This window comes from Burkholderia sp. MSMB1826, from assembly GCF_001526325.1.
GTDB lineage: Bacteria > Pseudomonadota > Gammaproteobacteria > Burkholderiales > Burkholderiaceae > Burkholderia.
The window spans coordinates 229,384-284,081 of the sequence record NZ_LOYN01000043.1 but is presented as its reverse complement, the minus strand read 5'-3'; the positions used below and the strand labels follow the sequence as shown (position 1 = coordinate 284,081).

At 69.3% G+C, this 54,698-nt stretch carries 56 protein-coding genes and 1 riboswitch (2 of these 57 only partly in view); of the genes, 21 read left to right on the top strand and 35 right to left on the bottom strand.

From position 1 onward, the window contains the following. The 3 genes in view from WS95_RS24985 to WS95_RS24975 are tightly spaced (at most 9 nt apart) and all read right to left on the bottom strand, a layout consistent with a single transcriptional unit that may run on beyond the window. Positions 1–415: the 5' end (the start) of a DHA2 family efflux MFS transporter permease subunit gene (locus WS95_RS24985; protein ID WP_034207345.1), read on the bottom strand. The gene continues 1,124 nt to the left of window position 1, outside the view; 415 of the gene's 1,539 nt are visible here — the first part of the coding sequence; its start codon is at positions 413–415; its stop codon lies beyond the left edge, outside the window. Next, positions 412–1,776, bottom strand: a complete 1,365-nt coding sequence (locus WS95_RS24980) for an efflux RND transporter periplasmic adaptor subunit (RefSeq protein WP_059826698.1) — start codon at positions 1,774–1,776, stop codon at positions 412–414. Before WS95_RS24980 ends, WS95_RS24985 begins: the two co-directional genes overlap by 4 nt. Before the next feature lie 9 nt (positions 1,777–1,785). Then, positions 1,786–3,285 (bottom strand): efflux transporter outer membrane subunit, encoded by a 1,500-nt coding sequence (locus WS95_RS24975; RefSeq protein ID WP_052100288.1) that lies wholly within the window; start codon positions 3,283–3,285, stop codon positions 1,786–1,788. Between the two features lie 103 nt (positions 3,286–3,388). Here WS95_RS24975 and WS95_RS24970 point away from each other — a divergent pair, with 103 nt between their 5' ends. Continuing rightward, positions 3,389–4,225: an AraC family transcriptional regulator gene (locus WS95_RS24970; RefSeq protein ID WP_034207342.1), complete on the top strand. Its 837-nt coding sequence runs from the start codon at positions 3,389–3,391 to the stop codon at positions 4,223–4,225. A gap of 109 nt (positions 4,226–4,334) precedes the next feature. Next, complete coding sequence (locus tag WS95_RS24965; protein WP_059826695.1) at positions 4,335–5,702, top strand: glutamate--cysteine ligase; 1,368 nt, start codon at positions 4,335–4,337, stop codon at positions 5,700–5,702. Positions 5,703–5,721: 19 nt separating this feature from the next. Here WS95_RS24965 and WS95_RS24960 read toward each other — a convergent pair whose 3' ends face one another. Further along, complete coding sequence (locus WS95_RS24960; protein WP_063890178.1) at positions 5,722–6,834, bottom strand: 3-deoxy-7-phosphoheptulonate synthase; 1,113 nt, start codon at positions 6,832–6,834, stop codon at positions 5,722–5,724. Between the two features lie 383 nt (positions 6,835–7,217). On the opposite strand from WS95_RS24960, the gene WS95_RS24955 reads away from it, so the two are divergent. From WS95_RS24955 to WS95_RS24920, 8 genes are all read left to right on the top strand, one after another. Next, entirely contained in the window at positions 7,218–7,628 is a 411-nt protein-coding gene (locus WS95_RS24955; RefSeq protein WP_034207340.1) for an acyl-CoA thioesterase, read from the top strand. A gap of 28 nt (positions 7,629–7,656) precedes the next feature. Beyond that, entirely contained in the window at positions 7,657–8,304 is a 648-nt protein-coding gene (locus WS95_RS24950; protein ID WP_059826693.1) for a hypothetical protein, read from the top strand. Next, entirely contained in the window at positions 8,301–8,852 is a 552-nt protein-coding gene (locus WS95_RS24945) for a shikimate kinase (RefSeq protein ID WP_059785804.1), read from the top strand. The genes WS95_RS24950 and WS95_RS24945 overlap by 4 nt, the downstream gene beginning before the upstream one ends. Before the next feature lie 622 nt (positions 8,853–9,474). After that, a complete protein-coding gene (locus WS95_RS24940) occupies positions 9,475–9,894 on the top strand; it encodes an organic hydroperoxide resistance protein (protein ID WP_059826785.1) in 420 nt (139 codons plus the stop codon). 66 nt (positions 9,895–9,960) lie between these two features. Next, on the top strand, positions 9,961–10,287 hold the full coding sequence (locus WS95_RS24935) for a DUF4148 domain-containing protein (RefSeq protein ID WP_034207338.1): 327 nt from the start codon (positions 9,961–9,963) through the stop codon (positions 10,285–10,287). 62 nt (positions 10,288–10,349) lie between these two features. Then, the gene (locus WS95_RS24930) at positions 10,350–10,676 is read left to right on the top strand and encodes a DUF4148 domain-containing protein (RefSeq protein WP_059826690.1); all 327 of its coding nucleotides are present in this window, start codon (positions 10,350–10,352) and stop codon (positions 10,674–10,676) included. A gap of 74 nt (positions 10,677–10,750) precedes the next feature. Next, the gene (locus WS95_RS24925; RefSeq protein ID WP_059785794.1) at positions 10,751–11,080 is read left to right on the top strand and encodes a DUF4148 domain-containing protein; all 330 of its coding nucleotides are present in this window, start codon (positions 10,751–10,753) and stop codon (positions 11,078–11,080) included. Positions 11,081–11,248: 168 nt separating this feature from the next. Beyond that, positions 11,249–11,965: a GNAT family N-acetyltransferase gene (locus WS95_RS24920; protein WP_059785791.1), complete on the top strand. Its 717-nt coding sequence runs from the start codon at positions 11,249–11,251 to the stop codon at positions 11,963–11,965. A gap of 52 nt (positions 11,966–12,017) precedes the next feature. Here WS95_RS24920 and WS95_RS24915 read toward each other — a convergent pair whose 3' ends face one another. From WS95_RS24915 to WS95_RS24910, 3 genes are all read right to left on the bottom strand, one after another. Beyond that, positions 12,018–12,473, bottom strand: a complete 456-nt coding sequence (locus WS95_RS24915; RefSeq protein WP_006482257.1) for a MarR family winged helix-turn-helix transcriptional regulator — start codon at positions 12,471–12,473, stop codon at positions 12,018–12,020. Positions 12,474–12,584: 111 nt separating this feature from the next. Beyond that, entirely contained in the window at positions 12,585–12,713 is a 129-nt protein-coding gene (locus tag WS95_RS35895; protein WP_257127842.1) for a hypothetical protein, read from the bottom strand. Further along, entirely contained in the window at positions 12,710–13,081 is a 372-nt protein-coding gene (locus WS95_RS24910; RefSeq protein WP_034207334.1) for a GFA family protein, read from the bottom strand. The genes WS95_RS35895 and WS95_RS24910 overlap by 4 nt, the downstream gene beginning before the upstream one ends. 520 nt (positions 13,082–13,601) lie before the next feature. Here WS95_RS24910 and WS95_RS24905 point away from each other — a divergent pair. Next, a complete protein-coding gene (locus tag WS95_RS24905) occupies positions 13,602–15,071 on the top strand; it encodes an MFS transporter (protein WP_059785786.1) in 1,470 nt (489 codons plus the stop codon). A gap of 58 nt (positions 15,072–15,129) precedes the next feature. Here WS95_RS24905 and WS95_RS24900 read toward each other — a convergent pair whose 3' ends face one another. The 5 genes from WS95_RS24900 to WS95_RS24880 form a co-directional block, all read right to left on the bottom strand. Beyond that, the gene (locus WS95_RS24900) at positions 15,130–16,023 is read right to left on the bottom strand and encodes a LysR family transcriptional regulator (RefSeq protein ID WP_059785784.1); all 894 of its coding nucleotides are present in this window, start codon (positions 16,021–16,023) and stop codon (positions 15,130–15,132) included. Positions 16,024–16,134: 111 nt separating this feature from the next. Next, the gene (locus WS95_RS24895) at positions 16,135–16,962 is read right to left on the bottom strand and encodes an alpha/beta hydrolase (RefSeq protein WP_059785782.1); all 828 of its coding nucleotides are present in this window, start codon (positions 16,960–16,962) and stop codon (positions 16,135–16,137) included. A gap of 215 nt (positions 16,963–17,177) precedes the next feature. Beyond that, the gene (locus WS95_RS24890; protein ID WP_034207330.1) at positions 17,178–17,561 is read right to left on the bottom strand and encodes a VOC family protein; all 384 of its coding nucleotides are present in this window, start codon (positions 17,559–17,561) and stop codon (positions 17,178–17,180) included. A 21-nt stretch (positions 17,562–17,582) separates the two neighbouring features. Then, the gene (locus WS95_RS24885) at positions 17,583–18,545 is read right to left on the bottom strand and encodes a hydroxymethylglutaryl-CoA lyase (RefSeq protein WP_059826688.1); all 963 of its coding nucleotides are present in this window, start codon (positions 18,543–18,545) and stop codon (positions 17,583–17,585) included. A gap of 21 nt (positions 18,546–18,566) precedes the next feature. Further along, positions 18,567–19,757: a CaiB/BaiF CoA transferase family protein gene (locus WS95_RS24880; protein WP_059826784.1), complete on the bottom strand. Its 1,191-nt coding sequence runs from the start codon at positions 19,755–19,757 to the stop codon at positions 18,567–18,569. A gap of 259 nt (positions 19,758–20,016) precedes the next feature. On the opposite strand from WS95_RS24880, the gene WS95_RS24875 reads away from it, so the two are divergent. Next, positions 20,017–20,982, top strand: coding sequence for a D-2-hydroxyacid dehydrogenase (locus WS95_RS24875; protein ID WP_059826686.1), 966 nt, complete (start codon positions 20,017–20,019; stop codon positions 20,980–20,982). A 207-nt stretch (positions 20,983–21,189) separates the two neighbouring features. Here WS95_RS24875 and WS95_RS24870 read toward each other — a convergent pair whose 3' ends face one another. The 6 genes from WS95_RS24870 to WS95_RS24845 form a co-directional block, all read right to left on the bottom strand. After that, a complete protein-coding gene (locus WS95_RS24870; RefSeq protein WP_034207327.1) occupies positions 21,190–21,402 on the bottom strand; it encodes a hypothetical protein in 213 nt (70 codons plus the stop codon). A 199-nt stretch (positions 21,403–21,601) separates the two neighbouring features. Then, complete coding sequence (locus WS95_RS24865; protein ID WP_059826684.1) at positions 21,602–22,039, bottom strand: hypothetical protein; 438 nt, start codon at positions 22,037–22,039, stop codon at positions 21,602–21,604. Positions 22,040–22,160: 121 nt separating this feature from the next. Then, on the bottom strand, positions 22,161–23,084 hold the full coding sequence (locus WS95_RS24860) for an ABC transporter permease (RefSeq protein ID WP_059826681.1): 924 nt from the start codon (positions 23,082–23,084) through the stop codon (positions 22,161–22,163). After that, entirely contained in the window at positions 23,084–23,956 is an 873-nt protein-coding gene (locus WS95_RS24855; RefSeq protein WP_059826783.1) for an ABC transporter permease, read from the bottom strand. The genes WS95_RS24860 and WS95_RS24855 overlap by 1 nt, the downstream gene beginning before the upstream one ends. A gap of 49 nt (positions 23,957–24,005) precedes the next feature. Beyond that, positions 24,006–25,085, bottom strand: coding sequence for an ABC transporter ATP-binding protein (locus WS95_RS24850; RefSeq protein ID WP_059826679.1), 1,080 nt, complete (start codon positions 25,083–25,085; stop codon positions 24,006–24,008). Positions 25,086–25,134: 49 nt separating this feature from the next. After that, on the bottom strand, positions 25,135–26,301 hold the full coding sequence (locus tag WS95_RS24845) for an ABC transporter substrate-binding protein (RefSeq protein WP_059826676.1): 1,167 nt from the start codon (positions 26,299–26,301) through the stop codon (positions 25,135–25,137). Positions 26,302–26,770: 469 nt separating this feature from the next. Between WS95_RS24845 and WS95_RS24840 the strand changes: the two genes are divergently transcribed. Further along, a complete protein-coding gene (locus WS95_RS24840; RefSeq protein WP_034207322.1) occupies positions 26,771–27,475 on the top strand; it encodes a glutathione S-transferase N-terminal domain-containing protein in 705 nt (234 codons plus the stop codon). A gap of 121 nt (positions 27,476–27,596) precedes the next feature. Here WS95_RS24840 and WS95_RS24835 read toward each other — a convergent pair whose 3' ends face one another. Together WS95_RS24835 and WS95_RS24830 are read right to left on the bottom strand one after the other, a co-directional pair. Beyond that, positions 27,597–28,112 (bottom strand): MarR family winged helix-turn-helix transcriptional regulator, encoded by a 516-nt coding sequence (locus WS95_RS24835; protein WP_059826672.1) that lies wholly within the window; start codon positions 28,110–28,112, stop codon positions 27,597–27,599. A gap of 146 nt (positions 28,113–28,258) precedes the next feature. After that, the gene (locus WS95_RS24830) at positions 28,259–29,311 is read right to left on the bottom strand and encodes an RNA-guided endonuclease InsQ/TnpB family protein (protein ID WP_059826670.1); all 1,053 of its coding nucleotides are present in this window, start codon (positions 29,309–29,311) and stop codon (positions 28,259–28,261) included. Positions 29,312–29,403: 92 nt separating this feature from the next. Here WS95_RS24830 and WS95_RS24825 point away from each other — a divergent pair, with 92 nt between their 5' ends. Further along, entirely contained in the window at positions 29,404–30,582 is a 1,179-nt protein-coding gene (locus WS95_RS24825) for an MFS transporter (RefSeq protein WP_059826782.1), read from the top strand. Positions 30,583–30,699: 117 nt separating this feature from the next. Here the strand turns inward: WS95_RS24825 and cobM are convergent, their stop codons facing one another. The 4 genes from cobM to WS95_RS24805 are packed head-to-tail and all read right to left on the bottom strand — an operon-like array spanning position 30,700 to position 34,549. Beyond that, the gene (gene cobM, locus WS95_RS24820; RefSeq protein WP_059826667.1) at positions 30,700–31,428 is read right to left on the bottom strand and encodes a precorrin-4 C(11)-methyltransferase; all 729 of its coding nucleotides are present in this window, start codon (positions 31,426–31,428) and stop codon (positions 30,700–30,702) included. A 42-nt stretch (positions 31,429–31,470) separates the two neighbouring features. Continuing rightward, positions 31,471–32,202, bottom strand: a complete 732-nt coding sequence (locus WS95_RS24815) for a cobalt-precorrin-6A reductase (protein WP_059826665.1) — start codon at positions 32,200–32,202, stop codon at positions 31,471–31,473. Then, positions 32,199–33,287 carry a cobalt-precorrin-5B (C(1))-methyltransferase gene (locus WS95_RS24810; RefSeq protein WP_059826662.1) on the bottom strand — a complete coding sequence of 363 codons (1,089 nt, stop codon included), beginning with the start codon at positions 33,285–33,287 and terminating at the stop codon, positions 32,199–32,201. The genes WS95_RS24815 and WS95_RS24810 overlap by 4 nt, the downstream gene beginning before the upstream one ends. Continuing rightward, positions 33,287–34,549 (bottom strand): bifunctional cobalt-precorrin-7 (C(5))-methyltransferase/cobalt-precorrin-6B (C(15))-methyltransferase, encoded by a 1,263-nt coding sequence (locus tag WS95_RS24805; protein ID WP_059826781.1) that lies wholly within the window; start codon positions 34,547–34,549, stop codon positions 33,287–33,289. The genes WS95_RS24810 and WS95_RS24805 overlap by 1 nt, the downstream gene beginning before the upstream one ends. A gap of 203 nt (positions 34,550–34,752) precedes the next feature. Beyond that, positions 34,753–34,942, top strand: a riboswitch (cobalamin riboswitch). 107 nt (positions 34,943–35,049) lie between these two features. Here WS95_RS24805 and cobG point away from each other — a divergent pair. The 5 genes from cobG (at position 35,050) to WS95_RS24780 (ending at position 41,172) form a co-directional block, all read left to right on the top strand. Further along, positions 35,050–36,405 carry a precorrin-3B synthase gene (cobG, locus tag WS95_RS24800; protein ID WP_306454123.1) on the top strand — a complete coding sequence of 452 codons (1,356 nt, stop codon included), beginning with the start codon at positions 35,050–35,052 and terminating at the stop codon, positions 36,403–36,405. Further along, the gene (locus WS95_RS24795; RefSeq protein WP_059826659.1) at positions 36,398–37,024 is read left to right on the top strand and encodes a precorrin-8X methylmutase; all 627 of its coding nucleotides are present in this window, start codon (positions 36,398–36,400) and stop codon (positions 37,022–37,024) included. Before cobG ends, WS95_RS24795 begins: the two co-directional genes overlap by 8 nt. Continuing rightward, on the top strand, positions 37,021–37,755 hold the full coding sequence (locus tag WS95_RS24790; protein ID WP_034207314.1) for a precorrin-2 C(20)-methyltransferase: 735 nt from the start codon (positions 37,021–37,023) through the stop codon (positions 37,753–37,755). The genes WS95_RS24795 and WS95_RS24790 overlap by 4 nt, the downstream gene beginning before the upstream one ends. Continuing rightward, the gene (gene cobJ / locus WS95_RS24785; RefSeq protein WP_059826658.1) at positions 37,752–39,467 is read left to right on the top strand and encodes a precorrin-3B C(17)-methyltransferase; all 1,716 of its coding nucleotides are present in this window, start codon (positions 37,752–37,754) and stop codon (positions 39,465–39,467) included. The genes WS95_RS24790 and cobJ overlap by 4 nt, the downstream gene beginning before the upstream one ends. 349 nt (positions 39,468–39,816) lie before the next feature. Next, positions 39,817–41,172 (top strand): chitinase, encoded by a 1,356-nt coding sequence (locus WS95_RS24780; protein WP_034207312.1) that lies wholly within the window; start codon positions 39,817–39,819, stop codon positions 41,170–41,172. 102 nt (positions 41,173–41,274) lie between these two features. Here WS95_RS24780 and WS95_RS24775 read toward each other — a convergent pair whose 3' ends face one another. The 4 genes from WS95_RS24775 to WS95_RS24760 all read right to left on the bottom strand — a co-directional run bounded on the left by WS95_RS24775 (position 41,275) and on the right by WS95_RS24760 (position 45,956). Then, entirely contained in the window at positions 41,275–42,018 is a 744-nt protein-coding gene (locus tag WS95_RS24775; RefSeq protein ID WP_059826655.1) for an IclR family transcriptional regulator, read from the bottom strand. Positions 42,019–42,078: 60 nt separating this feature from the next. Then, positions 42,079–43,245, bottom strand: a complete 1,167-nt coding sequence (locus WS95_RS24770) for an acyl-CoA dehydrogenase family protein (protein WP_059826653.1) — start codon at positions 43,243–43,245, stop codon at positions 42,079–42,081. A 127-nt stretch (positions 43,246–43,372) separates the two neighbouring features. Beyond that, positions 43,373–44,674 (bottom strand): CitMHS family transporter, encoded by a 1,302-nt coding sequence (locus WS95_RS24765; protein ID WP_059826652.1) that lies wholly within the window; start codon positions 44,672–44,674, stop codon positions 43,373–43,375. A gap of 121 nt (positions 44,675–44,795) precedes the next feature. Further along, positions 44,796–45,956, bottom strand: a complete 1,161-nt coding sequence (locus WS95_RS24760; RefSeq protein ID WP_034207308.1) for a CaiB/BaiF CoA transferase family protein — start codon at positions 45,954–45,956, stop codon at positions 44,796–44,798. Between the two features lie 275 nt (positions 45,957–46,231). Here WS95_RS24760 and WS95_RS24755 point away from each other — a divergent pair, with 275 nt between their 5' ends. After that, a complete protein-coding gene (locus WS95_RS24755; protein ID WP_034207307.1) occupies positions 46,232–46,492 on the top strand; it encodes a hypothetical protein in 261 nt (86 codons plus the stop codon). A 154-nt stretch (positions 46,493–46,646) separates the two neighbouring features. Beyond that, a complete protein-coding gene (locus WS95_RS24750; RefSeq protein ID WP_034207306.1) occupies positions 46,647–47,069 on the top strand; it encodes an NUDIX hydrolase in 423 nt (140 codons plus the stop codon). A 33-nt stretch (positions 47,070–47,102) separates the two neighbouring features. On the opposite strand, the gene WS95_RS24745 is transcribed toward WS95_RS24750, so the two are convergent. The 7 genes from WS95_RS24745 to cobW all read right to left on the bottom strand — a co-directional run. Continuing rightward, on the bottom strand, positions 47,103–47,429 hold the full coding sequence (locus WS95_RS24745; RefSeq protein ID WP_034207305.1) for a low molecular weight protein tyrosine phosphatase family protein: 327 nt from the start codon (positions 47,427–47,429) through the stop codon (positions 47,103–47,105). 29 nt (positions 47,430–47,458) lie between these two features. Continuing rightward, on the bottom strand, positions 47,459–48,031 hold the full coding sequence (locus tag WS95_RS24740; protein ID WP_059826650.1) for a DUF1993 domain-containing protein: 573 nt from the start codon (positions 48,029–48,031) through the stop codon (positions 47,459–47,461). Positions 48,032–48,115: 84 nt separating this feature from the next. Next, positions 48,116–48,568 carry a YaiI/YqxD family protein gene (locus WS95_RS24735; RefSeq protein WP_059826649.1) on the bottom strand — a complete coding sequence of 151 codons (453 nt, stop codon included), beginning with the start codon at positions 48,566–48,568 and terminating at the stop codon, positions 48,116–48,118. A gap of 37 nt (positions 48,569–48,605) precedes the next feature. After that, positions 48,606–49,238: a vWA domain-containing protein gene (locus WS95_RS24730; protein WP_059826648.1), complete on the bottom strand. Its 633-nt coding sequence runs from the start codon at positions 49,236–49,238 to the stop codon at positions 48,606–48,608. Between the two features lie 68 nt (positions 49,239–49,306). After that, the gene (locus WS95_RS24725) at positions 49,307–50,404 is read right to left on the bottom strand and encodes an ATP-binding protein (protein ID WP_059826645.1); all 1,098 of its coding nucleotides are present in this window, start codon (positions 50,402–50,404) and stop codon (positions 49,307–49,309) included. Next, positions 50,401–54,213 (bottom strand): cobaltochelatase subunit CobN, encoded by a 3,813-nt coding sequence (gene cobN / locus WS95_RS24720; RefSeq protein ID WP_059826643.1) that lies wholly within the window; start codon positions 54,211–54,213, stop codon positions 50,401–50,403. The genes WS95_RS24725 and cobN overlap by 4 nt, the downstream gene beginning before the upstream one ends. A 6-nt stretch (positions 54,214–54,219) precedes the next feature. Next, positions 54,220–54,698, bottom strand: the 3' end of a protein-coding gene (gene cobW / locus WS95_RS24715; RefSeq protein ID WP_059826641.1) for a cobalamin biosynthesis protein CobW. Its footprint extends 601 nt past the window's final position; only the last 479 of its 1,080 coding nucleotides appear in the window; its start codon lies beyond the right edge, outside the window; the stop codon is at positions 54,220–54,222.

Genomic DNA, 54,698 nt, shown 5'->3' with positions numbered 1-54,698 from the left:
GCGGCGGGTAGATCGACAGCATCAGCGCCTGGGTGGTCGGGATCATCGGGCCGGCCACGAGGCCCTGCAGCGCGCGGAACGCGACGAGCTGCGGCAGGTTCTGCGCGAGGCCGCACAGCAGCGACGCGAACGTGAACGCCAGCGTCGCCCACACGAACAACCGCACTTGTCCGACGCGCTTGACGAGAAACCCGGTCAACGGCAAGGCGATCGCATTGCTGACCGAGAACGTCGTGACGACCCATGCGCTCTGCGTCGTGCTGACGCCGAAGTTGCCGGCGATCGTCGGCAGCGAGACGTTCGCGACGGTGCCGTCGAGCACCTGCATGAACACCGCGAGCGCGAGGCCGAACGTCGTCAGCGCGACGCTCGACGGACGAAAGCCGGCGTCCGCGGCCGGCATCGGGCCGCTCATCGCACACGCTCCGCACGCACCGCCGCCGGCAGGTTCGCATGCACGATGTCCGCGATCAGGCTGTCGGCGCGCGCGAGCTCGTCGCGGTACACGTCGGTCCGAAACACCGGCGAATCCTGCTCGCGACGCGACAGCATCGCGCCGCTACGGTCGTGCTGGTCGACGCGCGCATGCATCGACAGGCCGATGCGCAGCGGATGCGCGTCGAGTTGCGACGGATCCGTCAGTTCGATGCGCACCGGCAATCGCTGCACGATCTTGATCCAGTTGCCGGTCGCGTTCTGCGCGGGCAGCAGCGAGAACGCGCTGCCGGTGCCGACACCGAGGCTCTGCACGCGGCCCGTATACCGCACGGCGTCGCCGTACAGGTCGGCCGTCAGTTCGACCGGTTGCCCGATCCGCATGTGCTCGAGCTGTTTTTCGGTGAAGTTCGCTTCGACCCACAGCTCGCGCAGCGGTACGACCGCGAGCAGCGGCACGCCGGGCGACACGCGCTGCCCGACCTGCACCGTGCGCTTGGCGACGTAGCCGGTGACGGGCGCGACGATGTCGGTGCGCGCACGGGCAAGATAGGCGGCGCGCAACCGCGACGCCGCGGCTTGCACGTCGGGATGCGATGCGACCGCGGTGTCGTCGACGAGCGCCTTGCTCGTCTGGTGCTGTTCGCTCAAGGTCGCGAGCGCGCTTTGCGCGGCGGCGTATGCGCTTTGCGCGGACGTCAGCGTGTCGAGCGCATGGGCGAGCTCCTCGCGCGAGATCGCGCCGGAGCGGCCGAGGTCCTCGCGGCGCCGGTAGTCGGCCCTTGCCTTGTCGAGCGCGGTGCGCCGCGCGTCCAGGTCGGCGCGTGCGCCGTCGATGCTGTTCGCGAGCCCGCGCTCGTTGCTGTACAGGCCGCGCACCTTGCGCACGGTGGCCGCGAGATCGGCCTGCGCGGCAGCGAGCGCGATCTGCGCGTCGCTCGCGTCGAGACGGACGAGCGGCGTGCCGGCGCGGACGAGGGCGCCGTCGTCCGCGTCGATCGACACGACGGTGCCCGTCACCTGCGGCGTCAGCTCGACGACGTTGCCTTGCGCGTACGCGTTGTCGGTGGACTCGTACCAGCGGCCGACGATTCCGTACCAGATACCCCACCCGGCGATGCCGACCGCGAACGCGGCGACGAGCGCACGTACGAGATGCTTGCGTCTGGCGGGCGGCGGCGTGGCCGGTGCGGCGCCGCCCGGCGCCGGTTGCGTGCGGGCGTCCGCCCCACCTGGCGCGCGTGGCGCACCGGTGTGGTCGGCCGACGGGTGCTGGCGGGCACTGGCGGGATCGGCGGCTGCGGGCCGCGCGGGAGTCTGCAGGGTGTTGTCGCTGCTCATGGTTCGATATCAAGGACGGTTGGAAGGCGTGGCGGCAAGCGCAACGTCGTCGGGCTCGGCGCGAAAGCCGCCGCCGAGGGCTGCAACGAGCTGCAGCGACTGGTCCGCGCGCTGGGCGCGCAACGCGGCGACCTCGCGGCTCGCGATCAAGAGCTGCTGGCGCACGACGAGCGCGTCGAGGTAACTGCCGACGCCGGCCCGGTAGCGCGCGTCCGCGAGCCGCCATGCGTCGGTGGCGGCATCGAACGCGCGCTGTTGCGCATCGGCCTGCACGGCGAGCGCATGCAACCGGTGCAGATCGTCGGCCACCTCGCCGATCGCGCCGATCAGCGTCTTGTTGTAGCTGGCGACCGCGACGTCGTATTGCGCGTCGCGCTTGCGCAGCACGCCGCGCCGTTCGCCGCCGTCGAAGATCGGCAGGCTCACGGCCGGGCTGACGTTGTAGGTGCGCGAGGCGGCCTGGAACAGCGATGCGCCGCCGCGCGTTGCAAGACCGATCAGCGCGGTGAGACTCACGTCGGGCAGGAAGTCCGCGCGGGCGGCCTCGACGTTGCGGCTCGCGGCCTCCACCCGCCAGCGTGCAGCGACGAGATCGGCGCGCCGGCCGAGCAGCGCGGCCGGCAAGTCGGCCGGCACCGCGAGCGCGGCGGCGGGCAGCGGCGCAGGCCGCGCGAGCGCGAGGCCGCGATCGGGACCTGCGCCGAGCAGGATCGCGAGCGCGATGCGCGCGCTGTCGACCGCCTGGGCCGCGCGTGCCTGTTCGCGCATCGCGGTCGCGACTTCGCTTTCCGCCTGGCGCTGCTGCGCGACGTTGTCGATGCCTTTCGTGACACGCTGCCGCGTCAGCGACAGCGCTTCGTCGGCGCGGTCGTATTCGGCCTGCGCGACGTCCTGCTGATCGAACGCATAGGCGAGATTCACGTAGGCCCGCGCGACGTTGACGGACAGCAGCACGCGCGCGGCCCGCGCATCGATCCGTGCGGCCCGCGCTTCGCCGAGCGCGGCTTCCCACGCCGCGCGGCGGCCGCCCCACAGATCGAGATCCCAGCTCAGGCCGAGATTGATCTCGCGCGTGTGGCTGAAGAAACCACCGCCCTCACCTGCCGAGAATTGCGTGCCGGACGTTCGCTCGCCTTTCGCGCTTGCACGGCCGACGAGGTGCGGCAGCCGGGCGGCCTGCGCTTCGATCACGAGCGCCTGCGCCTCGCGCGCACGCGCATCGGCGGTCGCGAGATCGGGATTGCCGGCAAGCGCTTCGTCGATCAGCGCATTCAGTTGCGCATCGTTCAGCGCAACCCACCAGTCGGCGGCCGGCCAGTCGCCGGCCGGCGCATGCGCGAGGCTACGCGATGCGGCGAGCGTATCGGCGCCGCGCAGCGTGCCGGCGGGCGCGAGCCCGTCGCGGCTCGCGCAGGCGCCTAGCAAGGCGAGCGCCACGGCGACGGCCATGCGCGACAAGGTGCGCAGCGTGACGGCATCGCGTGGCGAGGGAGCAAGTGCTGCATGCATCGCGTTCCTCTGCTTCGTTTGGGTTTGAACACGACTCGCATTGTTGGACGCTCGCGGGCAAAGCTGATAATGTTGTTTAGACAAAAAATAATGAATTCCGGCCATGCCCATCCGAGACGCTTCTCCCGCCCGCGCAGTGCAGCGCGCCAACGCCGATCCGAGCGAACGCGCGGACGGCCCGTCACTGATCGCCGTCTGGGGCGAGGACGACGGCAGCAACGCCTACCAGCTCGGCACGCGAGAGGTCGACTGGCACAGCCATCTGCGCGGCCAGGTGTTCTGCGTCGAAAGCGGGTTCGCGCACGTGCGCACGCCGCACGGTTCGTGGCTGCTGCCGCCGCATCGCGCGGGCTGGATTCCGCCGGGAGAGCAGCACAAGGTCAGCATCAGCGGTGCGTTGAGCGGCTGGAGCGTCGTGATCGCACCGGCCGCGAGTCGCCGGATGCCCGATCAGCCCTGCGTGATCGCGATCACCGAACTGATGCGTGCACTCGTGCGGCGCGCGGTGTCGTGGGCCGACCAGGATCGGCTCGACATCGAGCAGGCGCGCATGAGCGTCGTGCTGCTCGACGAGATGCGCCGCGCGCCGCACGAACCGCTGCATTTGCCGATGCCGCACGACCGGCGGTTGCTGCGGATCGCCAACGCGATCCTCGGGCAGCCGCACGACGGCCGTACGCTCGACGCGTGGGCCGAATGGGCCGGGCTGTCCGCCCGCACGCTGAGCCGGCTGTTCGTCGCGGAAACCGGCACGAGCTTCGCGCAGTGGCGGCAACAGGCGCGGCTCACGCATGCGCTCGAACGTCTGGCGAACGGCGACAGCGTCGCCAACATCGCGGACGCGCTCGGCTATGCGACGCCGAGCAATTTCATCGCGATGTTCCGTCGCGCGTTCGGCGATTCGCCTGCCCATTACTTCGCGAAGCGCAAGCAGCCGTAATGCCGCACGGCCCCTATCACCCCTGCCAGTACTGCGCGCGCATCGACGTCGCTATAGTCGCCGTGCGACCGGCCGGTCGGTCGCCCAATGTGACCTGTGGAGGGTGTCGATGTCGAATGCCGTCGGATCGGACAACACGCCGATCGTCTCCGAGCAGCAGCTCGCCGATCATCTGGCCGCCGGCTGCAAGCCGGCCGCGCAGTTCCGGATCGGTACCGAGCACGAGAAGTTCGTCGTTTCCCGCGCGACGCACGCGGCTGCGCGCTATGAAGGGCCGTCCGGCATCGCCGCGGTGCTGGCGCGGCTGCGCGGCGACGGGACGCCGATCGTCGATGCCGGGCAGACCGTCGGCGTGATTCAGCGCGACGGCGCCGCGATCTCGCTCGAGCCGGCCGGCCAGCTCGAACTGTCGGGTGCGCCGCTCGATACGCTGCACGACACGCATGCCGAACTGCATGCGCACCTCGCCGCGGCCCGTGCGGCATGCGATCCGCTCGGCCTGCGCTGCGTGCCGCTCGGCTTTCACCCTCACCTGTCGCGCGACGCGCTGCCGTGGATGCCGAAGCAGCGCTACGCGATCATGCGGCGCTACATGCCGCGCGTCGGCACGCGCGGGCTCGACATGATGCAGCGCACCTGCACCGTGCAGGTCAACCTCGATTTCGCATCCGAAAGCGACATGGCGCGCAAGATGCGCGTCGCGCTCGCGTTGCAGCCGGTCGCGACCGCGCTGTTCGCGAATTCGCCGTTCCGCGACGGCCGCCCGTCGGGCCTGTTGTCGACGCGCGCACACACGTGGCTCGATACCGACGAGGATCGCTGCGGCGTGCCGGCCCTGTTCCTGTCGCGCAGCTTCGGCTTCGAGCGCTACGTGAGCTGGCTGCTCGACAACGTGCCGATGTATTTCGTGCGGCGCGGCGATCGTTATGCGGATGCGACCGGGCACACGTTCCGCGATTTCATGCGGCGGCGCATTCCGCATCTCGAAGGCGAGACGCCGACGCTGGGCGATTTCGCGGACCATCTGACGACGGTGTTCACCGAGGTACGGCTGAAGCGCTATCTCGAGATGCGCGGCGCCGATGCCGGCTCGCCCGGCATGATGGTCGCGCTGTCCGCGTTCTGGACCGGCCTGCTGTACGATCCGGCCGCGCTGTCGGACGCCGCGACGCTGGCTGCCGCGATCGACCGCGGCACCTTGCTTACGCTGCGTCGCGACGTGCCGCGTACCGGGCTCGATACGCCGGTCGACGGCCGGTCATTGCGCGCGATCGCGGCCGATGCGCTCGCGATCGCGCGTCGCGGCCTGCACGCGCGGGCGCGCATCGATGCGGCCGGCCGCGATGAATCGATGTATCTCGCGCCGCTCGACGAGATCGTCGCCGGCGCGCCGACCCAGGCCGAACACTGGCTGGCCCGCTATCGCGACGCGTGGGCCGGCGACGCGACGCGGATCCATGACGAAGCCGCCATCTGAGCGCGTCGCGCCGGGCCGCTCACGCGCAGCAGGCGAGCAGCGGCTCGTGAGCGAACTCGGCGCCGAGCGGCAGCGCGTGGCCGCGTCGCCGCGTACGGACGGCGTGCGCGAGCGTCTCGAACAACCGAGCGGTATCGGCGAACGACAGGCACGCGTCCGTGATGCTCTGCCCATAGCGCAGCGGTACGCCGGGCACGAGATCCTGCCGCCCTTCGATCAGGTTCGACTCGATCAGCACGCCGACGATGCGCGTATCGCCGGCCGCCACCTGCGCGGCGACTTCCGCGCCGACCGCGAGCTGATTCCGGTACTGGCGGCGGCTGTTGCCGTGACTGACGTCGATCATCACGCGCGGTGCGAAGTGCGCGGCCGTCATGCGCTCGCACGCGGCATTCACGGCGGCCGCGTCGAAATTCGGCTCGCGGCCGCCGCGCAGCACGACGTGCGTATGCGGATTGCCGGACGACGCGGCCGCGCATAGCCGGCCGCCCGCATCGATCGACAGGAAGCGGTGCGCGTGCGCGGCCGCGCGCATCGCATCGACGGCGATCTGGACATTGCCGTCGGTACCGTTCTTGAAGCCGATCGGGATCGGCAGCGACGACGCCAGCTCGCGATGCACCTGCGACTCCACGGTGCGCGCGCCGATCGCGCCCCACGCGACCAGATCGGCCAGGTAGCGCGGCGACAGCGGATCGAGCAACTCGGTCGCGGCCGGCATTTCCGCGCCGTTGATGTCGCACAGCAACGCGCGGGCCGTGTGCAGTCCGACGTCGATCCGGTCGCTGCCGTCCAGCAGCGGATCGTTGATCAACCCCTTCCAGCCGACCGTCGTGCGCGGTTTCTCGAAATACACCCGCATCACGATTTCCAGTTCGTCCGCAAAGCGCGCGCGTTGCAGCGCGAGCCGCGCCGCGTAGTCGCGTGCGGCGTCCGGATCGTGTATCGAGCACGGGCCGGCGATGACCACGAGCCGGTCGTCCGTGCCGTCGAGCACGTCGACGATCGCGCGGCGGGTCGTATGAACGGTGCGCGACGCGCGCCACGCCGGCGGCAGTGCGTCGGCCAGATCCGCAGGGGACGGCAAGCGCAGCACGGCGTCGCGGTTTGTCGTCCAGGCGTTTGCATGCATGGGGACTGCCCTCCTGTCGATAATTAACGAGACTTTTTACTACAGCGCGACTGTATTGAATGGTGCTTTCGGCGCGCAACTAACATAATTATCAGTATCTAATTCATAACCTTATGAATGTGAAGAATAAGCGTCGGATTCGATAATCGGGGGTCCGGCAATTTGCTGTTATCGGGGCGTGGAATGGAGCGTTCATTCGGTTTTCATTTGAAAACGCGGATGCGATTGTTGCACGGCAATGCACGCACGTACGGCATTTTTACCAAGCTTCGCTATTCGTTCTGATAGTGGCGGCCAGATAGTCGTTCGATTAATTTTCGGATGCCCGACAGGCCATTCGGGCTCGAAAATATAAATCAACCCAGTCATTGCGGAGAGTCATCATGTCGAAACGACATTACGAAACCCCCATTCACGTCAAGTATCGCGATACGGATTCGATGGGGCATGTGAGCAGTCCCGTCTATTACGACTATCTGCAGCATTCGTATCTCTGCTACATGTTCGACCTGCTCGGCCTGCCGCGCAGCGAGAAACTGCCGCACATCATGGTGAAGACACAGTGCGAATACCTCGCGCCCGCCCAGTTCGGCGACAACCTGACCGTTCGCTCGAGCATCGTGCGCTTCGGCAGCAAGAGCTTCGATCTCGAACACCTGATGGAGCGCGACGACCAGACCATCGTCGCGCGCGGCGTGTCGACGCACGTGATGTTCGATTACGCGAACAACACGACCCTGGCCGTGCCCGACGAATTCAAGACGCGCGTGCTCGAATTCCAGGGGTCGCTGTAATGGGGGCGCGCCTGCTCGGGAGCGGCACGTGAGCTGCGCGGTGGCGCGCGCCCGGCGCCGGATCGGCGCGATCGTCGAGCGGCGGGACGATCGCGCGATCGTGATCGTCCGGCATGCGGCGCAGGCATTGCTCGAGCCGGCGACGCTCGAGCGGCACCGCGCGCTCGCATGCCGCCATGAGGACGAGCTGGAGGTGCTGCTGCAGCCGTGCGGTGGCGTGCACGACGGCGTGCGGCCGCTGCTCGGTCGGCTGCGGGACGCCGGCGTAGCCGTGGCGCTCGACGCGGCGACGGTGGCCCACGACGCGTCGCTGCTCGAATTCGCGAGCTGGGTCACACGGTGTACGACGCCCGACGGTTCGGCGGCGGCACCCGACGATACGGCCGTGCCCGGCGGTGCGCTGCTCTACGGGCTGGTCGTGCGGTGGCGCGATCTGCACGGCAGGTGGCGACGGCCGGGGCGCGACGCGGAGCCTGAACGCACGCCGCGGACCATCGCGGCGGACGCGGCCGAGCACCTCGTGGCCGGCGATCCCGACGCGCCGGTGCTCGGCGCGCTGCTCGACGCCGATGACGCGTCGACCGGCGCGGCGCTCGACACTTTGTCGGACGCGGTGCGCGCGCGACGGATCTGTCTGGCGACGCGGGCGCGCTGGCCGCTCGCGCGACGGCTATGAGCGGCGTGGTCGCGCCGGCTGGCGGGCGCGCGTTCCTGGTCGGCATGATGGGTGCGGGCAAGTCGACGCTTGGTCGCGCGCTCGCGGCTTCGCTCGGCTGGGCGTTCGCCGACAGCGACGACGAGATCGAACGGCGCACGGGGCGCTCGGTCCCCGCGCTGTTCGATGTGGTCGGCGAAGGCGGCTTTCGGCTGCTCGAAACGCAGATCGTCGACGAGCTGACGCAGCGCACGAACGTGGTCGTCGCGACCGGCGGCGGCTCGGTCCTGAATCCGCGCACCCGCGCACGCCTGAGCGAACGCGGCAGCGTGATCTATCTGCATGCGGATCCCGATGTGCTGTGGCGGCGGACGCGCGACGACACGCGGCGGCGGCCGCTGCTGCAGTCGGGCGAGCCGCAGCAGACGCTCGCCGCGCTGTACCGGATGCGCGACCCGCTGTATCGCGAATGCGCGCATGCGCTGGTCGATACGGCCGCACATGATGTCGCGCGCGCGACGGCGGAAGTATTGACGTTGCTGTTTGCGCGGATGAAGGCGCCGGAGTGACGGTGCTTTCGCTTCCCTGCCCTTCGAATCGAGCGCGCGTTCGGTATCACGCGCGTTTTTGAAATGGTGAGTTCGGATTCTTTATCGTGCTATTGTGATAAGAAAAGTTATCCGGATGGCGGTGTTGCGTGTTCAAACGGCATGTTCCGCGACAGAAGAATCGACGCGCCGCACGCCGCGAATCCGTACTCGTCGAACCACCCGGCGCGGTGTCGTCGCGCGACACGTAACGTCTCCGTTTCGAATGCGCTCGTTGTCCGTGCAAGCGCAGGACGTCGGCGGGTCGCTCGCGATCGGGCCGGCAAGGCTGGAAGAGACGGTGCGCTGTAGAAAGCGAAATAATGACGAGGCGCCTGTTCGCTTTAGGCAAGCGTTGACCGGACGACTGCTCCGCTTTCCCGCGGCCTTTCCGGAATCGTTCGCCGTTCGTCGATGTCCGGCCATTGTCGCCGGATCGCCTGAAAGCCTTGTCCAGCAAGGCGCTACACGATCCAGATACATTGAAATACAAAATATCGCATGCGATTTAATCGAATGCGCTTGACGTAGGCGGTCATCAAGCGGAAACTGCGTCGCATGCGATCGAATCGCATCTGAGACAAACCAACCGACGGAGCAAATGATGAACAAGATCGACAAAGTGCTGTACACGGGCAAGACGCATACGACTTCCGGCGGCCGCGACGGCGCCGCGCGCAGTTCCGATGGCCGCCTCGACATCCAGTTGTCGTCGCCGGGCAGCGCCGGCACCGGCACCAACCCGGAGCAGCTGTTCGCAGCCGGCTGGTCGGCCTGCTTCATCGGCGCGATGCAGCTTGCGGCGCGCGCCGCGAAGGTGACGCTGCCGGCCGATCTCGCGGTCGACGCCGAAGTGGATCTCGGCACGGCGGGCAACGCGTACTTCCTGCAGGCCCGGCTGAACGTGAGCGTGCCGGGGCTCGAGCGCGACGTCGCGCAACGCATCGTCGACGCCGCGCACCAGACCTGCCCGTATTCGAAAGCGACGCACGGCAACATCGACGTCGACATCCGGATCGCCTGAACGTGGTATCGGGCGGCCGAGCGCCGCCCTCCCGAATTCCCGATTCCTTTTCCATCGAGGTGAAACATGAAAGTCCAACTGATCGCTGCCCTGTTCGTCGCTGTTTCGGCTGCCGTTGCCGCTCCGGCGTTTGCCAATGAAGCCACCGTGACGCGTGCGCAGGTGCGCGCCGAACTCGCGCAGCTTCAACGCGTCGGCTATCCGCTGAACCGCGCGACCGATGCCACCTACCCGAACGATCTGCAGGCCGCGCTGACGCAGATCCACGCCGACGATGCCGTCGCGGCCAACGCCGCCGCGTCCGGCTACGGCAGCGACGGCGACACCGCGACGCAATCCGGCCGCCGGCACGTCGCAAGCGTGGCCGAGCGCTCGGTGTACTTCGGTCACTGAGCACGCGCGGTACGTGAACCCTGATTCCCTTTATCCCTGATTCCATTTTGTCGAGGTGAACGATGAAAACCCGATTGATCGCTGCCCTTCTCGTGGCTGTTTCCGCTTCTGCCGTCGCACCGGCGTTTGCCGACGAGGCCGTCGTGTCCCGCGCGCAAGTCCGCGCCGAACTCGTCCAACTGGCCCAGGCCGGTTATCGGCCGGGCCGCGCGAACGATCCGCACTATCCGGACGACCTGCAGACCGCGTTGACGCGCATTCACGCCGGCAACGCGGTGGCGGCCGATGCTGCGGCATCCGGTTACGGCAGCGATGCCGCCGCCGCGACGCAGTCGGGCAGCCGGCCGGCGACGCGACTCGCCGAACGCTCGATCTACTTCGGCCATTGAACGAACGCGCGAACGGCGCCGATGGCCGGCGTGCGATGCGCAAACCCTGAATTCCTGAATCCCTGCCGAGGTGAATGATGAAGACCCAACTGATTGCCGCCCTTCTCGTTGCCGTGTCGGCTTCTGTCGCCGCACCGGTTTTTGCCGGCGAAAGCACCGTCACGCGTGCGCAGGTGCGTGCGGAACTGGCCGCGTTGCAGCAAGCCGGCTACCAGCCGAATCGCCCGAACGATCCGAACTACCCGGACAATATCCAGGCCGCGCTGAGCCGGATTCGCGATCACGATGCCGTCGCGGCCGATACGCAGGCAGCCGGTTACGGCAGCGATGCCGGCGGTGCCACGCAGTCCGGCAGCCGCAACACGGTGCGTACCGCCGAGCGGTCTATCTATTTCGGCCATTGAGCGCGGTACGGCGAATTCGGCCGCCGAAGCCCATCATATAAAGCGCATGCGATGTAATCGCGTGCGCTTTTTTATTTGTATCGTCCCGAACTGCATCGTCGCCGCTACCTGTTCGCCGGATCCGGGATTATTCTGTGCGGCACCCCATCTTCCACCCAGGAGCCGCCGATGCCGGACGCCATGATCGGAAACGCGACAGGCGATGCGCACGTGCTCGACCGGGTCGTCTGGAATGCGCTCGCGGGCAGGCAGCGCCGTTTCGCGTTCGGCGAGGGCCGCGCGCTGCGGTTCCCGGCGGCCATCGCGCCGTTTGCCGCGATCGACGACACGAGCCCGGCGTCGTTCGATGCGCTGCGCGAACTGATCGCCGCACACGGGCCGGCGGCGCTCGTCACGCCGGACGAGATCGAGCCGCCGGCAGGCTTGTCGGTGATCCGGCGCGCGACGTTGCTTCAAATGACCTGGCAACGGACGTTCGATCCGACGCACGACGCGGAATCTGTCCCGCTCGGCGAAGCCGACGTGCCGGACATGCTCGCGCTGACCGCCGCCGCGCAGCCGGGCCCGTTCGGGCCGCGCACGTGCGAGCTTGGCCACTACATCGGCGTGCGCCGCGAAGGCCGGCTGGCCGCGATGGCGGGCCAGCGGATGCAGGTCGACGGATATACCGAGATCAGCGCCGTCTGCGTGGATGCTGCGTTTCGGCGGCAAGGGCTGGCCGCGCGGCTGATTCGGTCGTTGATCGCGACGATCGGTGCGCGTGCGGAAACGCCTTTCCTGCACGTCCTCACGACGAACCAGGTGGCGATCGAACGCTATCTCGCGCTCGGTTTCGCCGTCCGTCGCGAGATGCGCCTGCTGGTGCTGGGCGACGCACGCGCGTGACAATGCGGCCGGCGCGATTCTCGCGTCGGCCGCTTGCCGTGTCCGGATGGCTTTATGCTTCGGTCGACCGGATCAGGTTGCCGCGCAGCGTGACGATCGCCTTCTGCACCTTGGCGAACTCGTCCGGCTTCAGGCCGGTGGCTTCGACCAGGTTCATGTCGAGCCCCTTCTCGCGCACGCGGCGACCGCTTTTCGTCAGGCTGACGAGCACCTGGCGCTCATCGGACGGATCGCGATGCCGCTCCAGATAGCCCATCGCCTCGAGCTTCTTCAGGATCGGCGTCAGCGTGTTGGATTCGAGGAACAGCTTCTCGCCGAGCTGGCCGACGGTCTGGTTGTCCTGCTCCCACAGCGCAATGATCGTGATGTACTGCGTATACGTGAGGCCGAGCTCGTCGAGGATCGGCTTGTATGCCTTGCCGAACGCGAGGTTCGCCGAGTAGATCGCAAAGCACAGGAACTCGGACAGCTTCGGCGCGGCGGGCGACGGGGTTTCGGTCGGTTTCATGGACTTCCTCCAGCGACACGAAGGGTCGCAGACGATCGCATTATATATCGCATGCGATCTTATCGGAAGCATGATAATCGGTGTCGATCGACCGACGCGCATCGTGCTCGCTCAGCCCGGCTTGCGGCGCTTGCCGGTTGGCTGACGGCTGACCGACAACAACGTGCACTGCACCGGATGCGCGATTTCGGTCGCGAGCCCGCCCGCGGCAAACAGCAGGATCATCAGCCAGCGTTTCATGCGTCCTCCACGACCGAGAGGCTCGCACCATCGGCGACCGTCGCGTCGAGCGCATACGGATCGACGCCGTCGAGGCAGCCGAGATTGACGCGCCAGCATGCCGGATCCTTGCGGGTCTGATGGAACGGATAGACGCCGCACCGGCTGCAGAAATAGTGGCGCGCGGTGTGCGTGTTGAAGCGATAGCACGTCAGCACGCCCTCGCCTTCGACGATCGTCAGGTTGGCGGCGGCGAACATCGGGCTCATCAGCGCGCCGCGCCGGCGGCACAGGCTGCAGTTGCAGCGCACGGCCGGCGCAATGGCCGTCGTGACTTCGAATTTGACGGCCCCGCAATGGCAGGACCCTTTGAACCAGGTGGCAGACATGGTGGGCTCCGAAACGGTCATGCCTGCTTTATAGCGAACCCGCGCGCGGGCGTTGTATCGCACTGTATCGACGGTCGGCGCAGATACAGGACATTGCAAATCCGCGGCGCGCGCGCTCGAACGCACGGTTCGTCGGCGACGTGTCGCCCCGCGCATTGCGGCGCAGCATTCCGCCCTCGGCTGCAACCGGCGTCATGGTTTTCCCGGTCCGCCGGATGGCGCGGGCGCTCATCGTCGTCGATACGCGCCCGCGCGCCACGCAGGCTGCAGCGGCCTGTCGCGCGAAGTCGGGCTGCCGCGCCCACCCTACCCTTTCTGCTCGGGAAAGGACGCTTGAAACATCCGCAATTATCACGCGCGGCCGATTTGCCCACCATGTGTCGGACGATCGGCACGGCCCGCATGGCCGGCGCTTGCACGAGCCCGGCGATGCCTGCCGCCGCGTCGCGCGGCCGACGCGTTACGCCGGTGGCGAACGGCTCGGCCCCGCACCACCGCATATCGATAATCAGGAGACACGATGAACAGCCAATCCCTCGACCTCGGCGGCCATGCGGGCGGACCCGAATCCGCCCGGCCGCCGGCCGCTTCAGCCGGCGCAGGCGTCGGCGTCGACGCGGCGGCCCTCCCCGGCCGTCGCGTCACGCTCGGCGATTTCATGGACGATCTGCCGGTCGGTGGGTTGCATCGGTTCGTCGTCTGGGTGATCGGCATCGGGTTGTTCTTCGACATGTACGAGATCTTTCTCGTCAGTACGATCGGCTCCGCGTTGCAGCACGAATACGGGCTGAGCCGGCAAAGCGCCGATTTCAAGCTGTTGCTGGCGTCCGCGTTCATCGGCATGTTCGTCGGGGCGATGTGCCTCGGCAGCCTGGCCGACCGTATCGGCCGGCGCAAGGCATTCCTGCTCACGCTCGGGTGGTACAGCGCGTTCTCGCTGGTCGGCGCGTTTTCGGTGAACGCCGACATGCTCGTCGCGTGCCGGTTCCTGACCGGCATCGGCGTCGGCGCGATCTATCCGGTCGCCGACAGCTACCTGTCCGAAATCCTGCCGAAGGACAAGCGCGGGCGGCTCGCCGCGTGGGCCTATACGACTTCGTACGTCGCGGTGCCGCTCGTCGGCTTTCTCGCGCTGTGGCTGAACCCGCTGCAGGTGGCGGGCGTCGCCGGCTGGCGCATCATCCTCGCGATCGGCAGCGTCGGCGCCGTGTACGTCCTTCTCGTCCGGCACCGGCTGCCGGAAAGCCCGCGCTGGCTGCTCGCGCAAGGCCGCACGGCCGACGCGCACGCGGCGCTGCGGCGCTTCGCGGAAAGCGCCGGCGTGCACGTGCCCGAACATTTCGCGGAACCGGTCGAGCCGCAGCGGCCGCTCGGGCTCGGCGAGCGCATCGCGCTGCTGCGCCGCCGACCGTATGGCGCGCGCTACCTGATGCTGGCGATCTTTCACCTGTTCCAGGGTTTCGGTTATTACGGGTTCGGCACGCTGGCCGGCACGGTCGTGAAGAGCCGCGGTTTCGACGTGACGGACAGCACGCTGTTCATCGCGTTGTCGTTCGTCGGTTATCCAGTCGGGTCGCTGCTGTCGATTCCGCTGCTCAACTGGATCGAGCGCCGCACGCTCGTGATCGTGTCGATCCTGTCGATCGCGGCGTTCGGGCTGTGCTTCGCGTATTCGGGCAATACCGTGCTGATCGTCGTCTTCGGATTCCTGACGACGTGCGCGTCGAACGTGTTCAGTAACGCGTATCACGTGTACCAGGCCGAGATCTTCCCCGCGCGCGTGCGCTCGACGGCGATCGGCAGCACGTATGCGCTGTCGCGCATCGTCAGCGGCGCGCTGCCGTTCGTGTTGCTGCCGGTGCTCGGCAGTTACGGCGCGGGCGCGATGTTCGGCGTGATTTCGGCCGCGCTCGGCATCGTCGCCGTCACGCTGCGCGTGCTCGGGCCGGTGACCACGCGGCGCAGCCAGGACGACATCAATCCGGTGTAACGCCGCGACCGGCGCGGCGCGCACGCAGGCGTGCGCCCTACGCCGCGTGGTGCCGCAGTTACCGCGCCGACATGAACTCGAACAGCTTCGCGACGTCGGTCGTCAGCACCGTGCCCGCCTTCACGCCGACCCACAGCGTGCGCGTCGCCCACGCGTCGTCGAGCTTCACGACACCGAGCCGCGCCGCCCGCTCGCCGGTTACCGCATCGCGCGGCAGCACGCCGATGCCGAGGCCGGCTTCGATCATCCGGCTCACGCCGTCGAAATTCGATACCTGGATCCGCAGCTTCAGCGAGCGCTCGGCCGCGAACGCGGCGTCGGTCATGCGCGCGAGCAGCGAACTGCCGTCGCTCAGGCCCACGTAGTCCTCGTCGAGCGTATCCGCGAAGCGGATGCTGTCGCGCGCCGCGAACCGATGCGTGCGTGGCACGAGCAGCACGAGCTCGTCGCGCCGGTACAGCCGCCGTTCGATGCCGGGCGCCGGCACGTTGTCGGCGAATACGCCGAGATCGGCCTTGCCCGACGCGAGCGCGTCGACGATCTCGTGGCTCAGGCGCTCCTCGAGACTGACCTTGATGCCGGGGTTGCCGGTGAGGAACGCGGCGAGATCGGCGGGCAGGAACTGGACGATCGCCGACGTGTTGGTCCATACGTGAATGTGGCCGCGCACGCCGGCGACGTAGTCGCTCATCTCGTGCGCCATCCGGTTGACCTGCTCGATCACCTTCGCCGCATGCTCGAGCAGCGCGCGGCCCGCGGGCGTCAGCTCGACGCCGCGCGCATGCCGGACGAACAGCGCGCTGCCGGTCACGCTTTCGAGTTCGGCGATGCGCTTGCTGACCGCCGACAGCGTGAGTTGGCCGTGTTCGGCCGCCTTCGTCAGGCTGCCGTGCTCGGCGACGAGCGCGAACACGCGCAGCGACTGCAGATCGAAATGAAGCGGGTTCACCATGTCGGGGTCCTGGAAGGCCGTGCGGGATACGCAGTCGGCGCGCCGGCCTGACGCCGATCATACGCCGCGCGATGCGCGTGCGATATGGTCGTCGTGGCCGACGTGGCGCGGCTAGCGCGGCGCGATGTCGTGCAATGCGGCGAGCATCGCGCCGTCCGGCGTCGCGAGATCGTCGAGCACCGCGAAGTGCTGCATGCCGGGCAGCCACGCGCGGGCGATGCGCTCGCCGGCGGCTTCGCACGCCGTCGCGTATTCGTCCGCTTGCCGGATGAGCTCGGGCAGTTCGGCGTTGCCGACCGCGACGACGGTCGGAGCGCCGCGCTCGATGCGATGCAGCGGACTGTATGCGTCGACTTCGTGCGCGGTGAGCTGCAATTTGTCGTTCAGGCAGCACAGCGCGATCGGTTCGAGATCGACGAGCGGACTGATCGCGAGCGCCGACACGACGGCCGGATGCGCGCGGTGCATGGCCGTCAGGTGGCCGCCCGCCGAATGGCCGCTCAGGTGGATCGGCCTTCCCGAGATGCCGAGGCCGGCGGGGTCGGCCGCCAGATGGTCGAGCAGCGCGCCGATCTCGCCGACGATATCGGTCATCGTCGCGACCGGCGCGAGCGTGTATTCGGCGAGCACGACGTCGTAGCCGCGCGCGAGCGGCCCAGCCGCCGCATACGCGAAATCCTCTTTCGCGCAGTGCTGCCAGTAGCCGCCGTGGATGAACACGAACAGCGGCGCGTGGGGCTGCCCGCACGGCAGCCAGTCGAAGCGCTGCGCGGGCTGCGCGCCGTAACGCAGGTCGCGGCGGCCGGGCGTCGCTGCGTACAGCGCCGCGCTGCGCGCCCGGCATGATGCGAGCAACGCCGGGAAATCGGCAACAGCCTTCGTGTTCAGGTACGCGGCGTCGAGCGCCGTGCGGTCCATGCCGCGATAGAGCGTCGTCATTCGGAAAGTGCCTGGAGCGGGTTGCGGATGCGCGCGGCGGATGGGTCCGGCGCGCGGCGAAGGCGGCGGCCGGGCCGACGCCGTTGCGCCATTATCCGCAGCGCGGCCGTGCACGGCTATCCGGAATCGGCGGGCGCGGCGCGTGCGTGTCCGCTTTCGGCGAAGTACTGCGGCGCCGTGCGCCGTTGCTCGCGCGGGCGGCCGAACCGCGTGCGTCAGATCGGCTCGGAGATTTCGATCAGGTTCAGGTCGGGATCGCGCACATAGACGGAGCGGATCTTCTGCGTCGCGCCCGTGCGTTCGACCGGCCCTTCGACGATCGGCCAGTCGACGCGCCGCAGGTGCGCGATCACGTCGTCGAGCGGGACCGACGCGATGAAGCACAGATCGAGCGCGCCGGGTACCGGCACGTGCGCTTTCGGCTCGAATTCCGCGCCGCGCACGTGCAGGTTGATCTTCTGGTTGCCGAAACGGAACGCGAGCCGGCCCGCGCCGAAGGTTTCGAGCTGCATCTGCAGCACCTCGGTGTAGAAATGCTTCGTCCGTTCCGGATCGACGCAGGTCAGCACCAGATGGTCGAGGTGGTCAATCAGCGCCATGGAATTCGCTCCTGTTCCTGTTCACGAGAAAGCGCGTTGCGCGGGCATGTCGCCGGCGGCGGCGCGCGGCGGCGGATGAAGGTCCGAGCGGCGCCCGGCCTTCAGGATCTGGCTCGGCACGTCATGCCCGATCAGCGCGGGCAGCCGCGCCGACACGGCGAGCACGGCCGCGAGGTCGATGCCCGTATCGTAGCCGTCGAGTTCGAGCATGTGCACGAGTTCCTCCGTGCAGACGTTGCCGGTCGCGCCCGGCGCATAGGGGCAGCCGCCGAGTCCGCCGAGCGACGCGTCGAAGCGGTCGATGCCGGCGTCGAGCGCCGCGAGCGTGTTCGCGAGTGCCATCCCGCGCGTGTTGTGGAAGTGCAGCGTGAGCTGCAGCGCGCGAAAGCGCGCGCGCGCTCGTCCGGACAAATCGCGCACCTGCGACGGAAATGCCATGCCCGTCGTGTCGCACAGCGTGAAGCCGTCCACGCCGAGATCCGCGAAGCGCTGCATCCACGCGAGCACCGCCTCAGCCGGCACGTCGCCCTCCATCGGGCAGCCCATCGCGGTCGACAGCGACACGTTGATCGCGACACCCGCGCCGCGCACCGCGTCGATCACGTCGCGCAACTGCGCGAAAGACTGCTCGCGCGTCATCCGCAGGTTCGCGCGATTGTGGCTCTCGCTCGTCGACATCACGAGGTTCACTTCGTCGACGCTGCACGACAGCGCGCGCTCGGCGCCGCGCACGTTCGGCACGAGCGCCGTATAGACGACGCCCGGCGCGCGCGCGATGCCGTGCATCACGGCCTCCGCGTCGCGCAGCGCGGGGATCGCCTTCGGCGACGTGAACGACGTGACCTCGATCTTTGCGTAGCCGCACGCGCTCAGCGCGTCGACGAGCGCGATCTTGTCGTCGGTGTCGACGAACGCCGCTTCGTTCTGGAAACCGTCGCGGGTCGCGACTTCGTGAAGATGGATGCGTTGCATAGGGTGGGTCATGGGTTCGTCCCGGTGGCTGTGTCAGATCACGCCGCGCGTGCGCCAGTCGTCGCGCGTCGCCGCATCGATGCCGAGCGATTCGAGTACCGCATCGGTATCCGCGCCGAGTGCGGGCGCCGGCCGCTCGATGCGCCCGGGCGTGGCGTCGAGTTTCGGCACGATACCCGGCACGAGCACGGGCGTGCCGTCGGGCAGCTCGGCGTCGACGATCATGTCGCGCGCGCGGTAGTGCGGATCGGCCGCGATGTCGGCCACGTCGTAGATGCGCCCGGACGGAATGCGCGCGTCGTGCAGCGCGGCGAGCACGTCGTCGAGGTCGTGGCGGGCGCTCCATTCGCCGATCGCCGCATCGATGCGCGCAACCTGCGCGACGCGCCCGTCGTTGTGCGCGAGCGCCGGATCGTTGCCGAGATCGGGCCGGCCGATCAGTTCCATCAGGCGGCGGAAGATGCTGTCGCCGTTGCCGGCGATCAGCGCGTACCTGCCGTCGCGGCAGCGGTATGCGTTGGTCGGTGCGATGCCGGGCAGGCTGCTGCCGGCCGGCTCGCGCACCGCGCCGAAGGCCGCATATTCGGGCAGCAGGCTCTCCATCATGTTGAATACCGATTCGTACAGCGCGACGTCGACGACTTGCCCGCTGCCGCCCTGCCGTTCGCGATGCCGCAGCGCGAGCAGTACGCCGATCACGCCGTGGAGCGCCGACAGCGAATCGCCGAGCGAGATGCCGACGCGCACCGGCGTCCGGCCGGGCTCGCCGGTCAGGTGGCGCAGGCCGCCCATCGCCTCGGCGATCACGCCGAAGCCGGGGCGGTCGCGATACGGGCCCGTCTGCCCGAAGCCCGACACGCGCAGCATCACGAGCCCCGGGTTGATCTCGGACAGCGCGTCCCAGCCGAGCCCCCAGCCTTCGAGCGTGCCGGGCCGGAAGTTTTCGATCAGCACGTCGGTTTCGGCGACGAGGCGGCGCATGACGTCCTGCCCTTCGGGTGTGCGCAGGTCGAGCGTGACCGAGGTCTTGTTGCGCGATTGCGCGGCCCACCAGACCGACGTGCCGTCGTGCAGCAGCCGCCATTTGCGCAGCGGATCGCCGACGCCGGGCGGCTCGACCTTGATGACGTTCGCGCCGAATTCGGCGAGCATCCGGCCCGCGAACGGCCCGGCGATCAATTGGCCGAGTTCCAGCACGCGGATGCCGTCCAGCGGGCGTGTCATGACTGTCTCCGATGAAATCGTGTTGTCGATGACGGCGATCATGACGGCGTTCGCGCACCGCGAAAATCGATCGATGGTCAACCAGCCTTTCCGAAACGGAAAAGGTGGACGACGGCGCGAGCGCGACGCCGGCGCGTGTGGGTAGTCGGCCTTTCCAGACGGGAAAGCGCGCTCGCCCAACGGTCAAACGACGGTGCGCGCGGCGCCGGCAGAATCGGATCCGTTCCGCGCCGCCGGGCGCCTGTCAGCGAGACCCGCCATGTTTTCCGTTTCCTCTCCCGCGAAGATCGTGTTTCTCGATCGCGCGACGCTGTCGCCGCAAATCGTGCTGAAGCCGTTTCCGTTTCCGCACGTCGTGCGGACATTCGACCGGACGGCCGCGCACGAGGTCGCGGCGCGCATCCGCGATGCGGACATCGTCGTGACCAACAAGGCGCGGCTCGACGCGGCGGCCCTCGCCGACGCGCGGCAGTTGCGGATGATCGCGATCGCCGCGACCGGCACGGACATCGTCGATCTCGATGCGTGCGCGGCACGCGGGATCGTCGTGAGCAATATTCGTGGCTATGCGGTCCGCACGGTGCCCGAGCACACGTTCGCGCTGATCCTTGCGCTGCGCCGCAGCCTCGTCGCTTATCGCGACGCGGTGCGCGCGGGGCGCTGGCTCGACAGCAGGCAGTTCTGCTTTTTCGATCATCCGATTCGCGACCTGGCCGGTTCGACGCTCGGGATCGTCGGCGACGGTGCGCTCGGGCGTGCGGTGGCCGTCATCGCGCGTGCGCTCGACATGCGCGTGCTGTTCGCGGCGCACGGCGACGCGGCCGGCGACGGTTATGCGCCGCTCGACACGCTGCTGCGCGTCAGCGACGTGATCACGCTGCACTGCCCGCTCACGCCGGCGACGCGGCATCTGATCGACGCACACGCATTCGCGCGGATGGCGCGCCGGCCGCTGCTGATCAATACCGCGCGCGGCGGGCTCGTGGATGAGTGCGCGCTCGTCGATGCGTTGCAGTCGGGGCAGATCGCGGGGGCGGGATTCGACGTGGTCACGCAGGAGCCGCTGCCGGACGCGCATCCGTTTCACGCGATCCTGTCGCACCCGGCGTTCATCCTGACGCCGCATGTCGCATGGGCGAGCGACGAGGCGATGCAGGCGCTGGCCGATCAGCTCGTGGACAACGTCGCCGCGTTCGTCGGCGGCGAGCCGCGGCATGTCGTGTGACACGCACGAACGGAACGGCCCCGCTCGATTGCTCGAAGCGGGGCCGACGAATGTGGGGCCGCTTACGCCAGCGACTCGGCACGGAACGGGTTCGTGCATCCGCCCTGTCTGGCGGCCGGTTTCCGAATACCGGATGGACGCGGCTTCAACGCATTCCGACCGGCGGCGATGCAGGGCAAGTCCGGCGAGCGGAAAAGCGGCTCAGGCTCAGTAAGCGGACATCTCGACGCAAGGATCGACCTTGGACGGCGAGCAGATGACCGAGTACCTGGCGCTTTCGCGCATCAGCGCTTCGCCTTCGTGCAGCGCGATCTTGATCTCGGGATGACGCTCGTACGCGAGGAAGGCCGAGCACACGACGGCGGACATCACGACGACGGAAAACACAAATTTTTCAAGGGTTTGGAAGCGTTCAGGCATGGTATGACCTTTCTCTCATGGCCGAAATTATACCTTGAGATAAGGGTTTTCCCTATAACCCTGCCTGCATACCGAGGATGCGTTCGAACGAGATGGGCGCGATGCTCGCGCCCTTTTTATCGAGGGAAGCGCGGCGCTGCGGCCGCCAAGGCCCGCGCCGCCTATCCGGGGAAGAGAACGAAGGCTTGCCGCCCGCGCATTACTGCGGCGCCGACGCGCCGCTCGCCGCATTGCCTGGCCACGCGTTGCCGATACGGTCGATCAGCGACTTCGCGGTGCCTGTCACGATCGCCGCGTCGACGCCCGACGTCTGCCACGAGCCGTCTGCCGCGTTCACGAAGGTCAGGTTCGCGCGCGACGGCGCGTAATCGGCGTTGCGCCACGTGACCACGACGTCGCACGAATACGTGCGATCGCCGAGCTTCTTGCAGTCGCCATCGGGTTTCGCCGACACGACGTCGGCCGACACGGGCAGCGGCTGGCCGAACAGCGCGTTCAGGCCGCCGTGGTTTTCCGCTTCGAGCGCGCGGCGCACGGCGGCGTCGACGTCGCTCGATCCGGGACCGTCGTGAAGCAGGTTGCAGGCGGCCAGCAGCGTCGAGGCGCCGGCGAGTGTCAGCAGCGTTTGAACCTTCATGGATATCCGTCGATCGGGGGGAACGCCGCGTAGTCTGCAACGTCCGCGTGTCGGGCGCGGTATCCATTTGTAACCAATTGCACGCTGCCGCCAGCCTCGCGCGCTCGCACGACGCCCGCACCTACTGTCGCTCCTGCTTCACGCGGCTCACGAGCTGGGTCGGACTGACGAACTGCAGCGCGATCACGACCCACACGAGCGTGATCGCCATGTAGATCATCGCCATCGCGTCGATCGACTGCGGCGCGCGCACGCCGGTCGAGAACACCGCGTAATACAGCGCGACGACGAGCGTCTGCGTGCTCGGGCCCGCGGTGAAGAACGTCAGCTCGAACATCCCGATCGTGCGCACCAGCACGAGCAGCCCGGCCGCGAGCATGCCCGGCACCAGCAGCGGCAGCAGCACGTAACGGAAATAGCGCCACGTGTTCGCGCCGAAGATGCGCGCGGCGGCTTCGAGATTCGGATCGATCTGCTCGATGAACGGCGTCATCACGAGGATCACGAACGGCAGCGCCGGCACGAGGTTCGCGAGGATCACGCCCGGCAGCGTGCCCGCGAGCCCGATCTTGTACATCACGGTCGCCATCGGGATCCCGTAGGTGACGGGCGGCACCATCAGCGGCAGCAGGAACGCCAGCAGCGCGAAGCGCTTGCCGCGAAACTGCACGCGCGCGAGCGCATACGCGGCCGGCACGCCGAGCGCGATCGACAGCAGCACGACCGCGCCGACCACTTCGACGGTCACCCACAGCACGCTCGCGAGCTGAAAGTCCTCCCACGCCTTCGCATACCAGTGCAGCGTGAAGCCCTGCGGAAACGGCGTGCCGAACCAGCGCGTCGCGACCGAATTCACCGCGACGGTCGCGATCAGCAGCATCACGTTCAGCAGGAAGAACGCCATCAGCGCCCACACGAGCGCCTTCCATGCGCGGCCGGCGAGATTGCTTCTCATCCTGTGCGGTTTTCCCGTGTCGACGGGGCGCGCGTCGGGTGCATCGTGCTTCGGCGGCCACGTGCGAGCGGCATGATCGTCGGTCGCCATCAGCCCTTGCCTCCCGTCACCGCGCCCGTATAGAAGAAGCGGCGCGCGCCGAGCATCGACGCGACCACCAGCAACTGCACGAAGCCCATCACGATCGCGATCGCCGACGCGAGCGAATAGTCGTAGCTCTCGAACGCGGCTTCGGCCGCCGCGATCGAGATCACGCGTGTCGGCCCGGCCGGCGCGCCGAGCAGCACGGCCGACGGAAATACCGAGAACGCCTGCACGAACGACAGGCACGCGGCCATCGTGAGCCCCGGCACGAGCAGCGGCAGGTAGATCTGCCGGAACTGCTGCCACGGGTTCGCGCCGAGCGTCGCGGCCGCGTGCGCGAGCGTCGGGTCGATGCCGCTGATGTACGACAGCATCAGCAGGAACGCGAATGGAAAGCCCGACACGATCAGCGACAGCAGCACGCCCCAGTAGTTGTGCGTGAGGCGCACTTCGTCCGTGTACAGGTGCAGCCCCTGCAGCGCCTGCGGAAACCAGCCGTTCGGCCCGAAATACGTGAGCATCCCGTCGGCGACGAGCACCGTGCCGAGCGTGACGGGAATCACGAGCAGCGTCGTGACGAACTTCTGGTATGGCGAGTTGCGGCGCAGCGCGAACGCGACGGGCACCGCGATGCCGACGTTGAGCAGCGTCGCCGGCACCGCGAGCTTCAGCGTGACGAGCACGGTCGGCCACATGGCGGTGTCGGTGAAGAACTGCACGTAGTTCGCGAGCGCGCCGCCGCCGTTCATCGGCTGGAACGACAGCACGAGACCGTACGCGAACGGATAGATGAATAGCGCGGCGATGAACGCGAGCGCCGGCGCGACGAGCCAGGCTTTCGCGTCGCGCGGCGCGCCGCCGGTCGCGAGCGCGCTCATGCGGCCTCCGCTCGAGATGCCGCCGTGCATGCTACTTGGCGCAGCCCGTTCATTGCACGTCTCCCGGATAGACCAGCGTCCGGGCCGGCGCCACGCGCAGCCGCAGCGGTTCGCCTTCGGCGAACTCGCCGGCCATACGGGCCCAGATCGCGCCGAACGGCGTGATCGCGCGAATCAGCGAGTCGCGCCCGCCGTACTCGACGGTCTCGACGGTCGCGTCGAACGCGTTGTCGGCGCCTTGTTCCGCGCGCTCGACGTCGTCGGGGCGCAGCGCGACCACGACGTCCTTCGCGTCGAAGCCGGCCATCGGCACGCCCGCGAGGCGCACGCCGCCCGACGCGACGCTCACGCGATCGCCGGCCATGCCTTCGAGCGTAAACGCCAGCACGTTGCGATAGCCCATGAAGCGCGCGACATGCAGGTTGTGCGGCCGCGTGTACACGTCCTTCGGCGACGCGACCTGCTGCACGACGCCCTCCTTCATCACGACGATGCGGTCGGCCATCGACAGTGCTTCGTCCTGATCGTGCGTGACGTAGATCGTCGCGCGTTCGAGCTGCGTGTGGATGCGGCGAATCTCCGCGCGCATCTCGATGCGCAGTTTCGTGTCGAGATTCGACAGCGGCTCGTCCATCAGCACGAGCGGCGGCTCGATCACGATCGCGCGCGCGATCGCGACGCGCTGCTGCTGGCCGCCCGACAATTGCCCGGGCAGCTTGCCTTCGTGGCCGACGAGTTGCACGAGCTCGAGGGCCTGCTGCGCGCGCCGCCGCATTTCCTGCTTCGGCACGCCGCGCATCTTGAGGCCGAAGCCGACGTTGTCGAGCACCGACATGTGCGGAAACAGCGCGTAGTTCTGGAACACCATCCCGAAGCCGCGACGCTCGGGCGGCAGCACGTCGATGCGCGTGTCGTCGAGCCAGATGCCGCCGCGCGTGAGCGGCTGCAAGCCGGCGATGCAGTTCAGCGCGGTCGATTTGCCGCAGCCCGACGGGCCGAGCAGCGCGATGAACTCGCCGCGCCGGATCTCGAGGTCGAGCCCGTTCAGCGCGGCGACCTGTGCGCCTTGCGCATTGATGAAACTGCGGCACACGCCGTCGAGCCGCAGCCGTTCGAAACCGTGCTTCATTCCACGAACTCCATCGACGCGGGCGCCGCGGCGCCCGCCGGTTCAGCCGTCACTTCGATTTCTGCGAACCGATCTCGCGATCCCACTTCTGGAACGCGGCGACCATCGCCTGCGCGCTGAGCGGCTGCACGTGCGGGCGATCGGCGAGCAGCTTCGCGTATTCGGGACGGCCGAACTTGCGGACGACTTCCTGGCTGTGCGCGGGCGCCATCTCGAGCGTCACGCCCTTCACCGCCGGGCCCGGATAGAAGTACCCGTCGTCGTAGGTCATCGCCTGCTGCGCCGGTTCGAGCAGGAAATTCATCAGCTTGAACAGCACGTCGAGCTTTTCCTTCGGCACGCCCTTCGGGATCACCATGTAGTGTGCGTCGTTGACCCACGTCATGTCGTCGAACGCCTGGATCCTGAATTCGGCCGGCACGATGCCGAGCGCGCGCGGGTTGAGGTCCCAGCCGGTGACGGTCACGGTCATGTCGCGCGTGCCTTCGCCGAGTTCCTTCATCACCGCCGACGTGCCGCCCGGGTAGTACGGCACGCAGTCGTTCAACTGTTTCAGGAACGCCCAGGTCTTGTCCCAGCCATTGATCGGGTCCTGCGGATTCTTGTCGCCGAGCACGTACGGCAGCCCCATCAGGAACGTGCGGCCGGGGCCCGAGTTCGCCGGGCGCGCATAGATCAGCTTGTTCGGGTGCGCCTTGCACCAGGCGAGCAGTTGATCGGGCGTCTTCGGCGGGGCGCTCACCTTCGCCGGGTTGTATTCGAGCAGCGGGCCGGCCGGCATGTAGGTGACCTCGAGGCCGAAGCCCTGCGCGAGATCCTGCATCTTGCGCGGGCCGGGCGCGTACTTGTCGAGTACGCCGGGGAAGGCGGCCGCGTTGTCGGGCAGAAGTTTCTGCCACAGGTTCTGCTCGATGCCGGCGGCCAGCGCGTCGGTGCCTGTCAGCACGAGGTCGATGTCCGAGCGCCCCGCCGCCTGCATCGCCTTGATCTTGCCCGGCAACTGCGGCGCCGGTGCGTTCGTGAACGTGACGTTCGCGACGAGATTCGGATTCTTCTCCTTGAACGCTTCGATGGCCTTCTGCGTGAGCTGCAGGTTGCCTGCGACGTCGACGATGTTCAGCGATACGGGAGCGGCAACGGCTGAGGCGGCCGACAGCGCGAAGCCCAGTGCGAGGGCGATCCGGCGGACACGGCGAGCGATCGGGGTGGTGTTCATGTCTCCTCACTTCGGTCGGTGGATGGGACCTTTCTTGTCAGGAAATCATGACGGCGTTATACGATGTCGGTCAACAAAAAACCACGGGATCCGGGGCGGGACTTTCCCTGACAAAAAGCTTCCGTTTCGTCGACGAATCGCGTGCCGCGTGATTGAGTCGGGTTGGCGGAACGGCTCCTGTCGCGTGTTAGGACGTCGTATCTCGATGCAGGACGAACGTGTATCGGGGCCGTATGCGGCCCGTCGGCCGACGGAGACGCGTTGCTCGTCGTGTCTCATGGCATCGTGAGCGATACCGAGGCGGCTATCACGCCGAACAGGCGGCGGCCGACCGGCCCCTGCATCGATTTCCCGGATCGGCTACAGTGGGCGCTTTCGGCGCGCCCCGCCCCGCCGCCGCGCCGCGAACCGTGCGCGAGCGCGGCGGCACGGGCGGGCGCGGATCATTCACTTCGACGAGCGAACCTTCATGCCCGATCTGTCCGCCTTCCCGATCACGCACAAGTGGCCGGCCCAGCACCCCGACCGTCTCCAGCTCTACTCGCTGCCGACGCCGAACGGCGTCAAGGTGTCGATCATGCTCGAGGAAACCGGCCTGCCGTACGAGCCGCACCTCGTGCGCTTCGACACGAACGACCAGATGTCGCCCGAGTTCCTGTCGCTGAACCCGAACAACAAGATCCCCGCGATCATCGATCCGAACGGCCCCGACGGCCAGCCGCTGCCGCTGTTCGAATCGGGCGCGATCCTGATCTATCTCGCGGACAAGACGGGCCAGTTGATCCCGAAGGATCTCGCGGGCCGCTACGAGACGATCCAGTGGGTGATGTTCCAGATGGGCGGCATCGGGCCGATGTTCGGCCAGGTCGGCTTCTTCCACAAGTTCGCCGGCCGCGATTACGAGGACAAGCGCCCGCGCGACCGCTACGTCGCCGAATCGAAACGCCTGCTCGGCGTGCTCGACGCGCATCTCGCGAACCGCCAGTGGGTGATGGGCGATACCTACACGATCGCCGACATCGCGATCTTCCCGTGGGTGCGCAACCTGGTCGGCTTCTACGAGGCGGGCGAACTGGTCGGCTTCAGCGAATTCCGGCACGTCAAGCGGGCGCTCGACGCGTTCGTCGCCCGTCCGGCCGTCGCGCGCGGGCTCAATATCCCGGCGCGCGATTAAGACCAGGCAGCAGCGCGGGCTCGCCGTGTGCGGCCTGCGCGCTGCTCGAGCCAGGCCCGCCGCATTGCGCGGCGGGCATTTTTTGCCCGCGCGGTGCGCCGGCATCACGCATCCGGCGGCGCTACTTTCCGCCGCGCGCTTCCGGTGCAGGATTTTCCAGCCCGGTCAGCAGCTTGCCCAACAGTTCCGACAACTGCGCCTGTTCCGCCGCCGACAACGCGGCCAGCAGATCGCGCTGGTTGTCGATGTGCGCGACCACCGCTTCGTCGATCAGCGCACGCCCGGCGTCGGTCAGCGCGACCAGCGTGCCGCGCCCGTCGGCCGGGTTCGGCCGGCGCTCGACCCAGCCGGCCTTCTGCAGCCGGTCGATGCGCGCGGTCATCCCGCCCGACGACATCATCAGCGCGTCGTACAGCGCGGTCGGCGTCAGCGCGAACGGCGCACCGCTGCGCCGCAGCGTCGCGAGCACGTCGAATTCGCCCGGCTGCATGCCGTAGCGCGCGAACAGCGGATTGAGACGGTCGCGCGCGATCACGAGCGCGGCTTCCTGCAGCCGCCCCATCACGACCATCGACGTCGCGTCGAGATCCGGACGCTCCGCGCGCCATTGCGCGAGCGCATGCTCGGCTCGATCCATTAACCCTCCTCGGCTTGCCAGTTATCTTGACGTCGAGATAAATCGCCATTTATCTTGATGTCGAGATACTTTACCTGAAAAACGCGCGACGCCTCGCGGGCAGCCGCGCACCGATATCGAGGGCTTGCATTGACGCCCTCCTCTCCCTAAAGGGAGGGGATTCCCACACCTGGCGATGCACGTCCGCATCGGAGAATGTTCAGCGCAGCGTTGATATCACGATCATGTACGACACCACATTCACTGCAGGCCCATTCTCTTACTCGCAGTCCCGCGATACCTTTCGGCCGCATCGTGCTGTCTTTCGACCCGCACGACGAACAGGACTGGGTCGAATCGCTTTCGTCGACTTCCTTGTACGTGGCCCCGTGCGCGATCGCTTTGTAGCGGAGCTTGTTTCGGAAGGACGACCAGGATGCGTCGTAGACGCTCTTCGCCATCCTGGTTCTGGCAAGTTTGACGGCAGATACGTTGCCGACCGCGATGTAATCGAAACGCCGCACCAGATCGAGCGCGAGCTTGTGCTGGAAATCGGCACGGGCATTCGCGACCTTGGCGTGCAGCTTCGCGATATGCCGCTTGTGCTTTCGCGCTCGCTGGGCTTTCGCCAGCTTTTCCGCCGCGCGTCTGCCGAATTGGTCGTTGGGCAGTTTCTCGCCGGTCGAAAGTGTGGCGAAGTCTTTCAGGCCGAGATCGATGCCGACACCAGAGCGGATCGATCGGGCCTCCACATCCGGCATCTCGATCACGATGTTGAGAAACCAGTTGCCGCGTGCATCCTGCGCAAAGTTGGTCCCGTCCTTGATCTTGCCTTCGGGAAGCGGTCGGCTGTTGAACACGCGAAACGTGTTGCCGGCAAAGCGGAACGCGTCGCCCTCGCGCTTCAGGTCACGCCCCTTCAGCGGCACCCAGCCCAGCGATTTCCTGCCGCGATAGCGCAGGTAGGGCCGACGGTGCTGACTGCGCGATTTCGCATATTGCTCGCACGTCGCGTTGATCGTGCCGGAGTGAATGCCGAGTTCCTTGCTGCTGCCGGTCGTCAGCACGTTCAGATCGAATCCCGTCGGCCACTTCTTGCTCCACTTGAGCGCGTGCTTCTGCGTGTCATTGCAGAAGTCCCAGACGTAGTTCACCGCACGGCTCTGCTTGCTAAGCAGTCCGTTGAGCGACTTCACCCGGTAGCGGTAGACAAGGATCATGCAGGTGATCCTAACCTGTGGAAGAAGCTGCCTGTCAACCGTACGCCTTTCTTTCCCGCCATCAATGGCGGGGTTTCTCGGAGCAGCTGATGATGAATCGCTTCACTTCCCCCGGATGGCGGCTCGCCGCGATCGTGCTCGTCGGGCTGAACCTGCGGCCGGCGCTCGCCGCGATCGGTCCGCTGCTCGACATGATCCAGCGCACGACCGGTATCGGCGACGGCGCGGCGAGCCTGCTGACGACGATCCCGATCCTGCTGATGGGGTTCGGCGCGCTGGGCGCGCGGCGCCTGCAGCGCATCGCCGGGATCGCGGGCGGCGTGTGGCTCGGCGTCGCGTTGATCGGACTGGCTTGCGCATCGCGCGTCGGCGCGCAGCACGCATGGCTGCTGCTCGCGAGCGCGTGCTGCGCGGGCGTCGGAATCGCGATGGTGCAGGCGCTGTTGCCCGGCTTCGTGAAGGCGCATTTCGCGACGCGCATCGGCGGTGCGATGGGCGTCTACTCGACGTCGATCATGGGCGGCGCGGTGCTCGCGAGCGTCGTCGCGCCGTTCGCCGCGGCGCGCTGGGGCTGGCTTGCCGCGCTCGCCGGCTGGGCGCTGCCGGCGGCGCTCGCCGCATTGGCGTGGCCGCTGGCGAGCCGTGGCGGCGACGCGCCGGCCGGCGGGCCGGCGTCGGCGTCGAATGCGCGGCCGTCGCGTTCGCCGCGCGCGTGGCGACTCGCGCTGTTCTTCGGCATCGCGACGGGCGCCTACACGCTCGTGCTCGCATGGCTGCCGCCGTACTACATGCGGCTCGGCTGGTCGCCGACCGCGGCGGGCAGCCTGCTCGGCGGCGTGACGCTCGCGGAAGTCGTCGCGGGGCTGACGATCTCCGCGACGATCGACCATCTGCCTGATCGCCGGCCCGCGCTGCATGCTGCGATCGCGTCGCTATGCGTCGGGTTGCTGGTGATGCTGGCCGCACCCGACGCGCTCGCGCTGCCGGCCGCGCTGCTGCTTGGCGCGGGAATCGGCGCACTGTTTCCGCTGTCGCTGATCGTTACGGTCGACCATGCGGCGACGCCGGCTGATGCCGCGTCGCTAACGGGGTTCGTGCAGGGTGTCGGCTATTTGATCGCCGGCTTGTTTCCATTCGCGGCCGGCATCGTGCGCCAGCATCTCGCGGACCTGACGCCCGCATGGATCGCGATGGCGTGCCTGTGTGTCGTGCTGTTCGTGCTCGCGTCCGGGTTTGCGCCAAAACTGGTGCGGCACGTCGCGCGGGCCTGAGCGACGCCGCGGGCCAGCGGCGCGGGTGCCTGCATGCCCGGTGTCGTCCCCGGCATGCTCGCACCGGCAATATCCTCGCGGCCCGTCCAGATACCCGGCTCCACGGCGCGGGCGCGTTCAGCCCGCGCTTGCGTACAGCGTCGAATCCGCGAACCCTTCGGCGTCGAGCACGCGGCCAATCAGGATCAGCGCGGTGCGCTCGATCTGCGTGCCCTGCACCTTGCCGACGATGTCGGCCAGCGTGCCCGTCACGCGCTCCTCCTCGGGCCAGCTCGCGCGATAGATCACCGCCACCGGGCAATCGGCGCCGTAATGCGGCAGCACTTCGTCGACGATGCGCGCGAGATGGCGCACGCCGAGATGGATCGCGAGCGTCGCGCGGTGCGCGGCGAGCGAGCCGAGCGCTTCGCCTTCCGGCATCGTCGTCTTGCCCGCGAAGCGCGTGAGGATCACCGTCTGCGCGACGCCGGGCAGCGTCAGCTCGACGCCGAGCGTCGCCGCGCACGCGGCCGTGGCCGTCACGCCCGGCACGATTTCGTATGGGATCCCGAGCGCTTTCAGGCGGCGGATCTGCTCGCCGATCGCACCATACAGCGACGGGTCGCCCGAATGCACGCGCGCGACGTCCTGCCCTTTCGCATGCGCGGCGGCGAGCAGCGCGACGATCGCATCGAGGTCGAGTTCGGCCGTGTTGACGACCTGCTCCGCGCGATGACCGTCGAGCACGGCGGCCGGCACGAGCGAGCCCGCATACAGGATCACCGGGCACGTGCGCACGAGGCGCTGGCCCTTCACCGTGATCAGCTCCGGGTCGCCGGGGCCCGCGCCGATGAAATACACCGTCATCGAAATTTCTCCGTCAATTCGTGGGATGACCGCTGCGTCGCGTCAGGCGCGCGCGGCCGGATCGAGTGCGTCGACGAGCGCCGCGACCGAGTCGAACGCACGGTCGGCATCGGGCAGCGGCGGCCGGCGCAGCATCACGACCGGCAGCCTGCGTTCGCGTGCGACGTCGAGCTTGGCCTCGGTGGCCGCGCCGCCGCTGTTCTTGCTGACGACGACGTCGATCCCCGTCAGCGCGAACAGCGCGCGCTCGCCGTCGGGCGTGAACGGCCCGCGCGCGGCGACGACCTGTGCGCGGGCGTTGCCGGGATGCGCGTCGAGGCAGCGCACGAGCCAGAACTGGTGCGGCGGGATCGTGTCGAGATGCGCGAGCGGTTCGCGGCCGAGTGTGAACAGCGGGCGCCTGAACGGCGCGAGCGCGGCCTCGATGCCGGCCCAGTCGTCGACCATCCGCCAGTCGTCGCCCGGTTGCGGCGTCCACGGCGCGCGGCGCAGCGCCCAGAGCGGCACGCCCGCGTCGCGCGTCGCCGCCGCGGCGTTCGCGCTGATTTGCGCGGCATACGGATGCGTTGCGTCGATCACGAGGCCGATGCCGGCGTCGCGAAGATACGCGGCGAGCCCGGCTGCGCCGCCGAAACCGCCGACGCGCACGTCGCAGCGCAGATCGTCGGGCGTCTTGCCGAGGCCGGCGAGACTGTAGACATGATGCGGGCCGAGCGCACGCGCGATTTTCAGCGCATCGCCGGTGCCGCCGAGCAGCAGAATGCGCGGGCTCATCGCGCCTCCCCGACGAAGCGGCCCTGCCGGTCGATCGCGAACATTTCGACCGCGACCGACGGCGGCACGATGTCGCGCGCCACCTGCAACGCATGTGCGCAAACGAGATCGCCGAGCGGCACGCCGTCGGCCTGCGCCAGTTTCAACGCTTCCTGGCTCGTGTTCGCGGCGCGCATCGCGGCCTGCAGCGCATCGCTCGCGCCGGCTTCGGCCGCCCATTGCGCGAGCAGCGGCAGATCGATGCTCGAATGGCGACTGTGCAGGTCGAGATGGCCGGCCGCGAGCTTGCTCAGCTTGCCGAAGCCGCCGCACATCGACAGACGCGCGACCGGCGCGCGCCGCAGGTGCTTGAGCACCGCGCCCGCGAAGTCGCCCATCTCGATGAGCGCCATGTCGGGCAGACGGTAGTGCGCGCGCATCGCGTCCTCGCTCGCGTTGCCGGTGCAGGCGGCGATGTGCGCGACGCCGTTCGCTCGCGCGACGTCGATGCCCTGATGAATCGACGCGATATAGGCCGAACACGAGAACGGCCGCACGATGCCGGTCGTGCCGAGGATCGACAGCCCGCCGACGATGCCCAGGCGCGGGTTCATCGTCTTCAGCGCGAGCGCCTCGCCGCCGTCGACGCCGATCGTCACGTCGAAGCCGCCCGCGTAGCCGTGCTCGGCGGCGAGCGCTTCCAGGTGCGTGGTCATCATCCGGCGCGGCACCGGGTTGATCGCCGGCTCGCCGACCGGCAGCGTGAGCCCCGCCCGCGTGACCGTGCCGACGCCCGGCCCGGCATGAAAGCGCACGCCGGACGCCGCCGCGAGCGCGACGCGCGCGAAGATCAGCGCGCCGTGCGTGACGTCCGGATCGTCGCCGGCATCCTTGATCGTGCCGGCTTCGGCGCCGTCGGCCGTGGCGCGGCAGAATTCGAGACGCATCATCACCCGCTGTCCCTTCGGCAGCACGATCTCGACCGCGTCGTCCGCGTGGCCCGCGAGCAGCAGTCGCGCGGCCGCGAGCGACGTCGCGGTCGCGCAACTGCCGGTCGTGTAGCCGAAGCGCAGCGGCGCGGGCTGTTCGGGTGTTTCGTCGCGCATCACGCGTCCGTTGCGTTCGACGGATTCGACGGGGTCGACGAGCCGGCCGTATCGGCCGCGTCGGGCTTGCGCACGTCGTACAGCGTGACCGGCAGCGGTTGTCGCCACGTGTCGAAGCGGCCGAGCGGTTCGGCATGCGCGAGCGACACGCGCGTGAGCGTGCCGCCGTGCACGTCGCGCCACGCGGCGAGCGCCATCTCGCCCTGCAGCGTGACCGCGTTCGCGACGAGCCGCCCGCCGGGTTTCAGCGACGCCCAGCACGCGTCGAGCACGCCGGGCGCCGTCGCGCCGCCGCCGATGAAGATCGCGTCGGGCGCGGCGAGCCCCGCGAGCGCAGCGGGCGCACGGCCCGCGACGAGTTGCAGGCCCGGCACGCCGAGCGTCTCGCGGTTGTGTTCGATGAAGCGCTGCCGCTCCGCATGCTCTTCGATCGCGATCGCCTGGCACGATGGATGCGCGCGCATCCATTCGATGCCGATCGAGCCGCTGCCGGCGCCGACGTCCCACAGCAGTTCGCCGGGCGCGGGCGCGAGTCGCCCGAGCGTCATCGCGCGCAGGTCGCGCTTGGTGAGCTGGCCGTCGTGACGGTACGCGTCGTCGGGCAGGCCGGGCGTGAGCGCGCGGCGCGGTGCGTCGGGGCCCGCCTGGCAGTCGAGCGCGACGAGATTGAGCGCGGCGGCTTCGTCGACGTTCCAGTCTTGCGCGAGGCCATCGATCCGTCGCTCGAGCGGGCCGCCGAGGTGTTCGAACACGCTGACGCGCGTCGGCCCGAAACCGCGGGCGGCGAGTTCGGCCGCGACGGCGGCCGGCGTGCGGCCGTCGGCGCTCAGCACGAACAGGCGCCGGCCCGGCAGCAGATGGCGCGCCAGCGTCGCGAGCGGCCGCCCGACGAGCGAGACCGCGCCCACGTCCTGCAGCGCCCAGCCGAGGCGTGCGGCCGCGAGCGACAGCGACGACGGCGCGGGCAGCACGCGCCATTCGTCGGGAGAAAGCACACGGGCGAGCGTCGCGCCGACGCCGAACAGCATCGGGTCGCCGCTCGCGAGCACGCACACGGGCGCGCCGCGGCGTGCGAGCAGCCCCGACAGGTCGAACGGCGACGGCCATGCTTCGCGCGTCGCCCGCAGCCGTGCGGGCAGCATGTCGAGATGCCGTTTCGCGCCGACCACGCGCGTCGCGTCGAGCAGCGCGCGCCGCGCGTGGCGTCCGAGCCCCGCGTAACCGTCGTCGCCGATGCCCACTACCGTCAGCCACGCCGTCATCCACCCTTCCCCATCGTTCGATTTCATCGTGTCGCCGCGCGGCCCCGAAAGCGCCGATGCGGCCGTCCGCATGGCGAAAAACGGCATGGTACCGTGTTCCACTCCGCGTTTCATCCGGCCGCCCGCTCGCCCCCGGGCATTGCCTGCGCCGCCCGCCGCGAACGGCCAGCCGGTCGCGAATCGCGGCCGAAAATCGGGTATCCTACGGCCGTTCGTTCGCCGGTGCCCTTCGGGGCCGAAGAGGGAACACAGGGCGCACCGCGCGCCGCTGTGGCTGCCCCCGCAACTGTAGACAGCGAGCCGATCCCCCCTCATGCCACTGGTTTCACCGGGAAGGCCGGGAGCCGGCGCCGACCTGTCAGCCAGGAGACCTGCCGGCCAGAAAGTGCGTGCGTGCCAGTCGGCGTCGGGCGGGGTGTACCGATGCGTTGGCCGCGGCGCCACACTGTTGCGCTATCCCGTTGAGTTCCGTTCCCGATTCGATTCCTGCGTCGTCCGTCGTGCGCCCGTCGGCCTGCCCGGGGCTCGTGCGCGTGGTCGCGGCCGCCGACGGCGGGCTGTGCCGGATCAAGCTGCCGGGCGGCCGGCTCGACGCGCGCCAGGCGCGCGCGATCGCCGCCGCCGCGCGCCTGTACGGCTCCGGCGCGATCGATGCGACCAATCGCGCGAATCTCCAGCTGCGCGGCATTCGCGACGGCGCGGCCGATGCGCTGGCGCGCGCGTTGCTCGATGCGGGGCTCGGCCCGCGCGCAAGCGCTGACACCGCCGATGCTGCCGCGCTCGCGGCGAGCGACGACGTCCGCAACGTAATGGTGAGCCCGCTTGCCGGGCACGACCCCGCCGCGCTCGTCGATAGCTACGCGCTCGCCGTGCCGCTGCTCGACATGCTCGCAAGCGAGCCGCGCCGCGGCGAATTGTCGCCGAAATTCTCGATTCAGCTCGACGGCGGCGAAACGGTCGCGGCGCTCGATCATCAGCACGACATCTGGCTGGCCGCGTGGCGCCGCGGCGACGGCGCGGTACGCCTGGCGGCGGGGCTGGCCGGCTGTCCGCCGGTGGCGCACGGCGATCGGCCCGCTTCGGTCGACGTGTCCGTCGATCAGGGCGTGGCACTGGTTCGCGCGCTGCTGCTCGCGTTCCTCGATCTCGCGCCGGCCGACGTCACGCGGATGCGCGCATTGCTTGCGACGTGCGGCGAGCCCACGCTGCTCGCGCGCGCGCAACACTACCTGCCCTTCCCGCTCGCGGCCGATCCGGCGCTTGCCGGCTGGCGGCGCACGCGCGTCGACCCAGCGCTGCGTTTCGGCGCGCGTCCGTCGCGCGACACGGCGCGTTGCAGCGTCGGCGCGCAATTCGCGCTCGGGCGGCTCGACGCGACGCAACTGGAGCGGCTCGCCGTACTGGCCGAAGCCGACGGCGACGGCACGCTGTCGATGACGCCGTGGCAAGGCGTGTTCGTGCACGGCGTGCCGAACGAGCGCGCGGCCGCGACGCGCGACGCACTCGCGTCGCTCGGCCTCGTATGCGCGTCGTCCGACCCGCTGGCGGCGCTCGTCGCCTGCACCGGCAGCACGGGCTGCGCGAAAGCGCGCGCCGACACGAAACACGACGCGCGCGCACTCGCCGCGCGCGTCGGCCATCCGCTCGACGTGCATCTGACCGGCTGCGAGCGCCACTGCGCGCTGCCGCACCCGGCCGCCCATACGCTCGTCGCGGTGGCGCCCGCGCATTACGACCTTTACCGGCGCGACGCGGCCGCGGGCCTCGGCGCCCCGCTCGCGCGCCATCTGACGATTGATCAGGCCGCGGTCCGACTCATGGACGCGCGGCACAGCCAGGACACCACCGATGCTTGACTACATTCGCGACGGGCAGGAAATCTACCGCCAGTCGTTCGCGACGATCCGCGCCGAGGCCGACCTGTCGCGGGTTCCGCCCGATCTCGAGAAACTCGCGGTGCGCGTGATCCACGCGTGCGGGATGGTCGACGTCGTGTACGACCTGCGCTTCTCGGCCGGCGCCGGCGCGGCCGGCCGAGAAGCGCTCGCGGCCGGCGCGCCGATCCTGTGCGACGCGCGGATGGTCGCCGAAGGCATCACGCGCGCGCGGCTGCCGGCGGCCAATCGCGTGATCTGCACGCTCGGCGAGCCGGAGGTGCCGGACCTCGCACGGCACCTCGGCAACACACGTTCGGCCGCCGCGCTCGAACTGTGGCGCCCGCATCTCGCGGGCAGCGTCGTCGCGATCGGCAACGCGCCGACCGCGCTGTTCCACCTGCTCGACATGATCGACGCCGGCGCGCCACGCCCCGCGCTGATCCTCGGTTTCCCGGTCGGCTTCATCGGCGCGGCCGAATCGAAGGCGATGCTCGATGCCGACAGCCGCGGCGTGCCGTACGTCGCGCTGCTCGGCCGGCGCGGCGGCAGCGCGATGGCCGCCGCCGCGGTCAATGCGCTGGCGACGGAGGTCGAATGACGCGCGCGCACGGACGGCTGTTCGGGGTCGGCGTCGGCCCCGGCGATCCCGAACTGATGACGATCAAGGCGCTGCGCGTGCTGCAGGCGGCGCCCGTGGTCGCGTATTTCGTCGCGAAAGGCAAGAAAGGCAATGCGTACGGCATCGTCGAAGCGCACCTGCTCGACGGGCAGACGCAATTGCCGCTCGTCTATCCGGTAACGACCGAGGCGCTGCCGCCGCCGCTGTGCTACGAGACGGTGATCGCCGATTTCTACGACACCGCGGCCGAGATCGTCGCGGCGCACCTCGATGCGGGCCGCGACGTCGCGGTGATCTGCGAAGGCGACCCGTTCTTCTACGGCTCGTACATGTACCTGCACGACCGCCTCGCGCCGCGTTACGACACCGAGGTGATCCCCGGCGTGTGCGCGATGCTCGGCGGCACGGCGGTGCTCGGCCAGCCGCTCGTCTATCGCAACCAGAGCCTGTCGGTGCTGTCGGGCGTGCTGCCCGAGCACGAGCTGCGCGAGCGGCTCGCGCGCGCCGATGCGGCGGTCGTGATGAAGCTCGGCCGCAACTTCGACAAGGTGCGGCGCGTGCTCGACGAACTCGGGCTCGCGAAGCGCGCGCTGTACGTCGAGCGCGCGACGATGGCGAACCAGCGCATCGTGCCGCTCGACGAGGTCGATCCGATGGCGTCGCCGTATTTCTCGCTGCTCGTCGTGCCGGGGGAAAAATGGCAAGGATGACGACGGCGCCCGCGATCGTGACTCTCGGCGCGAGCGCGCTCGATACCGCGCGACGCATCCAGATGCGCTATCCGGGCGCCCGTGTGCACGGGCTCGCGTCGCGCGTCGACGCCGACGTGCCGTTCGATGAACTCGGCACGCACCTGCGCGAACTGTATGCGCGCGGCTTGCCGATCGTCGCGCTGTGCGCGGCCGGCATCGTGATCCGCTGCCTCGCGCCCGCGCTCGCCGACAAGGGCGTCGAGCCGCCGGTGCTCGCGGTCGCGGAAGACGGTTCGGCCGTCGTGCCGCTGCTCGGCGGGCTGACGGGCGTCAACGCGATCGCGCGCGAAATCGCCGAATGCGTCGGCGTCGCGCCCGCGATCACGACGAGCGGCGAACTGCGCTTCGGCGCGTGCGTGCTCAATCCGCCCGAAGGCTATGCGCTCGCCGATCTCGCGCAGGGCAAGCGCTTCGTGTCCGACCTGCTCGCGGGCGCGTCGACGCGCGTCGACGGCGCCGCGCCGTGGCTCGACGACGTCGCGCTGCCCCGTGATGCCGCAGCCGCGCACGCGATTCGCGTGACGCCCGACGCGTGGCGTGGCGCGCGCGACGAACTCGTGATTCATCCGCGCAGCGTGGTGGTCGGCGTCGCCGCTCATGCCGTGCATGCCGACGAAGCGCTGGCCGCGCGCGTCGCAGCCACGCTCGACGAACAGGGTCTCGCCCGGCTGGCGCTCGCGGCCATCGTCGCGCCCGCATCGGCGATCGGCGACGCCGCACTGGAAGCAGCGGCGAGCACGCTCGACGTGCCGCTGCGCTTCGTCGATAGCGACAGCGACCGCGATACGCCCGCCGACGCCGCCACGCTGCTCGCTCGCGCATTGCGCGTTCCCCACACGCTGCGTGAAGAATCGAACGGCCTCGCGTGCGCGGTCGCGTCGCATCCGGTCGATCCCGCGACGCTCGGCCGCGCGCGCGGCCGCCTGACGGTGCTCGGTCTCGGCCCGGGCGGCGGCGCGTGGCTCACGCCGGCCGCACGCGCAGCGCTCGCGGACGCGACCGACATCCTCGGCTATACGACCTACGTGAACATGGCCGGCCCGTTCCGGGCCGACCAGCGCGTGCACGGCACCGACAATCGCGAGGAAATGCAGCGCGCGCGCCATGCGTTCGAACTGGCGGCCGAGGGCCGCCGCGTCGCGGTCGTGTCGTCGGGCGACCCCGGCGTATTCGCGATGGCCGCGGCCGTGCTCGAAGCGCTCGACGCAGCGCGCGACCCGCGATGGGCCGCAGTCGACCTGCGCGTGGAGCCCGGCATCTCGGCGTCGCTCGCGACGGCCGCGCAGGCCGGCGCGCCGCTCGGCCACGACTTCTGCGCGATCTCGCTGTCGGACAACCTGAAGCCGTGGGACGTGATCGAGACGCGCCTGCGGCATGCGGCGCAAGCCGATCTCGTGATGGCGTTCTACAACCCGATTTCGCGCGCGCGGCCGTGGCAGCTCGACCGTGCGCTCGATATCGTGCGCGCGCATCGCACGGCCGACACGGTGGTCGTGCTCGGCCGCGACATCGGCCGGCCGGGCGCGACGCTTTCGACGACGACCCTCGGCGCGCTACGCGGCGACCAGGTCGACATGCGCACGATGGTGATCGTCGGCTCGTCGACGACGCGGCGCTTCGCGATCGGCAACGCGCGCGAATGGGTCTATACGCCGCGCTGGTATCGCTGAAGGCCGCGGCGCCCGTCCGGCGCGCGTCCGGCCTCCTGCGGCGCTCGCGTGAATGCGGATGCGCGCGCGCCGGTAATCGGCATGCCGGCGCGTCGCCGGTTCGCTGGAAGCGGTCCATGCGCACCGCGTCGCGCGATCGGTCGGAAAAAGTGCCCGCCCTGCGTTTCGAAATGCGACCGAATCGGCAAGTTCGTTACGTAACGGGAATCGAATAACAAAAAGAAGAACACCTAAATTCCCTATTCGACGCGAATCCTCCAAGATAGGCACGCCGCCGGCGGGGCACGTGCCGCCCCATCGGCGGCGATACGCAGGCCAGCGTATCCCTCTTCCACTTGGAGAACACAGAATGAACAACAATGCGTTGACGCGTTTCGTTCCGCGTGCGTTTGCCGCGGGTTGTCTGCTCGCGATGGCGAGCGTGTCGCACGGTGCCGGCGTCTATGCGCCCTATGTCGACGTGACGCTCTATCCGACACCGCTGGTCGACCAGATCGGCGTGCGCCAGGGCATCCAGCAGTTCACGCTCGCGTTCGTGGTCGCGGGCAACGGCTGCGTGCCGTCGTGGGGCGGTGTGCAGCCGATCGGCAACGGCGCGAGCGGCGACCTGCTGACTGCGCTGTCCACGTCGATCGCAAGCTACCGCGCGAAAGGCGGCGAAGTCGCCGTGTCGTTCGGCGGCGCGAACGGCACGCCGCTGATGCAGGCGTGCTCGACGGTCCCCGCGCTGAAAACCGCGTACCAGACGGTGATCGACACGTACGGCCTCACCCACGTCGACTTCGACATCGAAGGCGGGTCGCAGCAGGACACGGCGGCGATCGCGCGCAACTTCCAGGCCGTCGCGCAACTGCAGGCCGACTACGCGGCGAAGGGCAAGCCGCTGCACGTGACGCTGACGCTGCCGACGATGCCGACCGGGCTCACGCAGGACGGCGTGAACGTCGTCAACGCGGCCATCGCGAACAAGACCGCGTTCGATGCGGTCAACGTGATGGCGATGGATTACGGCCCAGCGAACATCGACATGGGCGCCGCGGCGATCAGCGCCGCGCAGGCGCTCTACTCGCAGCTCGACACGGCGTTCAAGTCGGCCGGCCAGCCGAAGACCAATGCGCAGCTGTGGCAGATGGTCGGCGTCACGCCGATGATCGGCGTCAACGACGTACAGGGCGAGACGTTCACGCTCGCGAATGCGCAGACCGTACTGAACGCGGCGGTCGCGAACGGCTACGGCTTCTTCGGCAACTGGTCGGTCGGCCGCGACCAGGCATGCCCGTCGGGCGGCACGTATGCGTCGCCGACCTGCTCGGGCGTCGCGCAGCAGCCGTACGCGTTCGCGACGATCTTCAAGAAGCTCGACGGCAAGTGGGGCGCGGGTGTCACGCAGGACCCGAACTACGGCGGCGGCACGAACGGCGGCACGCCGCAGCCGGGCGCACCGTGGGCGGCCGGCCAGGTCTATACGGCCGGCGCGACGGTCACCTACCAGGGCACGACGTATCAGGCGCAGTGGTGGACGCAGGGCGACGTGCCCGGGCAGGCGGCCGTGTGGAAGCCGGTCGGCGGCGGCACGCCCGCGTGGTCGGCGACGACCGCCTACCAGGGCGGCACGTGCGTGACGTACCAGGGCGCGAAGTATTGCGCGAAATGGTGGACGCAGGGCGACAACCCGAGCGCGGGCGGCGTGTGGGTGAAGTCGTGACGTCGCGACGGGCCGGCGCGTGACGCGCGGCGGGCCGTGTCCGGCGTGGCAGGACCGCACGCCGGCGACGGCCCGCTGCCGGCGCCGTCGGGTGCCGCTGCCCTACCCGCGTGCGTGCTCGGCCAGCAGCCGCGCCTTCGCGTCGACGAGCAGCGCCGCATGCGCGTCGCGATGCTGGCGAATCCGCTCGGTCGGCCCGACGACCGACAGCCCGTACCAGTCGCCGTCGAGCATCAGCGCGACCGCGATCGCCGACAGTTCGGGCGCGCTCTCGCCGACGTTCTCCGCCCAGCCGAGCTCGCGGAATCGCGCGGTCTGCGCGACGAGCGCCGGCAGGTCGGCCACCGTCGCGTCGGTGAAGCGTTCGAACGGCAGTTGCACGCCGAGCGCCTGCTGCGCGTCGCTCGCGAGTTCCGCGAAGATCGCCTTGCCGATCGAGTTCGCATGCAGCGGGCGCAACTCGCCCGGCTGGCGCGTATAACGGATCGCCTGCTCGGATTCGACGACGTCGAGGTACGTGACCGACACGCCCTGGATCTTGCCGAGCACGGCGGTTTCGCGGCTCGCGTCGCGCAGCGCGACGAGGTGCGGATGCACGACGTCGACGACCGGATCGGTCGCGTCGATCGCGGCGGCGACCGTCTGCAGGCGCCGCGTCGGATAGTAGCCGCCGCGCCTGCGCACTTCGTACAGGTAGCCGCGGCTCACGAGCGTGCGCGCCATCGCGAGACAGCTCGATGCCGGCACGTTGAGCAGGCGCGCGAGTTCGGTCAGCGGCAGCGGCCGCCGTTCGGCGGCGAACAGCTCGAACAGGTCGAGCGTGCGGGCAACGAGTTTGACGTCCATGACGAGCGCTTGATTCGGAACGGGAAACCGCGCGCCGGGCGAGCCGCCGGGTCGGTACGGTCAGTACGACTTCGGCAGCCCGAGCACCTTCTCCGCGATGTAGCACAGGATCAGTTGCGGACTCACGGGCGCGAGCCTCGGAATCATACACTCGCGCAGGTAGCGCTCGACATGGTATTCCTTCGCATACCCCATCCCGCCGTGCGTCGCGATCGCCGTCTGGCAGGCCTGGAACGCGGCTTCCGCACCGAGGTATTTCGCCGCGTTCGCCTCCGCGCCGCACGACTGGCCCGCGTCGTAGCGCGTCGCGGCCTTCATCACCATCAGCCAAGCGGCTTCGAGCTGCATCCACGCCTGTGCGAGCGGATGCTGGATCGACTGGTTCTGCCCGATCGGCCGGCCGAACACGACGCGCTCGCACGCATACTGCGTCGCCCGGCGCAGCGCGGCCTGCCCGAGCCCGATCGCCTCGGCGGCGATCAGGATCCGTTCGGGGTTCAGGCCGTGCAGCAGATAGCGGAAGCCGTCGCCTTCGTGGCCGATCAGGTCGTCGCGCGACACGCGCAGGTTGTCGATGAACAGCATGTTCGAATCGACCGCCTTGCGGCCCATCTTCTCGATTTCGCGGACCTCGACGCGCGAACGGTCGAGGTCGGTATAGAACAGGCTCAGCCCGTCGGTCGGCTTCGCGACCCGGTCGAGCGGCGTCGTGCGCGCGATGATCAGCATCTTGTTCGCCACCTGCGCGGTCGAGATCCAGATCTTGCGCCCGCTCAGCACGTAGTGATCGCCGTCGCGGCGCGCCTGCGTGCTCAGGTGCGTGGTATCGAGCCCGGCGTCGGGCTCGGTCACCGCGAAGCACGCCTTGTCGCGCCCGGCGATCAGCGGCGGCAGGAAGCGCGCCTTCTGCGCGTCGTTGCCGAACACCTGCACCGGGTTCAGCCCGAAGATGTTCATGTGCACGGCCGACGCGCCGGACAGGCCGGCACCCGATGCGCTGATCGTGCGCATCATCAGCGCGGCTTCGGTCATCCCGAGCCCGGCGCCGCCGTAGGCCGGATCCATCGCGATGCCGAGCCAGCCGGCGTCGGCAAGCGCCGCGTGGAAATCGGCCGGAAATCCGCCCGCGCGATCGCGTTCGAGCCAGTAGTCGTCGCCGAAGCGCTCGCAGATTTTCTCGATCGCGCTTTCGATCGCGCGCTGGTCGTCGGTCAGGTCGAACTGCATGGATTGCTCTCCAGGAAAACGTGAACGGCCGCGCCGCCTTCGCGACGACACCGGGCCGCCCCGGCCGTCGCGCCGACGAAAAACGCTTTCGGGCGGCCGGCACGTGGCGTCGGGGCAACGCGCACGGTCATAACGGAAACACGCCCGTCGCGACCGCGGCGAATACCATCAGCACGGTGGCGGCGAACAGGAACGGAATCGTGAATTTCTGGTGCTCGGCGAGCTCGACGCCGGTCAGGCCGACGATCAGGAACGTCGCGGGCGTGAGCGGGCTCACCGGGAAGCCCGTCGTCATCTGGCCGAGCAGCGCGGCCTGCGCCATCTGGATCGGCGGCACGCCGAGCAGCTTGCCACTTTCCGCGAGCACGGGCAGCACGCCGAAGTAGAACGAATCGGGGTCGAACAGCAGGCTGAGCGGCATCGATAGCAGCCCGAGCACGAACGGCATGTGGCGTGCATGCTCGATGGGCACGTGCGCGACGACGACCTCGGCCATCGCCTTGAGCATCCCGGTGCCGGACATGATTCCCGTGAACGCGCCGGCCGCGAGCAGCACGCTCGCCATCATCAGCGCGGCCTTCGCATGCGCGTCGATCCGCTCGCGCTGCGCCTGGACGTCCGGGTAATTGATCACGAGCGCGGCGACCGTGCCGAGCATGAACATCACCATCGGGTCGACGATGCCCGACACGAGCGTGACGAGCACGACGAGCGTCAGCGCGACGTTGATCCCGAATCGTCCCGGCCGGCGCAACGCGCGTTCGGCGTCGGTCAGCTCGCGCGGCGCGATCGCGAGCGATGCGGCGCCGGCGCGGTCGAGCCCCAACCGCTTCGCCTCGCGCACGCCGAGCACCCAGGCGGTGCCGAATACGAACGCGAGCCCGACCATCTGCACCGGAATCATCGGCATGAAAATCGCCGAGCCGGGAATGTGCAGCGCCGCCGATGCGCGCAGCATCGGCCCGACCCACGGCAGGAAGTTGACGCCGGCCGCCATCGACGCGACGCACGCGAGGATGCGGCGATCCATCCCGAGCCGCGTATAGAGCGGCATCATCGCCGGCAGCGTGACGAGGAACGTGACCGCGCCGGAGCCGTCGAGATGGATCAGCAGCGCGAGCAGCGCCGAGCCCATCACGATGCGCGGCGGATGGCAGCCGATCACGCGCAGCACGCCGGCGATGATCGGGTCGAGCATCCCCGCATCGGTCAGGATACCGAAAAAAAGAATCGCAAAAACGAACATCCCGGCGATCGGGCCGATGTTCTGTACGCCGTGCACGACGAACTTGCCGGTCTGCAGCCCGAAACCGGCCGCGAGCGACGCGGCCACCGGCACGACGATCAGCGCGACGAGCGGCGACAGCCGCTTCGTGATGATCAGGCCGAACAGCGCGACGATGGCGACCGCGCCGATCGATGCGAGCATGATGCGTCTCCTCTTCTGCCGGTGCGCTTGTCGGTGCGTGTCGACGCGCGGGCCGGCGTGATGTCCGAACGATGATGTGTGCCGCGACACGGCACGGCACGGCAGGCGGCCGCGACGGCGGTCAGCTCCGGCCGTCGTCGTTGTCGTTGCCATCCGCGAACACCTGCGCCGCATGTTCGTTCAGCGCGGGCGGCGGACGCCGGTACGTGGCCGGCGTGCGGCCCAGCTTGATCGGCGACGCGATGCCGCGATGCCGGCCCAGTTCGACCTTCATCCGCCGATGCGCGACATGCGGGTGGTCGAGCGCCGCATCGAGCCCGAGCACGGGCGCGCACGGCACGCCGCGACGCATCAGTTGCTCGGCGAGCACGGCGCCGTCGTGCGCGGCCAGCGCCGTTTCGAGCAGCGTGCGCAGCACGGTCCGATGCTGGTTGCGCGCGCGGTTGTCCGCGAAGCGCGGATCGTCGAGCCAGTCGCGCGTGCCGAGCACGTCGCACAGCGCGGCGAACTGCCCGTTGTTGCCGACCGCGAGGAAGATGTCGACGCCCGCCGTCGGAAAGCTGTCGTACGGCGTGATGTTCGGATGCGCGTTGCCGGTGCGCACGGGCGCGTTGCCGGAATGGAAGAAGTTCGGCGTATGCGGATGAAGGATCGACAGCGCGCAGTCGAACAGCGTCGACTCGACGAACTGGCCGCGGCCGCTGGCGTCGCGCTCGCGCAGCGCCATCAGCACGCCGAGCGCCGCGTTCAGCCCCGTGACGAGATCGACGATCGGCACGCCGACGCGCAGCGGCGCGCCGCCGGCTTCGCCGTTGACGCTCATCAGCCCCGCGAGCGCCTGTACCGCCGCGTCGTAGCCCGGCAGCCCGCCGAGCGGGCCGTCCGCGCCGAAACCCGACACGCGGCAATGGACGAGGCGCGGAAACCGCGCATGCAGCGCGTCGAACCCGAGCCCCCAGCGCTCCATCGTGCCGATCTTGAAGTTCTCGACCAGTGCGTCCGCGTGTTCGAGCAGCCCGAGCAGCCGCTCGCGATCGACCGGCTGCGTCAGGTCGAGCGCGATGCCGAGCTTGTTGCGGTTCACGCCGAGGAAGTACGACGCGGTGTCGCCGTCGAACGGCGGACCCCACGTGCGCGTTTCGTCGCCGGACGGCGGTTCGACCTTGATCACCTCCGCGCCGTGATCGGCGAGGATCTGGGTCGCGTACGGGCCGCCCAGCACCCGCGACAGATCGATGATGCGCAATCCCGCCAGCGCGCCCTGCTGCTCGTGTTCCGCCATGCGTCTCGCTCCTGGTTCCGGTTGATCGGACTGCCGGTTCCGGCGGCCCGGCGCGTGCGGCGCGGTTTCTCCGGATTCGACGAATAATTCTCGTGTGTGAATTTATATTCACACTCGCGAATTATGTTGTCAAGCCCGGATGGACCCGGCTGCCGCGCCGAGCCCATCGCCGCGCGCAAGCGGGGAGACACCGAACGCGCCGGTTGCGGTCGCACCCCGCCGTTGGCTAAGCTGGCGGGCGACATTCATCCCTACCCAAACAAGGCGGAATATTCATGAAACGGTTGTGGCTGGCGGCCTTCGTGCTGGCGTCGACGCTGGGCGTCGCGCACGCGCAAAACCAGACTTTCCACTTCGGCGAAGGACAAGCCGGCATGCCGGGCGCGGCGCCGCACGCTGCCGCGCCGGCGGCTCGGCCCGCGCCCGCACGCCGGCACGTCACCGCGCCGTCGCCTCGTCACCGGCGTGCGGTGCACAAGCGCCGCCATTCGCGCCCCGTGAAGCCGGCGCGCGGCGGCATCTACACGCACGCGTGAACTGGCGTGCGTGGCACGAGCGCGGGGTGCACGCGATTGTCACGAACGGCCGGTAACATCGGCGCGGCGGCTTGCATGCCGTCGCCGCCTGCTGCCGGGTCCTGCGCAGCCGACGGGCCTTTCCTCCACGATTCAGCACCTGTTTTGCCAGAACATGAGCACCGGGCCGGATACCCTCGCCGTCAACAAGGAACGCGCCACGATCGTGTGCCGCCAGCGCAGCAGCGTGCTGCTGGTCGCGCGCACCGCGGCGCGCTGGTCGCTACCGGGCGGCACGATCCGGCGCGGCGAGACGCCGCTCGAAGCCGCGCTGCGGGAACTCGCGGAGGAAACGCGACTGGAGGGGCTCGCGCTCGACTACGCGGTGCAGTTCGGCGGGCTGACGAAGCTGCATCACGTGTTCGTGGCCGACGTGCCGGCGCACCTGACGCCGCGCGCGAGCAACGAGATCGCCCGCTGCAAGTGGTTCACCGTCGACCGGCTCGACACGCTGCGCGCCAGCGTGCCGACGCGCAAGATCATCGAGTTGCTGCGGCTCGACTGTTTCTCTGCGCTCGCGAGCGGGCCGCTTCGCTGAGGTCGATGCCGGCTCGGCTGCCGACCGCGGCGATTACGCGCGCAGGAACGGGCCGGCCTTGCGTTCGAGCAGTGCGACGAGTTCGGGCTGCATGAACGCGTAGCGGTCGGGGATGTCGAGGCAGACGATCTTCCGGTGCTTCAGATGCGCACCGAATTGCGCCGACAGTCGCGCCTTGTGCGCGCGCTCCATCACGAACACGATGTCCGCCCAGTCGAGTTGCTCGGCGGACAGCCGTACGTCCGCGTCGGGCGCGAGGCCCGCGGAGTCGGTTTCGATGCCGGGCCACGCGGCGAACACCGCTTCGGCCGTCGGGCTGCGTAGCCGGTTGCGGCTGCAGATGAACAGTGCCCGTGTCATGTCGCTTCACGGCCGCCCGAGCGGCCGGCTCAGCCTTGCGGAATCGTGCCCGGCCGGACGTACGCGAGCATGTGCGGCACGTAATCGGCCTTGCCGAACTCGACGCCGTGATGGCGCAGGATCGCGTACGCAGCGATCGCGTGGAAGTAGAACTGCGGCAGCGCCCAGTCGCGCACGTACTGTTCGCCCGTCATGTCGAACGCGATCCCGTTCGGTAGCTCGAGCGTGATCGGCAGCGCTGCGCCGCCATCGAGCGCATCCGGCGCGAGTTCGCCGAGAAAGGCGAGCGTGCCGGCGATGATCGCCTGCGCATCGGCCGGCGAACCGGGTTGCGCATCGGCGTTCCAGCCCGCCTCGCGCAACGCGAGCAATGCCGCTGGCAGCGGTTCGCCGCGCAGCCGATGGACCGGCTCCATCGCCTGGAAACACGAAAAGCGCACCTGGGCGGCGAGCGGATACATGTCGGGCGCCAGCCTCAGCGTCATCGCCGCGTCGGGTCCGTCGCCGGCGGACTGCCGGTGCGCGACGGCCTTGTCGAGCCACGCGGACTGCGCCCGCAGCATCTGGGTGTAGGTCGGAACGAGAAGTTGGGTCGGTGACACGCGCGCGCTCCTGTACTGGGGTTCGCGTCACACGATAGCAGCGTCGGCGCAAGCCTGCATCCCGGCCGGGCGCGCCGTGTGCCGTCACGGCTTGCCGTGCCGCGCCAGGAACCGGTCGAGCTGCGACGCAAACGCCTTGCCGTCGCGCGCGCCGAACGGCGCCGGCCCGCCCGTGTCGATGCCCGCGCTGCGCAACTGGTCCATCATCGCGCGCGTCGACAGGCGTTCCTCGATGTTCTCGCGGCTGAACCAGTTGCCGCGCGGGTCGAGCGCGTGCGCGCCCTTGTCGAGCACGGCGGCGGCCAGCGGGATGTCGGCCGTGATCACGAGGTCGCCGGGTTCGGTCAGCTCGACGATGCGCGCATCGGCCACGTCGAAGCCGGCCGGTACCTGCACGGCCTTGATGAACGGCGACGGCGGCGTGCGCAGAAACTGGTTCGCGACCAGCGTCACGCAGATCTCGGCGCGACGCGCGGCGCGAAACAGCATGTCCTTGATGACGGCGGGACACGCGTCGGCATCGACCAGTACTTGCATGGCGGAGGTTTCCGGTGGGCAGAAGCAGAAGCGGCGATCATAGCGCACCGCCGGCCGGCCATCGGCCGGCGAGATCGGTGCGAAGCGCGTCGGCCGTCACCCACTGCGCGCCCCAGGCCGCGGCGAGCCGCGCACCCTGCCCGATCCGCACGGCCGCATCGTCGAAGTCGACGAACACGACGTGATCGGCCGCCGCGGGTCTGGCCGGCGTGTCGCGCGTGCGCCCGTCGGACAGCACCCACAGCCAGCGCGCTTTGCCCGGCGCGCGCCGCGCCGCGCGGGCGAGCAACTGCGCGGCGGCCGCGATGCCGTCCGCGAGCGGCGTGCCGCCGCCGCCGTCGACCGGCTCGAGCCAGCGCGCATTCCACCAGCGCGGCACGGCCGGGCCGAAGCGCCGCGCGGCGCCGTTGCCGCCGAAGCAGACCAGCGCGGTTTCGACACGTGCGCGCGCGGCCTGATCGAAATACGCGACGATCAGTCCCTTCGCGAGCGCGAGCCGTTCGTGCGACAGCATCGACGCCGAACAATCGAGCACGAAGCAATGCAACGCGTGCGGCGTGCCCGCGCGTTTCCCGTAGCGCAGATGATCGCGATGCAGCGGACCGCCGCGTTTCGCGGCAAGCGTCGCCGGCCAGGCGACGGCCGTGCCGGCGCGCACCGTGCCCGGCACGCGCGCGGCGGCGCCCGACTGCCATCGAGGACCGCGAATCGCGTTCGCGGCGGCGCCGGCTCGATGGCTCAGCGCTTTTTTAGCGGCAGCGGCACCACGCTTTTCACGTCGCGCAGCCCGGCCGGTTCGGGCGGCAGGTAGCCCCAGTCGCCCTGCGATGCCGACGCGCCGGCCTCCGTGTCGCCCATTTCGCGCGGTCGGTCGTCGGGCCGCCGGCGCGGGTCCGGCGGCGCACGACCGTCGCGTTCGCCATCGTGCTGCGACGACGGGTGCGACGACTGCTGCGATGGCGGCGGCCCCGCATGTCGCCGGTGCCGCAGCACGGCCTCGGCCACGCGCTCCACGTGCGACACCGCCACCGCTGCGGCCCGTTCCAGCGCGGCCAGCGCACGCGCGGCGCGCAGCATCACGAGATCGGCACGCAACCCGTCGACGGCCGCGTCGATGCACAGCGCGCTGACGCGCGCATGGACCGCATCGTCGAAATCCAGCGCCGGCAGCCGGGCGCGCGCCGCGCGAATCCGGTCCGCGAGTTCCCGCTGAGCGGATGCGTGACGTGCGCGAAACGCGTCCGGATCGAGATCGAACGCGAGTCGCGCCTTCACGATCCGCTCACGCTGGGCGGCGTCGAAACAGTTCTCCAGTTCGACCATCAGCCCGAAGCGGTCGAGCAACTGCGGGCGCAGCTCGCCCTCCTCGGGATTCATCGTGCCGACCAGCACGAAACGCGCGTCGTGCGCGTGCGACACGCCATCGCGCTCGACGATGTTCACGCCGCTCGCGGCGACGTCGAGCAGCGTATCGACGAGCCCGTCGGCGAGCAGGTTCACTTCGTCGACATACAGCACGCCGAGATGCGCGCGAGCCAGCAGGCCCGGCCGGAAGCGCACGCCGTTTTCGGCCAGCGCATGCGCGAGATCGAGCGTGCCCGTCACCTGCTCGTCGCTCGCCGACAACGGCAGCGTGACGAACTGCCCTTCCGGCAACAGCTCCGCGAGGCCGCGCGCGGCCGTCGATTTCGCGGTGCCGCGCGGCCCGCTCACGAGCACGCCGCCGAGCGACGGGTCGATCGCGGCAAGCAGCAGTGCCTGCTGCAACGCGTCCTGCGCGACGAGCGCCGCAAACGGAAAAACCGCGCGGGCGCGGTGCGTCGTCGGATCGGTCATCGCCGCCCCCCTTCCTGAAGTTGTTCGCTCGCGAGCCAGACCGCTTCGATCCGCTCGCGATAGTCGCCCGGCTGCTGCCACAGGCCGCGCTGCATCGCCTCGACGAAGCGTTCGCAGATCCCGTGCAGCGCCTTCGGGTTGTGCCGTTCGAGGAACGCGCGGGTGGCGTCGTCGAACAGGTACGCGTCGGCGACGAACGCGTACTGGTGATCCGACAGCACGCGTGCGGTCGCGTCATAGCCGTACAGATAGTCGACGGTCGCGGCCAGCTCGGCCGCGCCCTTGTAGCCGTGACGCTTCACGCCGTCGAGCCATTTCGGGTTGACGACGCGCGAGCGGATCACGCGCGCGATTTCCTCGCGCAGCGTGCGCATCTTCGGCGCGACCGGGTTCGCATGGTCACCGTGGTAGATGCTCGGCTGCTGTCCGGACAGGTGCCGCACCGCCGCCGTCATCCCGCCCTGGAACTGGTAGTAGTCGTTCGAATCGAGGATGTCGTGCTCGCGACTGTCCTGGTTCTGCACGACGACGTCGATCGTCGCGAGCCGTTCTCCGAACACGTCGGCCGCCGCGTCGCCCGCGCTGTTCTGCGCGTACGCGTGGCCGCCCCATCGGCGATAGGCGTCCGCGAGATCGGCGTCGGTCTGCCAGCGGCGCTGGTCGATCAGGTCCTGCAGGCCCGCGCCGTAGCTGCCCGGCCGCGCGCCGAACACGCGCCAGCCGGCGCGGCGCCGCGCTTCGTCGGGCGCCACGCCCTGCGCGATCCATGCCGCGCGTTCGCGCTCGATGCGCGCGCGGATCGGGTTCAGCGCCTCGGGCTCGTCGAGCGCGGCGACGGCCTGCACGGCCGCGTCGAACAGGTGCATCAGGTTCGGGAACGCGTCGCGGAAGAAACCCGACACGCGCAGTGTCACGTCGATGCGCGGCCGGTCGAAGATCTCGATCGGCAGGATCTCGAAGTCGGTCACGCGGTGGCTGCCGTGCGCCCATTTCGGCCGCACGCCGATCAGCGCGAATGCCTGCGCGATGTCGTCGCCGCCGGTGCGCATCGTCGCCGTCCCCCACACCGACAGCCCGATCGCGCGCGGATAGTCGCCGTGATCCTGCAGATGGCGCTCGATCAATTGCTGCGCGGATTTCAGGCCGAGCGACCACGCGGCCTGCGTCGGCACCGCGCGCGTATCGACCGAATAGAAGTTGCGGCCCGTGGGCAGCACGTCGGGACGGCCGCGCGACGGCGAACCGCTCGGCCCCGGCGGCACGAAACGGCCGTCGAGCCCGCGCAGCAGCTGACGCATTTCCTCGCCGCCGCAGGCGTCGAGCGCGGGCAACAGCATCGTGCGCACGCGTTCGATCACCGCGAGCGTATGCGGCCATGCGCTGGGCGGCGGAATCGCGATGCCGGGATCCTCGAAAGATTCGGTTCTGCACACGGCGTCGAGCCAATGCTGCGCAAGCCGTTCGAGCCGCTCGCGCGTATCGCCCGCATGACGCCACGGCGACGCGTCGAGCGCCTGCAGGACGGTCGGCCGCGGCCCCGTCCACGGCGCGGCCCAGTCGGCCGCGAGCGGATCGAAAGCGTCGCCGAGTGCGAGATCGCGCGCGAGCGCGCCGATCAGCCCGGCCCGTTCGCCCTTGCCGTCGCCGACCGGAAAGCGCGCGAGCGCGAGCAGCGTGTCGCGCCGCTGGCGCTCGAGCGGCGACGCGCCGAACACGTGCAGCCCGTCGCGAATCTGCGCTTCCTTCAACTCGCACAGCCATGCGTCGACCCGCGTGAGCAGTGCATCCTCGTCACCCGCGTCGCGCGGCGGCGACACGCTCAGTTCGTCGTGCAGCCGATGCTCGGCGATCGTCGCGAGAATCGTCTTGCGCAACAGCTTCGCGCGCCGCGCGTCGACCATCAACGCTTCGTAGTACTCGTCGACCTGCCGTTCGAGATCCTGCAGCGGGCCGTAGTTTTCCGCGCGCGTGAGCGGCGGCATCAGGTGATCGACGATCACCGCCTGGGCGCGGCGCTTCGCCTGGCTGCCCTCGCCCGGATCGTTGACGATGAACGGATACAGGTGCGGCAGCGGCCCGAGCGTCAGGTCGGGCCAGCACGCGTCGGACAGCGCGACGCTCTTGCCCGGCAGCCATTCGAGATTGCCGTGCTTGCCGAGATGGATGACCGCGTCGACGCGATACGCATCGCGCAGCCAGAAATAGAACGCGAGATACGCATGCGGCGGCACGAGCTCCGCATCGTGATAGCTCGCGTAGTCGTTCTCGTCGCGCGAGCGTGACGGCTGGATGCCGACGAACACGTTGCCCGCGCGCCAGCCGGCGATCGTGAAACGCCCTTGCCGCAGCGTCGGGTCGGCTTCAGGCGGCCCCCAGCGCGCGTTCAGCGCGTCGCGCACGGCCGCCGGCAGCCGCGCGAAATGCGCGACGTAGTCGGCCAGCGGGAAGCTCTGGAACGCCGGTCGCAGCGCGTGCACGGCCGCGTCGTTGGTCACGCCTTCGGTGAGCCGCGCGATCAGCGCGTCGCCGTCGGCCGGCAGGTCGGCCACCGTATAGCCCGCGTCGCGCAACGCCGCGAGCACGCGCAGCGCGGAGGCCGGTGTGTCGAGCCCGACGCCGTTGCCGATGCGCCCTTCGCTTTGCGGATAGTTCGCGAGAATCAGCGCGATGCGCTTGTCGCCATTGTCCAGCGTGCGCAGCCGGCACCAGCCGCGTGCGAGCGCCGCGACGAACGCGATCCGCTCGGCATCCGGCTGGTAGCGCACGACGTCGACCTCGGTATGCGGGCAGCGATACGCGAGCCCCTTGAAGCTCACCGCGCGCGTGACGATGCGCCCGTCGACTTCGGGCAGCGCGATGTGCATCGCGATGTCGCGCGCGTGCAGGCCCTGGTTGTCGGCCACCCACGCATCGCGATTGCCGCCGGACAGGATCACCTGCAGCACCGGCGCGTCGCCGGCGAGCACGTCGTGCCCGGGGCTGTCGATCGCGCCGGCCGCGAACGCGGTGGTATTCAGCACGAGCGCGACGTCGTGCGTGTCGCAGAGTTGCGTGATGACCTCGCGGCTCACCGCGTCCTTCAGCGACGTCACCGCGATCGGCAGCGGATTCAGCCCTTGGTCGATCAGTGCGTCGGCCAGCGCGTCGAACACCGCCGTGTTCGCGGCCTGCCAGTGCGCGCGATAGAACAGGATCGCGACGACCGGCGCGCCGGGCGTCCAGCGCGGCCGCCAGTCGTCGACGCTCGCGCGGTCGCGCGCCGGGTGATACAGCGCGGCGGCGGGCAGCGGCCGCGGCGGTTCGGGTTCGTCGCCGAAGCCGAACGTGTGAAACGCGATGCTGCGCAGCAGCGCGTCGGCGTTGTGCACGCCGCCTTCGCGCAGGTAGCGCCACCACAGCCGGCATAGCTCGGCCTCGACCGTGCTCTTCGCGACGAGGTTCGGGTCCTCCTGCAGGTCGCCCGAGAACATCGCGAGCCGTTGCCCGCGCTTCGATGCGAGCGACACGGCCTGCTCGATCCCGTACGGCCAGTACGCTTCGCCGCCGAGATGATCGATCACGACCGTCTTCGCGTGACGCAGCACGTCGTCGACGTAGAAATCGACCGACGCCGGCTGGCGCAGGAACGTGACGTTCGCGAGCCGCACGCTCGGGAACCCGGCCGGCAAGTGCGGCACGACGCTCGCGAGCAACGACAGCGTCGTGTCGGCCGAACTCAGGATGACGATGTCGGCCGGCTGCTGGTCGATCCGGACGACGCCCTGCGTATCGTCGACGAAGCCGCCCGGCGTGGTGCGCAGCAGATGCATCGTGCGTTACGCCTGTTGCGGCTCGGCCGCGCACGCGGCGTCGAACGCGCGTTGCAGCGCGGCTGCGTCGAGATCCTCGCCGATCAGCACGAAGCGGCTCGCGCGCGTTTCGCCGTCCTGCCAGCGGCGGTCGAAATAGCTGTCGAAGCGGCGGCCGACGCCCTGGATCACGAGCCGCATCGGCGCGCCGGGCAGCGCGGCGAAGCCTTTCGCGCGATAGATCGTGTGCGCTTCGACCACGCGCTGCAGCGCGGCGATCGTCGCTTCGCGCGTGCCGGCGTCGCCCGACACCACCACCGAATCGAAATCGTCGTGATGGTGATCGTGATCGCCGTCGTCGGCCGCACCGTGATGGTCGTGACGCAGGTGGATCGTGTCCTCCGATGCCGACTCCAGCCCGAGCAGCATCGCGAGGTCGAGCTCGCCGCGCGTCGCGCGCACGATCTTCACCTGCGGCGGGATCTCGTCGCGGATCGCGGTTTCGA

What these genes read in the sequence shown, in the direction of transcription:
- WS95_RS24980 (WP_059826698.1), bottom strand. Translation starts at nt 1,776, where the DNA reads ATGAGCAGCGACAACACCCTGCAGACTCCCGCGCGGCCCGCAGCCGCC.
- WS95_RS24975 (WP_052100288.1), bottom strand. Translation starts at nt 3,285, where the DNA reads ATGCATGCAGCACTTGCTCCCTCGCCACGCGATGCCGTCACGCTGCGC.
- WS95_RS24970 (WP_034207342.1), top strand. Translation starts at nt 3,389, where the DNA reads ATGCCCATCCGAGACGCTTCTCCCGCCCGCGCAGTGCAGCGCGCCAAC.
- WS95_RS24965 (WP_059826695.1), top strand. Translation starts at nt 4,335, where the DNA reads ATGTCGAATGCCGTCGGATCGGACAACACGCCGATCGTCTCCGAGCAG.
- WS95_RS24960 (WP_063890178.1), bottom strand. Translation starts at nt 6,834, where the DNA reads ATGCATGCAAACGCCTGGACGACAAACCGCGACGCCGTGCTGCGCTTG.
- WS95_RS24955 (WP_034207340.1), top strand. Translation starts at nt 7,218, where the DNA reads ATGTCGAAACGACATTACGAAACCCCCATTCACGTCAAGTATCGCGAT.
- WS95_RS24945 (WP_059785804.1), top strand. Translation starts at nt 8,301, where the DNA reads ATGAGCGGCGTGGTCGCGCCGGCTGGCGGGCGCGCGTTCCTGGTCGGC.
- WS95_RS24940 (WP_059826785.1), top strand. Translation starts at nt 9,475, where the DNA reads ATGAACAAGATCGACAAAGTGCTGTACACGGGCAAGACGCATACGACT.
- WS95_RS24935 (WP_034207338.1), top strand. Translation starts at nt 9,961, where the DNA reads ATGAAAGTCCAACTGATCGCTGCCCTGTTCGTCGCTGTTTCGGCTGCC.
- WS95_RS24930 (WP_059826690.1), top strand. Translation starts at nt 10,350, where the DNA reads ATGAAAACCCGATTGATCGCTGCCCTTCTCGTGGCTGTTTCCGCTTCT.
- WS95_RS24925 (WP_059785794.1), top strand. Translation starts at nt 10,751, where the DNA reads ATGATGAAGACCCAACTGATTGCCGCCCTTCTCGTTGCCGTGTCGGCT.
- WS95_RS24920 (WP_059785791.1), top strand. Translation starts at nt 11,249, where the DNA reads ATGCCGGACGCCATGATCGGAAACGCGACAGGCGATGCGCACGTGCTC.
- WS95_RS24915 (WP_006482257.1), bottom strand. Translation starts at nt 12,473, where the DNA reads ATGAAACCGACCGAAACCCCGTCGCCCGCCGCGCCGAAGCTGTCCGAG.
- WS95_RS35895 (WP_257127842.1), bottom strand. Translation starts at nt 12,713, where the DNA reads ATGAAACGCTGGCTGATGATCCTGCTGTTTGCCGCGGGCGGGCTCGCG.
- WS95_RS24910 (WP_034207334.1), bottom strand. Translation starts at nt 13,081, where the DNA reads ATGTCTGCCACCTGGTTCAAAGGGTCCTGCCATTGCGGGGCCGTCAAA.
- WS95_RS24905 (WP_059785786.1), top strand. Translation starts at nt 13,602, where the DNA reads ATGAACAGCCAATCCCTCGACCTCGGCGGCCATGCGGGCGGACCCGAA.
- WS95_RS24900 (WP_059785784.1), bottom strand. Translation starts at nt 16,023, where the DNA reads ATGGTGAACCCGCTTCATTTCGATCTGCAGTCGCTGCGCGTGTTCGCG.
- WS95_RS24895 (WP_059785782.1), bottom strand. Translation starts at nt 16,962, where the DNA reads ATGACGACGCTCTATCGCGGCATGGACCGCACGGCGCTCGACGCCGCG.
- WS95_RS24890 (WP_034207330.1), bottom strand. Translation starts at nt 17,561, where the DNA reads ATGGCGCTGATTGACCACCTCGACCATCTGGTGCTGACCTGCGTCGAT.
- WS95_RS24885 (WP_059826688.1), bottom strand. Translation starts at nt 18,545, where the DNA reads ATGACCCACCCTATGCAACGCATCCATCTTCACGAAGTCGCGACCCGC.
- WS95_RS24880 (WP_059826784.1), bottom strand. Translation starts at nt 19,757, where the DNA reads ATGACACGCCCGCTGGACGGCATCCGCGTGCTGGAACTCGGCCAATTG.
- WS95_RS24875 (WP_059826686.1), top strand. Translation starts at nt 20,017, where the DNA reads ATGTTTTCCGTTTCCTCTCCCGCGAAGATCGTGTTTCTCGATCGCGCG.
- WS95_RS24870 (WP_034207327.1), bottom strand. Translation starts at nt 21,402, where the DNA reads ATGCCTGAACGCTTCCAAACCCTTGAAAAATTTGTGTTTTCCGTCGTC.
- WS95_RS24865 (WP_059826684.1), bottom strand. Translation starts at nt 22,039, where the DNA reads ATGAAGGTTCAAACGCTGCTGACACTCGCCGGCGCCTCGACGCTGCTG.
- WS95_RS24860 (WP_059826681.1), bottom strand. Translation starts at nt 23,084, where the DNA reads ATGGCGACCGACGATCATGCCGCTCGCACGTGGCCGCCGAAGCACGAT.
- WS95_RS24855 (WP_059826783.1), bottom strand. Translation starts at nt 23,956, where the DNA reads ATGAGCGCGCTCGCGACCGGCGGCGCGCCGCGCGACGCGAAAGCCTGG.
- WS95_RS24850 (WP_059826679.1), bottom strand. Translation starts at nt 25,085, where the DNA reads ATGAAGCACGGTTTCGAACGGCTGCGGCTCGACGGCGTGTGCCGCAGT.
- WS95_RS24845 (WP_059826676.1), bottom strand. Translation starts at nt 26,301, where the DNA reads ATGAACACCACCCCGATCGCTCGCCGTGTCCGCCGGATCGCCCTCGCA.
- WS95_RS24840 (WP_034207322.1), top strand. Translation starts at nt 26,771, where the DNA reads ATGCCCGATCTGTCCGCCTTCCCGATCACGCACAAGTGGCCGGCCCAG.
- WS95_RS24835 (WP_059826672.1), bottom strand. Translation starts at nt 28,112, where the DNA reads ATGGATCGAGCCGAGCATGCGCTCGCGCAATGGCGCGCGGAGCGTCCG.
- WS95_RS24830 (WP_059826670.1), bottom strand. Translation starts at nt 29,311, where the DNA reads ATGATCCTTGTCTACCGCTACCGGGTGAAGTCGCTCAACGGACTGCTT.
- WS95_RS24825 (WP_059826782.1), top strand. Translation starts at nt 29,404, where the DNA reads ATGAATCGCTTCACTTCCCCCGGATGGCGGCTCGCCGCGATCGTGCTC.
- cobM (WP_059826667.1), bottom strand. Translation starts at nt 31,428, where the DNA reads ATGACGGTGTATTTCATCGGCGCGGGCCCCGGCGACCCGGAGCTGATC.
- WS95_RS24815 (WP_059826665.1), bottom strand. Translation starts at nt 32,202, where the DNA reads ATGAGCCCGCGCATTCTGCTGCTCGGCGGCACCGGCGATGCGCTGAAA.
- WS95_RS24810 (WP_059826662.1), bottom strand. Translation starts at nt 33,287, where the DNA reads ATGCGCGACGAAACACCCGAACAGCCCGCGCCGCTGCGCTTCGGCTAC.
- WS95_RS24805 (WP_059826781.1), bottom strand. Translation starts at nt 34,549, where the DNA reads ATGACGGCGTGGCTGACGGTAGTGGGCATCGGCGACGACGGTTACGCG.
- WS95_RS24795 (WP_059826659.1), top strand. Translation starts at nt 36,398, where the DNA reads ATGCTTGACTACATTCGCGACGGGCAGGAAATCTACCGCCAGTCGTTC.
- WS95_RS24790 (WP_034207314.1), top strand. Translation starts at nt 37,021, where the DNA reads ATGACGCGCGCGCACGGACGGCTGTTCGGGGTCGGCGTCGGCCCCGGC.
- cobJ (WP_059826658.1), top strand. Translation starts at nt 37,752, where the DNA reads ATGACGACGGCGCCCGCGATCGTGACTCTCGGCGCGAGCGCGCTCGAT.
- WS95_RS24780 (WP_034207312.1), top strand. Translation starts at nt 39,817, where the DNA reads ATGAACAACAATGCGTTGACGCGTTTCGTTCCGCGTGCGTTTGCCGCG.
- WS95_RS24775 (WP_059826655.1), bottom strand. Translation starts at nt 42,018, where the DNA reads ATGGACGTCAAACTCGTTGCCCGCACGCTCGACCTGTTCGAGCTGTTC.
- WS95_RS24770 (WP_059826653.1), bottom strand. Translation starts at nt 43,245, where the DNA reads ATGCAGTTCGACCTGACCGACGACCAGCGCGCGATCGAAAGCGCGATC.
- WS95_RS24765 (WP_059826652.1), bottom strand. Translation starts at nt 44,674, where the DNA reads ATGCTCGCATCGATCGGCGCGGTCGCCATCGTCGCGCTGTTCGGCCTG.
- WS95_RS24760 (WP_034207308.1), bottom strand. Translation starts at nt 45,956, where the DNA reads ATGGCGGAACACGAGCAGCAGGGCGCGCTGGCGGGATTGCGCATCATC.
- WS95_RS24755 (WP_034207307.1), top strand. Translation starts at nt 46,232, where the DNA reads ATGAAACGGTTGTGGCTGGCGGCCTTCGTGCTGGCGTCGACGCTGGGC.
- WS95_RS24750 (WP_034207306.1), top strand. Translation starts at nt 46,647, where the DNA reads ATGAGCACCGGGCCGGATACCCTCGCCGTCAACAAGGAACGCGCCACG.
- WS95_RS24745 (WP_034207305.1), bottom strand. Translation starts at nt 47,429, where the DNA reads ATGACACGGGCACTGTTCATCTGCAGCCGCAACCGGCTACGCAGCCCG.
- WS95_RS24735 (WP_059826649.1), bottom strand. Translation starts at nt 48,568, where the DNA reads ATGCAAGTACTGGTCGATGCCGACGCGTGTCCCGCCGTCATCAAGGAC.
- WS95_RS24725 (WP_059826645.1), bottom strand. Translation starts at nt 50,404, where the DNA reads ATGACCGATCCGACGACGCACCGCGCCCGCGCGGTTTTTCCGTTTGCG.
- cobN (WP_059826643.1), bottom strand. Translation starts at nt 54,213, where the DNA reads ATGCATCTGCTGCGCACCACGCCGGGCGGCTTCGTCGACGATACGCAG.